The organism is Streptosporangium sp. LJ11 (assembly GCF_051918945.1).
In the GTDB taxonomy this organism is placed as follows: Bacteria; Actinomycetota; Actinomycetes; order Streptosporangiales; family Streptosporangiaceae; genus Streptosporangium.
Map to the genome: position 1 here is coordinate 1 of NZ_JBPXMB010000009.1, position 57,671 is coordinate 57,671.

At 71.6% G+C, this 57,671-nt stretch carries 48 protein-coding genes, 2 tRNA genes and 1 pseudogene (1 of these 51 running past the window's edge); 33 read left to right on the top strand and 18 right to left on the bottom strand.

Translation table 11 applies throughout. The features are described from left to right. Positions 1–282, top strand: a 282-nt coding sequence (locus ACTOQ3_RS15010; RefSeq protein ID WP_440083994.1) for a S41 family peptidase, incomplete at its 5' end; no start/stop codon positions are given. A gap of 10 nt (positions 283–292) precedes the next feature. Further along, positions 293–1,447, top strand: coding sequence for an alpha/beta hydrolase family protein (locus tag ACTOQ3_RS15015; protein WP_440083995.1), 1,155 nt, complete (start codon positions 293–295; stop codon positions 1,445–1,447). Between the two features lie 223 nt (positions 1,448–1,670). Here the strand turns inward: ACTOQ3_RS15015 and ACTOQ3_RS15020 are convergent. Then, positions 1,671–1,741, bottom strand: a tRNA-Ser gene (locus ACTOQ3_RS15020). A 584-nt stretch (positions 1,742–2,325) separates the two neighbouring features. Here ACTOQ3_RS15020 and ACTOQ3_RS15025 point away from each other — a divergent pair. The 7 genes and pseudogenes from ACTOQ3_RS15025 to ACTOQ3_RS15055 all read left to right on the top strand — a co-directional run bounded on the left by ACTOQ3_RS15025 (position 2,326) and on the right by ACTOQ3_RS15055 (position 7,386). Then, complete coding sequence (locus tag ACTOQ3_RS15025; RefSeq protein ID WP_440083996.1) at positions 2,326–2,556, top strand: hypothetical protein; 231 nt, start codon at positions 2,326–2,328, stop codon at positions 2,554–2,556. Between the two features lie 507 nt (positions 2,557–3,063). Then, positions 3,064–4,059, top strand: a complete 996-nt coding sequence (locus ACTOQ3_RS15030; protein WP_440083997.1) for a hypothetical protein — start codon at positions 3,064–3,066, stop codon at positions 4,057–4,059. Between the two features lie 115 nt (positions 4,060–4,174). Further along, positions 4,175–5,209 (top strand): hypothetical protein, encoded by a 1,035-nt coding sequence (locus tag ACTOQ3_RS15035; RefSeq protein WP_440083998.1) that lies wholly within the window; start codon positions 4,175–4,177, stop codon positions 5,207–5,209. A gap of 120 nt (positions 5,210–5,329) precedes the next feature. After that, positions 5,330–5,500: a helix-turn-helix transcriptional regulator gene (locus tag ACTOQ3_RS15040; protein ID WP_440084204.1), complete on the top strand. Its 171-nt coding sequence runs from the start codon at positions 5,330–5,332 to the stop codon at positions 5,498–5,500. Between the two features lie 224 nt (positions 5,501–5,724). Beyond that, positions 5,725–6,006 (top strand): annotated as a pseudogene (locus ACTOQ3_RS15045) (DUF3631 domain-containing protein); the annotation flags it as partial. A gap of 156 nt (positions 6,007–6,162) precedes the next feature. After that, a complete protein-coding gene (locus ACTOQ3_RS15050; RefSeq protein ID WP_440083999.1) occupies positions 6,163–6,357 on the top strand; it encodes a helix-turn-helix transcriptional regulator in 195 nt (64 codons plus the stop codon). Positions 6,358–6,369: 12 nt separating this feature from the next. Next, positions 6,370–7,386, top strand: coding sequence for a hypothetical protein (locus ACTOQ3_RS15055; protein ID WP_440084000.1), 1,017 nt, complete (start codon positions 6,370–6,372; stop codon positions 7,384–7,386). Positions 7,387–7,517: 131 nt separating this feature from the next. Here the strand turns inward: ACTOQ3_RS15055 and ACTOQ3_RS15060 are convergent. Next, positions 7,518–7,589 (bottom strand) — tRNA-Arg (locus ACTOQ3_RS15060). Positions 7,590–7,867: 278 nt separating this feature from the next. Further along, on the bottom strand, positions 7,868–8,287 hold the full coding sequence (locus tag ACTOQ3_RS15065) for a C40 family peptidase (RefSeq protein WP_440084001.1): 420 nt from the start codon (positions 8,285–8,287) through the stop codon (positions 7,868–7,870). Positions 8,288–9,121: 834 nt separating this feature from the next. Between ACTOQ3_RS15065 and ACTOQ3_RS15070 the strand changes: the two genes are divergently transcribed. Next, complete coding sequence (locus tag ACTOQ3_RS15070) at positions 9,122–10,123, top strand: serine hydrolase domain-containing protein (protein WP_440084002.1); 1,002 nt, start codon at positions 9,122–9,124, stop codon at positions 10,121–10,123. A 237-nt stretch (positions 10,124–10,360) separates the two neighbouring features. Continuing rightward, the gene (locus ACTOQ3_RS15075; protein ID WP_440084205.1) at positions 10,361–10,750 is read left to right on the top strand and encodes a response regulator transcription factor; all 390 of its coding nucleotides are present in this window, start codon (positions 10,361–10,363) and stop codon (positions 10,748–10,750) included. A gap of 135 nt (positions 10,751–10,885) precedes the next feature. Here the strand turns inward: ACTOQ3_RS15075 and ACTOQ3_RS15080 are convergent, their stop codons facing one another. Further along, positions 10,886–13,660 carry a helix-turn-helix transcriptional regulator gene (locus tag ACTOQ3_RS15080; protein WP_440084003.1) on the bottom strand — a complete coding sequence of 925 codons (2,775 nt, stop codon included), beginning with the start codon at positions 13,658–13,660 and terminating at the stop codon, positions 10,886–10,888. Between the two features lie 155 nt (positions 13,661–13,815). On the opposite strand from ACTOQ3_RS15080, the gene ACTOQ3_RS15085 reads away from it, so the two are divergent. Then, positions 13,816–14,436: a LysE family translocator gene (locus ACTOQ3_RS15085; protein WP_440084004.1), complete on the top strand. Its 621-nt coding sequence runs from the start codon at positions 13,816–13,818 to the stop codon at positions 14,434–14,436. Positions 14,437–14,450: 14 nt separating this feature from the next. On the opposite strand, the gene ACTOQ3_RS15090 is transcribed toward ACTOQ3_RS15085, so the two are convergent. The 4 genes from ACTOQ3_RS15090 to ACTOQ3_RS15105 form a co-directional block, all read right to left on the bottom strand. Next, the gene (locus ACTOQ3_RS15090) at positions 14,451–15,662 is read right to left on the bottom strand and encodes a hypothetical protein (protein ID WP_440084005.1); all 1,212 of its coding nucleotides are present in this window, start codon (positions 15,660–15,662) and stop codon (positions 14,451–14,453) included. Between the two features lie 31 nt (positions 15,663–15,693). After that, positions 15,694–16,080, bottom strand: coding sequence for a Rid family detoxifying hydrolase (locus ACTOQ3_RS15095; RefSeq protein WP_362679598.1), 387 nt, complete (start codon positions 16,078–16,080; stop codon positions 15,694–15,696). A gap of 30 nt (positions 16,081–16,110) precedes the next feature. Continuing rightward, on the bottom strand, positions 16,111–17,220 hold the full coding sequence (locus tag ACTOQ3_RS15100; protein WP_440084006.1) for an alanine racemase: 1,110 nt from the start codon (positions 17,218–17,220) through the stop codon (positions 16,111–16,113). A 160-nt stretch (positions 17,221–17,380) separates the two neighbouring features. Further along, positions 17,381–18,904 carry an N-acyl-D-amino-acid deacylase family protein gene (locus ACTOQ3_RS15105; RefSeq protein ID WP_440084007.1) on the bottom strand — a complete coding sequence of 508 codons (1,524 nt, stop codon included), beginning with the start codon at positions 18,902–18,904 and terminating at the stop codon, positions 17,381–17,383. 204 nt (positions 18,905–19,108) lie between these two features. On the opposite strand from ACTOQ3_RS15105, the gene ACTOQ3_RS15110 reads away from it, so the two are divergent. Continuing rightward, the gene (locus tag ACTOQ3_RS15110) at positions 19,109–20,827 is read left to right on the top strand and encodes a glycosyl hydrolase family 8 (RefSeq protein ID WP_440084008.1); all 1,719 of its coding nucleotides are present in this window, start codon (positions 19,109–19,111) and stop codon (positions 20,825–20,827) included. Positions 20,828–21,027: 200 nt separating this feature from the next. Here ACTOQ3_RS15110 and ACTOQ3_RS15115 read toward each other — a convergent pair whose 3' ends face one another. The 5 genes from ACTOQ3_RS15115 to ACTOQ3_RS15135 all read right to left on the bottom strand — a co-directional run bounded on the left by ACTOQ3_RS15115 (position 21,028) and on the right by ACTOQ3_RS15135 (position 28,649). Continuing rightward, entirely contained in the window at positions 21,028–21,552 is a 525-nt protein-coding gene (locus ACTOQ3_RS15115) for a hypothetical protein (protein WP_440084009.1), read from the bottom strand. Positions 21,553–21,901: 349 nt separating this feature from the next. Continuing rightward, positions 21,902–25,546, bottom strand: a complete 3,645-nt coding sequence (locus tag ACTOQ3_RS15120; RefSeq protein ID WP_440084010.1) for a DUF4153 domain-containing protein — start codon at positions 25,544–25,546, stop codon at positions 21,902–21,904. Between the two features lie 166 nt (positions 25,547–25,712). Then, positions 25,713–26,402: a response regulator transcription factor gene (locus ACTOQ3_RS15125; RefSeq protein WP_362679567.1), complete on the bottom strand. Its 690-nt coding sequence runs from the start codon at positions 26,400–26,402 to the stop codon at positions 25,713–25,715. Between the two features lie 152 nt (positions 26,403–26,554). Beyond that, complete coding sequence (locus ACTOQ3_RS15130) at positions 26,555–27,526, bottom strand: GNAT family N-acetyltransferase (protein WP_440084011.1); 972 nt, start codon at positions 27,524–27,526, stop codon at positions 26,555–26,557. Between the two features lie 118 nt (positions 27,527–27,644). Then, the gene (locus ACTOQ3_RS15135) at positions 27,645–28,649 is read right to left on the bottom strand and encodes a helix-turn-helix transcriptional regulator (protein ID WP_440084012.1); all 1,005 of its coding nucleotides are present in this window, start codon (positions 28,647–28,649) and stop codon (positions 27,645–27,647) included. A gap of 74 nt (positions 28,650–28,723) precedes the next feature. Between ACTOQ3_RS15135 and ACTOQ3_RS15140 the strand changes: the two genes are divergently transcribed. From ACTOQ3_RS15140 to ACTOQ3_RS15150, 3 genes are all read left to right on the top strand, one after another. Next, positions 28,724–29,791, top strand: a complete 1,068-nt coding sequence (locus tag ACTOQ3_RS15140) for an ATP-binding cassette domain-containing protein (protein ID WP_440084206.1) — start codon at positions 28,724–28,726, stop codon at positions 29,789–29,791. Beyond that, on the top strand, positions 29,788–30,537 hold the full coding sequence (locus ACTOQ3_RS15145; RefSeq protein ID WP_440084013.1) for an ABC transporter permease: 750 nt from the start codon (positions 29,788–29,790) through the stop codon (positions 30,535–30,537). Before ACTOQ3_RS15140 ends, ACTOQ3_RS15145 begins: the two co-directional genes overlap by 4 nt. Before the next feature lie 268 nt (positions 30,538–30,805). Then, the gene (locus ACTOQ3_RS15150) at positions 30,806–31,654 is read left to right on the top strand and encodes an arylamine N-acetyltransferase family protein (protein WP_440084014.1); all 849 of its coding nucleotides are present in this window, start codon (positions 30,806–30,808) and stop codon (positions 31,652–31,654) included. A gap of 130 nt (positions 31,655–31,784) precedes the next feature. Here ACTOQ3_RS15150 and ACTOQ3_RS15155 read toward each other — a convergent pair whose 3' ends face one another. Then, complete coding sequence (locus tag ACTOQ3_RS15155) at positions 31,785–33,461, bottom strand: class I adenylate-forming enzyme family protein (protein ID WP_440084015.1); 1,677 nt, start codon at positions 33,459–33,461, stop codon at positions 31,785–31,787. 144 nt (positions 33,462–33,605) lie between these two features. Here ACTOQ3_RS15155 and ACTOQ3_RS15160 point away from each other — a divergent pair, with 144 nt between their 5' ends. The 4 genes from ACTOQ3_RS15160 to ACTOQ3_RS15175 all read left to right on the top strand — a co-directional run bounded on the left by ACTOQ3_RS15160 (position 33,606) and on the right by ACTOQ3_RS15175 (position 40,112). After that, positions 33,606–35,174, top strand: coding sequence for a serine/threonine-protein kinase (locus ACTOQ3_RS15160; protein WP_440084016.1), 1,569 nt, complete (start codon positions 33,606–33,608; stop codon positions 35,172–35,174). Beyond that, positions 35,171–37,129 (top strand): hypothetical protein, encoded by a 1,959-nt coding sequence (locus tag ACTOQ3_RS15165; protein ID WP_440084017.1) that lies wholly within the window; start codon positions 35,171–35,173, stop codon positions 37,127–37,129. Before ACTOQ3_RS15160 ends, ACTOQ3_RS15165 begins: the two co-directional genes overlap by 4 nt. Continuing rightward, positions 37,122–38,678 (top strand): serine/threonine-protein kinase, encoded by a 1,557-nt coding sequence (locus tag ACTOQ3_RS15170; protein ID WP_440084018.1) that lies wholly within the window; start codon positions 37,122–37,124, stop codon positions 38,676–38,678. The genes ACTOQ3_RS15165 and ACTOQ3_RS15170 overlap by 8 nt, the downstream gene beginning before the upstream one ends. 108 nt (positions 38,679–38,786) lie before the next feature. Continuing rightward, entirely contained in the window at positions 38,787–40,112 is a 1,326-nt protein-coding gene (locus tag ACTOQ3_RS15175; protein WP_440084019.1) for a protein kinase domain-containing protein, read from the top strand. 30 nt (positions 40,113–40,142) lie between these two features. Here the strand turns inward: ACTOQ3_RS15175 and ACTOQ3_RS15180 are convergent, their stop codons facing one another. Then, positions 40,143–41,060 (bottom strand): winged helix-turn-helix transcriptional regulator, encoded by a 918-nt coding sequence (locus ACTOQ3_RS15180; protein ID WP_440084020.1) that lies wholly within the window; start codon positions 41,058–41,060, stop codon positions 40,143–40,145. Positions 41,061–41,322: 262 nt separating this feature from the next. Between ACTOQ3_RS15180 and ACTOQ3_RS15185 the strand changes: the two genes are divergently transcribed. From ACTOQ3_RS15185 to ACTOQ3_RS15200, 4 genes are all read left to right on the top strand, one after another. Further along, positions 41,323–42,774 carry a carotenoid oxygenase family protein gene (locus ACTOQ3_RS15185; RefSeq protein ID WP_440084021.1) on the top strand — a complete coding sequence of 484 codons (1,452 nt, stop codon included), beginning with the start codon at positions 41,323–41,325 and terminating at the stop codon, positions 42,772–42,774. Positions 42,775–42,809: 35 nt separating this feature from the next. Then, on the top strand, positions 42,810–43,979 hold the full coding sequence (locus ACTOQ3_RS15190; RefSeq protein WP_440084022.1) for an acetyl-CoA C-acyltransferase: 1,170 nt from the start codon (positions 42,810–42,812) through the stop codon (positions 43,977–43,979). Then, positions 43,976–44,968 (top strand): LLM class F420-dependent oxidoreductase, encoded by a 993-nt coding sequence (locus ACTOQ3_RS15195; protein WP_440084023.1) that lies wholly within the window; start codon positions 43,976–43,978, stop codon positions 44,966–44,968. Before ACTOQ3_RS15190 ends, ACTOQ3_RS15195 begins: the two co-directional genes overlap by 4 nt. Before the next feature lie 126 nt (positions 44,969–45,094). Next, positions 45,095–45,289: a hypothetical protein gene (locus tag ACTOQ3_RS15200; RefSeq protein ID WP_440084024.1), complete on the top strand. Its 195-nt coding sequence runs from the start codon at positions 45,095–45,097 to the stop codon at positions 45,287–45,289. A gap of 77 nt (positions 45,290–45,366) precedes the next feature. Here ACTOQ3_RS15200 and ACTOQ3_RS15205 read toward each other — a convergent pair whose 3' ends face one another. After that, positions 45,367–45,675 carry a DUF3817 domain-containing protein gene (locus tag ACTOQ3_RS15205; RefSeq protein ID WP_440084025.1) on the bottom strand — a complete coding sequence of 103 codons (309 nt, stop codon included), beginning with the start codon at positions 45,673–45,675 and terminating at the stop codon, positions 45,367–45,369. Between the two features lie 29 nt (positions 45,676–45,704). Continuing rightward, on the bottom strand, positions 45,705–46,595 hold the full coding sequence (locus ACTOQ3_RS15210) for an SURF1 family protein (protein WP_440084026.1): 891 nt from the start codon (positions 46,593–46,595) through the stop codon (positions 45,705–45,707). 132 nt (positions 46,596–46,727) lie between these two features. Between ACTOQ3_RS15210 and ACTOQ3_RS15215 the strand changes: the two genes are divergently transcribed. Both ACTOQ3_RS15215 and ACTOQ3_RS15220 read left to right on the top strand, forming a co-directional pair. After that, positions 46,728–46,904 (top strand): hypothetical protein, encoded by a 177-nt coding sequence (locus ACTOQ3_RS15215; protein WP_329425724.1) that lies wholly within the window; start codon positions 46,728–46,730, stop codon positions 46,902–46,904. A gap of 289 nt (positions 46,905–47,193) precedes the next feature. Continuing rightward, positions 47,194–48,651 (top strand): flavin-containing monooxygenase, encoded by a 1,458-nt coding sequence (locus ACTOQ3_RS15220; RefSeq protein WP_440084027.1) that lies wholly within the window; start codon positions 47,194–47,196, stop codon positions 48,649–48,651. Positions 48,652–48,754: 103 nt separating this feature from the next. Here the strand turns inward: ACTOQ3_RS15220 and ACTOQ3_RS15225 are convergent, their stop codons facing one another. Further along, the gene (locus tag ACTOQ3_RS15225) at positions 48,755–50,521 is read right to left on the bottom strand and encodes a gamma-glutamyltransferase family protein (protein ID WP_440084028.1); all 1,767 of its coding nucleotides are present in this window, start codon (positions 50,519–50,521) and stop codon (positions 48,755–48,757) included. A gap of 130 nt (positions 50,522–50,651) precedes the next feature. Between ACTOQ3_RS15225 and ACTOQ3_RS15230 the strand changes: the two genes are divergently transcribed. The 7 genes from ACTOQ3_RS15230 to ACTOQ3_RS15260 form a co-directional block, all read left to right on the top strand. Beyond that, complete coding sequence (locus ACTOQ3_RS15230) at positions 50,652–51,779, top strand: sensor histidine kinase (protein ID WP_440084029.1); 1,128 nt, start codon at positions 50,652–50,654, stop codon at positions 51,777–51,779. Beyond that, positions 51,776–52,423, top strand: coding sequence for a response regulator (locus ACTOQ3_RS15235; protein WP_440084030.1), 648 nt, complete (start codon positions 51,776–51,778; stop codon positions 52,421–52,423). The genes ACTOQ3_RS15230 and ACTOQ3_RS15235 overlap by 4 nt, the downstream gene beginning before the upstream one ends. Before the next feature lie 93 nt (positions 52,424–52,516). After that, the gene (locus tag ACTOQ3_RS15240; protein ID WP_440084031.1) at positions 52,517–53,140 is read left to right on the top strand and encodes a Uma2 family endonuclease; all 624 of its coding nucleotides are present in this window, start codon (positions 52,517–52,519) and stop codon (positions 53,138–53,140) included. Positions 53,141–53,262: 122 nt separating this feature from the next. Continuing rightward, a complete protein-coding gene (locus ACTOQ3_RS15245) occupies positions 53,263–53,781 on the top strand; it encodes an RNA polymerase sigma factor (protein WP_440084032.1) in 519 nt (172 codons plus the stop codon). Then, positions 53,778–54,980 (top strand): hypothetical protein, encoded by a 1,203-nt coding sequence (locus ACTOQ3_RS15250; protein ID WP_440084033.1) that lies wholly within the window; start codon positions 53,778–53,780, stop codon positions 54,978–54,980. Before ACTOQ3_RS15245 ends, ACTOQ3_RS15250 begins: the two co-directional genes overlap by 4 nt. A 202-nt stretch (positions 54,981–55,182) precedes the next feature. Next, positions 55,183–56,295 (top strand): urease accessory protein UreH domain-containing protein, encoded by a 1,113-nt coding sequence (locus ACTOQ3_RS15255; protein ID WP_440084034.1) that lies wholly within the window; start codon positions 55,183–55,185, stop codon positions 56,293–56,295. Between the two features lie 153 nt (positions 56,296–56,448). After that, positions 56,449–57,671, top strand: the 5' portion of a protein-coding gene (locus ACTOQ3_RS15260) for a tetratricopeptide repeat protein (RefSeq protein WP_440084035.1). The gene runs 190 nt beyond the window's last position; 1,223 of the gene's 1,413 nt are visible here — the first part of the coding sequence; the start codon lies at positions 56,449–56,451; the stop codon falls past the right edge of the window.

Sequence of the window (57,671 nt, forward strand, 5' to 3'; positions counted from 1 at the left end):
GCCTCGGCGTGTGAGCACTTCAGCTCCGCGGTCAAGGACCTGCGCCTCGGACAACTGGCCGGCACCAGGACCGCCGGCGTCATCTCCGGCCCGGCGCAACCGTACCTGCTCGCCAACAACACCCTCCTGAGCTTCCCCACCAGGCACCACCTGGGCCCCGACCGCGAGGTGATCGACAAGATCGGCGTGCCGCCCGACCACTACCTACCCCTGACCCCCACCGACGCCGCCGCCGGACGCGACCCCGCCCTGGCCAAGGCCCTGGCCCTGCTGCACAAGTGAAGGGACCCCCATGAGAAGACTCCTGATCCTCGCCGTGGGAGTGACCGTCCTCGCCACATCCGCCTGCTCCGCCCCCGCGCCGCCCAGAGCCGATGCCCCGCAGGTCAGAACGCCCGGCCCCGCCACCCTGCCCGCCCCCACCGGCACCCACCCGGTCGGCACCACCGCCCTGCATCTGACCGACACCTCCCGCCCCGATCCCTGGGACCCCGACGCCGACGCCAGGCAGCTCAAGGTCACCCTGTGGTACCCGGCCAAGCGGCGCGACGGGCAGCGGGCGCCCTACATGACGGCCAAGGAAGCGGAACTCCTGCTGAAGGGCTCCGGGATCTCGACCGCGCCGTACGACACGCTGAGCAACACACGAACCAACGCCGTCAAGGACGCCGCCCCCTCCGGGCGCGGGCTCCCGCTGGTGGTGCTCTCCCCCGGCTTCACCAAACCGATGAGCACCCTCACCTCCCTGGCCGAGGACCTCGCCAGCCGCGGGTACGTCGTGGCCGGCATCGACCACACCCACGAGAGCTACGCCACCACCCTGTCCGACGGGCGGATCGCCGAATGCCTCGCCTGCGACAGCAACACCGACCCCGGCTTCGGCGCCGGGCTCGTCCAGGGCCGGGCCGCCGACGTCTCCTTCGTCCTCGACCAGTTGACCTCCGAATGGAAGCGTTCCTATCTGATCGACGGCGGAAGGATCGCGATGGTGGGCCAGTCGATCGGCGGGGCCGCCGCCCTGGCGACCATGGTGAAGGACCCCCGGGTGCGCGCCGGGATCGACATGGACGGCACCGGCTATGCCCGTATCCCCAGAAGCGGCCTCTCCCGGCCGTTCATGTTCCTGGGTTCGCGAGAGCATGTCCCGGGCGGCCGCGACACCTCCTGGGACCGCGACTGGAAGCTGCTGACCGGATGGAAGCGCTGGCTCGTGCTGTCGGACGCCGAACACCAGTCCTTCACCGACATCCCGCTGGTGGCGGACGTCCTCGGCCTCGAACCCCTCCCCGGCATGCTGCCAGCGGCCCGTGGCGCGGAGCTCACCCGCACCTACGTGGCGGCCTTCCTCGACCGGCACCTGAAATCACAGCGGCAGCCCCTCCTGGAGGGGCCGTCGTCACGCTACCCGGAGGTCACGTTCTGCCCCGCGACCTGCGGCCGATCCTGAGACCCCGCATCTCCTGGAACCGTCGGAAGGTGTCGAAGGCCACCGGAGGGACCGGAGGGATGAGAGTGGCGGCCATCAGCGCACGGAGAAACGGCGGGTTGTCGGATGCCATATCGCGAAGGCACATCCTTGCCATCATCGGTGGCACGGGGTGGCACCCCTGGAACGCAGAAGGACCCGCGTTTCCGCGGGTCCCAGCGCATCTCGCGATGCCGATCGAGTGTGCCCCCTGCAAGATTCGAACTTGCGCTCCCGGCTCCGGAGGCCGCACAAGATCCCGGCTTTGACCTGGGCATACACTCCGCGTGGGCTTGAGCTATGCGTCCATGGTGCGAACGCAACCACGTCCGTTCTCATTGAACTGTGTCCACTTACACCTGCTATCGGGTTGCAGATGTGGTGTGACTAGGCGAATTCCCGGCGCAGTTGGCCGTGATCTCTGCGAACACGATGTGCCGACCCGCGACTTCCTGATGCGCCCAAACCCGGATCCACGACCTGAACGCAGGATGGAGGAGGGTGTTCCAAGCGATCAAGAATGAGGTCGCCTCGATCATTGTTAGGTCCGCACCCATGTCGTCCGATATCAGCACGTCACGGTCGCCGCGCTGGCCCCATCTTTCCCATCAAGCCTGTCCCCCACCTGTCGTAGACGCGGATGGGATAAGGGCGTCATTCTTGTAGCTATGGACGTCATCAGGAGGGCACAGACAAGAAGGCAGTTATGACGACATTGGCGAGTGTGCGCCTACAAGTTCATCTTCAGGACTGACGCACGCATACAGCTGGGCAGGCGGATCGATTTAAATCCCTAGTGATGGTCAGCGACCCACTCTGCATAGATCAGAGGGGTGACGACATGAAGGGATACGCAAGCCATGACCAAACCCACGCGACCTGCCACGTCTGACGGTTCAAATAGCCCGGCATCGAAATCCGCATCCAGCAAAGAGATCTGCGTCGCCTTAGCCCTGAGCTGCCTCACGCTGGTCGGTGTGGGCTGGCTCTCGCTCGCGGCAGGAAAATCGGCACCAGAAGCATTACTCAACGCCTTGGCTGGATTCACCTCGGCTTTGTATCTATTCGACCAGTATGTTGCGAGAAAGTGACTCGATCGGAGTGCGTGGGTCGAGCGATGAATCACTTCGTGACGACGAGCATGACTACGCACATGACCATGGACAGCCCACCCGCCCGATGATTAGATCGATTGAGACAGTGAGGTGCGCATGACTCAGGGACCGCGCTCGCGACCCCGGATTGGCTGGCAGCCAGAAAGACTACGTCAGGCGAGGGAGCAATACGGCCTATCCCTTGCCAAGGCATGCCGTCAGATGCACGATGCCGCTCGGCAGATGGGTCTGGCCGAGCCAGGGATCACGTCTGCGATGATCTGGAAGCACGAGACCGGAAGGGTTTATCCTAGTCAGCATTACCAAGATCTCTACTGTGCGACGTATGGAATGTCCGAGTCAGCTCTCGGATTCAGGCTACCGATGCCTCGTGACGCCACCGACCGAGAAGGTGAGCCGACCAACCCTGAGGTCTTGACCTGCGCGCCGTATACTGCCCCGCCCGAACCACCACTTGATCAGGACATCGAGAGGAGGATAAGCATGGCACTCCAAAGAGCGATCCGATTCAGCGCCTACGCGGGCACATCCACAGCTGGGGCAGAAGTGCTGGCTCAGATACACGACGAAACTCGCCGTATAGCGGATGCCTACACGCGCGAATCTACGATTACGATTATCGGCGATCTAGTAGAGTTGCAAGGTGTCACCTTCTCACTGATCGAGAGCAACGCTAATCCGCAACAGAAGCGAGACCTCTACCTCTACGCCGGAATAGTTTCCGGACTGCTCGCCGAAGCGAACGAGGACCTAGGCAAGTTCCACGCGTCGCGCATCCATGGACGGACCGCCTTCCTCTGCGCGGAGAACGCGAGCCATGACTCGCTTCGAGCATGGGCTCTGTTCCAGCAGATGAGCACGGCATATTGGGGGGGGTCGCCACAGGAAGCGATACGTCATGCGCGGGTGTCGGCCGATCTGGCATCACGTGTCGCGGGTTCGGGCGGCGCGCGCGTCCACGCGCTGGAAGCACGAGCGTGGGCGGCGCTGGGAAATTCCGTCGCCGCGCAGGCCGCTCTCAATCGGGCTACTGAAGCCCGCGATCGCGCCGCGATCGACGATATCGATGAAATCGGCGGGCATGTCGCTTATCCCCTCGCGCGGCAGTTGTATCACACCGCGAACGCCCTGACATGGATGTCGGGCCATGCGGAGCAGGCCGAACAGAGCGCTCTTGAAGCACTTCAGGTCTACAGTTCAGCGCCGGCGGCCGAGCGCTCCTATATTCCGGAGGCCGCCTGTCAAGTTGATCTGGCAATTGCCCGCGTTGGTCTGCGCGAGATAGAAGGGGCGCGAGATGCGCTCCAACCCGTATTCGATCTTCCGCCGGCTCGGCGTGCGGAAGCAATCCGGACGTCGCTGCAGCGTCTGCATGGCATGCTAAGGCGGCCAGAGTTCGACAACACGAGCATCGCACGTGACCTCCTCTTGGAGATTGACGAGTTCTGTCAATTCACGATGCGCACTGGTATCGTCTGAGTGTCGCTTGGTCGTCAACTAGCCGGGGTATATAAGCCTGTTGAGCATTCGCCTGGCTGGGTGATTGCGAACGGAGCGACACATCGGGCGTCTCATGGTGCGGAGGGGAAAAATCATGACGGTCCTTGGGCACGGGTCCGTACCAGCGGGCACGACCCTCCTGGACTGCACGCTTCGTGACGGTAACTACCAGGTCAAGGGCGGATTCACGCAAGAACAGACCTGTCGTATATTTAGTGCGCTCCAGGCAGCCGGAATATCGTTCATTGAGGTTGGCCATGGATTGGGCATGGGGTCGGGAAGACCATCCGATAGCCCTGAGGGTGTGTCTGACGAGAGTTACATGCGGGCGGCCGCCTCAGTGGCGAAACGCGCATCGTGGGGGATGTTTTTCCAGCCCAGCTTCTCTTCGGCCGCCGATGTGAGGTTGGCCGCGGATTATGGGATGGGCTTCATCCGGATCGGTGTCAACGTCACGGAAACCGATGTCGCGACGTCGGCGATCAGTTGTGCGAAGGATCTCGGGCTGCTCACCTTCGTGAATCTGATGAAGTCTTATGTGCTGTCGGCGGAGGAACTGGCCGAAAGGGCGGCCCAATGCCGAGCATCCGGCGCTGACGCCATCTATCTGGTGGATTCAGCCGGCGGCATGCTGCCACACGATGTTATGGCATATGTGGCGGCCCTCCGATCACGACTCGACTGCCGGATCGGCTTCCACGCGCACAACAACCTTGGCCTCGCGAATGCCAACTGCCTGGCCGCATGGCAAGTCGGTGCCTCATTCATCGACGTAACTTTGCGCGGCGTGGGCCGGGCGAGTGGCAACGCCATCGCGGAACAGGTCGTCGCGATAATGTGCCGGCTCGGGGCGGACCCGCTGCCAGATCTGAGCATGCTGGTCAATGCGGCAGCGGACCTGTTGGATCCCATCGTCACGATGCTCCCTGGGCGCTATGACGCTGTCAGCGGATTCGCGCAGTTTCATTCGTCAAACTTGACGAAGGTGATTCAGTACGCGCACTCAACTGAAGTTGATCCCATCGCCCTTATCGTCGCCATTGCCGAACGCGACAAGATCGACGTCTCCGATGAGCTTCTCGCTGCTGTGGGCTCGCGTCTGGCAGCGGGTGAGTCGGCCAGCGGCTAGCGATCTTTGGTCGTGGGCTTCTGGATGTTTGTGTCAAGTTTTAATGAGGCCCAAGGAAGTCGAGCGTGAGCGACGTAGTCGTCCACGTGGGCGGGTGATGGTCAGTTCAGCTAGAAGTGGCTGACGGTAGATGAGGTTTGCACAGAGCTTCGCATCTCCCGACGAACCGGGGAAAGATGGCGTGCCAGCGGTTTAGGGCCCAGGTCGGCGCAGCTTGGCGACCACGGACCGGTCCGCATCCGTCGTGAGTGGCTGGACAAATGGATCGACGCCTGTACGCGAGCCGCATAGAGTGCGCGAAAAGGGCGAGACTTGCGCCTCGCCCCATCCGCGTTCACGCGTTCAGGTAGTGGAATCCAGGTTTCGGGTGCATCAGGAAGTCGTGGTGCGAGATGTTCCAGGCGTAGGCGCCGGCCATCCCGAACGCGATGACGTCCCCCGCAGCCACCTGCTCGACGGGGATTTGCCGGGCGAAGACGTCCTTTGGTGTACAGAGCTAGCCGACGCCGTGGGCTGACTACGGCCCCGCTGGTCTGAGCGCGATGAAGCTGGGCGTGATCTTGCGTGAGTACGAGATTCGTTCGGCCAACATCCGCTTCCTGGACGGCACCCAGGCCAAGGGGTACCAGCGCACCGATTTCCTCGACGCCTGGGCGCGCTACTGCCCCTTGCCGAGCCCTCCCGACGCCCCGCGGGGCAGCGAGATCCCGCTGTTTGAGGGGGGCGGCCGTCCCAGCCGTCCCAGCCTCGTCATCGCAGGTCAGCGCGGGACGGCTTCTGTTCGTGGGACGGCTTAGCCGTCCCAGCAAAAAAGCCGTCCCAGCCTGACCAGCACAAATGAGGCTGGGACGGCTACCCCCCAAACCGTGCCCGCCCCAACGGCAAGCCGTCCAACACAGCCACCGAAGACTTCACACCTCACCGATCACAACGCCCGAAAGGCAACCACGACCATGGCGACGCGAGCCAAGAGCATGCTCACCATCGCAGAGGTTCTTGACGAGATCGACGTGCCCAGATCCACCTTCTACCGCTGGTTGCACACCGGCCGTGGCCCGAAGTCCCTCAAGCTCCCGAACGGCAAGCGCAAGATCCGGCGTGCCGACCTGGACACCTGGCTCAGCACTTTCGAGAGCACCGCGGCGTAAGGAAGGGCATTCATGTTGACCCATGACGTGGTGGTGTGGAGCATCCGCAACCGGAAGGGGCGCGCCAAGCCCTGCCAGCTTCGATGGAAGGTCGGTACAGAGCCGAAGTCCAAGGCGTTCTTGACCAAGGCACTGGCCGATAGCTTCCGTGCCGACCTGCTCAACGCCGCGAAGAAGGGGGAACTGTTTGACACCGAGACCGGCCTGCCCGCCTTCATGCTGGCGCCGGAAGTCGAAGAGCCGCCTATGAGCTGGTACGACTTCGCCGCCAAGTACACCGCCATGCGCTGGCCCGGCGCCGCGGCGAAGACTCGCGAGAGCATCGTGGACAGCTTGACCGTGGCCACGCTCGCGATGCTCGACGGCGAGGCGCTCGACCTGCCTCGTAAAGAGATCCGCGCCGCCATGCAATGGGCGCTGATTCCCCGCGAGGAGAGCAAGGCGACGCCCGTTGAGCTGGTATCGACCGTGCGGATTCTCCAGAAGTCCACGCTCCCCCTCGCTGACATGGCCAGCCCCATCGTTGCGCGCCGCGTGAGTGAGGCTCTCGACCTCACCCTGGACCAGCGAGCTGCCGCCGCCGACACCACGGCCCGCCGTCGCCGGGGGTTGAACACGGCGCTGGAGTACGGCATTGACCTCGACGAACTCAAGGAGAATCCACTCAAGCGGATCAAGCAAAAGAAGATCGCCAAGGATGATGCCGTAGACAGGCGCGCCGTCGTCAACCCCGAGCAGGCGCGGGAACTGCTCGCCGCTGTGTCCTATGTCGGGAGTTGGCACCGTGCCCGAGGGCGCCGGCTGGTGGCCTTCTATGCCACGCTCTACTTCGCGGGTGTCCGACCTGCCGAGGCCGTAGGGCTACGGCATGCGGCCCTGTCCACCTGGCTCAACGCGGGGGTGGACGCCACCGAGGTAGCCGCCCGCGCGGGCAACAGTGTGGAAGTCCTCCTCAAGCGCTACGCCAAGTGTCTGGATGGCCGCCAAGATCAGAACAACCGCCGCATAGACGCCGTGCTGACCCCGTGAGATCTGGTCCACAGCTGGTCCACAACCAGTGAGCGCCAATGAGAACGGGCGGGACTCCGTGAGACTGGAGTCCCGCCCGTTTCGGCGTTCTACCTGCAGGTCAGCTCATATTCGGGCTGGCCTGGCTTGTGTGCCCCCTGCAAGATTCGAACTTGCGCTCCCGGCTCCGGAGGCCGGTGCTCTATCCCCTGAGCTAAGGGGGCCAACGCGTGATTACATTACCAGCATCCTGAGGGAAACCGACACTCGGTTAGGGAAGCGAGTGATCTCCGGAGCGTGCCCGGGGACGGGGAGAGAGCCGAGGGTGAGAGGTCATCGGGACAGCCGGGCGTTGGCGGGAGGGCGCGAGGCCGCGCCACGCGGGACGGGGCGCCGCCGGACGGGGTCGAGACGGCGCCAGGTGAGGCTGTCAGCACGGGCAAGGCGGGTCACGAGGGGTGGGGGCAGCGAGGACAGGGCGGGCCGGCAAGGACAGGGCGAATCAGCGCGGGGTAGGACGGACGGCGCCTCGGTAGCGGGAGAGATAGTAGGGCGAGGCGGCGAAGTCGGCCGTCCTGACGATGTCGCCGGTCTTGGGGGCATGGACCATGACACCGTCTTTGACGTAGACGCCCACGTGGGTGGGGTCTCCGCTGCCTCCGCCGAAGAAGACGAGATCTCCCGGACGCAGCCGGGAGAAGGGCACCCGGCTGCCCTGCCTGAACTGGGTGCCGGTGTAGTGGGTGAGCCTGGCCCCCGCCTTGGCCCAGGCGTGCAGGGCGAGCCCCGAACAGTCGAAGCCCCCACCGGTCGGGCCCGCGCTCGAGCCGCCGCCCCATACGTATGGCCTGCCGACCTGGCGGAGTGCCGCGGCGGCCGCGATCCGGCCCCGCAGGACCAGGGCGCCTTCGCGCGAGGGCACCGCCCTCCCTCGTGAGGGTGCCGACCGCCCACCGGGGAGGGGCTTCCCCGGAGAGGACGCCGCCCCTCGGCTGGAGCGCGCTTTCCGCCCCTCAGAGGGACGCTGCGGCCGCTTGGCGCCCGCCTGTGAGGACACCGGCCCGGAGGAGGCCGGGAGATCTCTCGGTTCCGCTGAAGAGGACGCGCCGGCCCACACACCCGGGGTGTCCGAGGGCTCCACCGGCCCTCCCGGTTCCGGACCGGAAGAGTCGAACGCCCACCCGGCACCCGCTCCCGGAAGCCCCGGCGGCCGTTCACCGACCGGAGCCGGGGCCAAGACGGGGGCCGGGGCCGAGAAGGAGCCTTGCGAGGACATCGATCGGCCGCCGCCCGCGTCCGGAGAGAACGGGGACCGTGGCTCGCAGGCGGCGGCGAGCGCGGCGTGGATCTCTTCCGGCAGCCAGTGGGGAGTGCCGTCCGGCGGGGCTGCCGGGGAGAGGGAGAGGAGGCGGTCCCAGGCGTCGCAGGCTTCCGGGGAGAGGCGGGGCACGGGGAACGGGGAGCTTCCCGCGAGGGCCGCCGAGAGGATGGTGACGGTGACGAGTGCCGTGATCACGCACGCCCTCCTTGGGCTCGATGAAGGATCGAGGCCTCAGGATCGGCGGGAGGAGGTGATCACCAATGAGCCGAACAGGGTTCTGTGAATAACCCCGTGGAACGACACCTCCCTGTGGACAACCGCGAGTACCCACGTCCAGCGGGGGACCGTCCCGCACCCGCACAGGCTCGTCCCATGGAACAACCTGTTGTTCAGGTCATGATTGCCGCCGAGATGCGCGTCAACTATGGTTGACGCATGGACGACAGGCGGCCGGCAGACTCGTACGGTGACGAAAAACTCGCGGCGCGGCTCCGTGAGCTCGTGGGTGACCGGCACCCTGTGATCGCGGTCGCGACGGTCTCGCCCAAGGGAACGACGGCGGCGAGTGCGGGCGCGCCCCTGAGCGCGGATTTCGAGATCGGCTCGATCTCGAAGGGGGTGACGGGCCTGCTCTACGCCGACGCGCTCGCGCGCGGAGAGATCCGTACGACGTCGACCCTCGGCGAGTTCCTACGGCTCGACGGGACACCGGCGGCGGGGGTGACACTGGCATCGGTCAGCACGCACCGTTCGGGGCTGCCGGGGCTGCCCAGGGCGGCGGAACCGTGGCGACGGACCCTCGCGCTGTGGCGGCACGGGACGAATCCCTACGGTGAGAACCTCGAACAGCTCCTCGCCCAGGCCCAGGGAGTGAAAATCGGAAGGCCACGGGCCCGATACTCCAACTTCGGGTTCGAATTGCTCGGCCACGCGATCGCGCACGCGGCCGGGACGAACTACCGCGATCTCGTCCACGAGCGGGTCGCCGAGCCTTTGGGGCTCGGCGTGTTCTACACGCCTTCAAGCCCGGACGAGCTGCTGCCCGGCGCGGTCATCGGCAGGAGCAGGTCGGGACGGGTACGGCAGCCGTGGACAGGTGAGGCGCTTGGACCGGCGGGTGGCATCCGGGCGTCGATCGAGGACATGGCGCGCCTGACGTCCGCCCTGCTCGACGGCACGGCCCCCGGTGTCGCGGCTCTCGACCCCGTGGCGAACCTCTCCGGGCCGGCGGTGCGCATCGGCGCCGCGTGGATCACCGTCGAAGTGAAGAAGCGTCCCATCACCTGGCACAACGGTGGCACCGGCGGGTTCCGTACGTGGCTCGGAATCGACCGTGCGGCGGGCACCGGTGTGATCGTCATGTCCGCGACCTCGGTCTCGGTGGACCGCCACGGGTTCGCCCTGCTGGCGCGGCTCACCGGGGAGGAAGGCCGATGATCACCGGGCACCGCCCGCCACGGCCGGTGTCCGGGACCTCCCGCCTCCCTCGCCTTTTCGCCCCTCCGGCCCTCTCCGACCGCCTTCCCACCTCTCCCGCGACGTGTCCGCCGCACCCAGAGTTCTCGGGGAAAAAGCGGGAAACACCTGTCGCCTGTGGATAGCTGTGCGTACACATCCTCGGAAACCCGCGCGGTGGCGAGGGAGAGGAGTTAGCCTCACGCCGTGGGAGAGGTTCTGGGCAGGGTCTTGGTAGTGGATGACGACGACGTCATCCGGCAGCTCATCGCGGTCAACCTGACCCTGGAGGGGTTCCAGGTGGATACGGCCTCCGACGGGCAGGATTGCCTGGACCGGGTGCTGGACGTGATGCCCGACGTCATCACGCTGGACGTCATGATGCCCAGACTGGACGGCTGGATGACCGCCACCAGGCTGCGCAACGACGAGGGGACCAGCCATATCAAGGTGGTCCTGATCACCGCGCGGGCGCAGGAGGACGACAAGCGGCGCGGCTTGGGAATCGGGGTCGACGCCTACCTCACGAAACCCTTCGACCCGGCGGAGCTGATCCAGGTCGTCCGCGAGCTGGCCCTGACCGCGCGCAGCGGCCAGGGCAAGGCCTGACCTTACGGGGCATGTCGTCGCGGGCCGCGTCATCGGCCGGCCCTTACGAAGCCATGCCGGCCGGCCTTCACGAGGCCACGCCGACCGGCCCTCACAAGGCCACGTGATCCACGGGGTCCACGCGATCCACGCGGGTCAGAGCAGGCCGTCCCGGTGGGCCACGGCGGCCGCCTGGGTGCGGGAGGAGACGCCCAGCTTGCCCAGGATGTTGGAGACGTGCACGCTCACCGTCTTCTGCGCGATGAACAACCGCTCGCCGATCTCGCGGTTGGGCAGGCCCTCGGCCACCAGGGCGAGCACCTCCCGCTCACGGGAGGTGAGCACGGTCGGCGGCGCGGAGGTGAAGCGCGCCCTGCGGCCCAGCTCCGCCAGAGCCGCGCCGAGCGGCCGGGCGCCCAGTGACTCGGCGGCCTCGACGGCGAGCTTCCATTCCTTCAGGGCGGCGGCACGGTCGCCCTCGACGAGCAGCGCCTCCGCCAGCCGCCACCGTGAGCGCGCGACCTCGTAGACGAATCCGAAGTCGAAGGCCTCGACCACCGCGCGCCACGCCGCGACGGCGGGACGGCCGTGCGCGCGGTGCCATTCGGCCTCGGCCCTGGCCAGCCAGGCCAGTCCCTCGGGGCCGAGCGGGCCGCGCCGCACGGAGCCGGGGCCGACGGCGGCGGGCACCCTGGCCCGCTCCAGGAAGGCGTCGGCCTCCTCCGTGCGTCCCAGGTCCGTCAGCGCCCACAGGGCGGTGCTGCTGAGCCGGATCACGGCGGGGTCGTTGGGAAGGACGACGTCGAGCCCCGCGCGGGCGTGTTCGAGCGCCGCCTCCGGGTCGCCGCGCCACAGGGCGTGCTCGGCGGCCAGGCCACGGCTCATGGTGGTGACCGTCACCTCATCGGGCCAGAAGGACTCCAGCCACGACAGGCGGTCCTCGACGACGGGAAGGCCCCTGGCCACCTCGACGAAGAGCGCGAAGGACGACAGGAGCGCCTCCGGCGGGGTGCCGACGCGGACGGCGAACCCGGAGGCGACCTTCTCCGCCAGGTCCCACTCCCCCGCGACGTAGTGGATCAGAAGGCGAAGAAAGCGCAGGTCGGTGCCGTAGGTGCTCCAGTTGAGGCCGCTCTCGCGTGCGAGCCGCAGCCCCCGGTCGGTGGTGGTCGCCGCCTCGGCGAGGTCGCCGCTCTCGTACTGGACCCGGGCGTAGGTGAACATGGCCCGCAGGTCGATGGCGAGGTTGCCCGAGCTCTCGGCGCTCGCGCAGGCGAGCAGTTCCTTGGCCCGGGAGATGTCGTCGGCGAGCGCGGCGAGGGCCGCGAGGGTGATCAGCGCGCTGGTCTCCGCGTCGGCGGCGCCGCTCGCGCGAGCCGTCTCCAGGGCGCGGCGGGCCAGGGCCTCGACCTCGTCGTGCCGCTCGGTCCAGTAGAGCGAGCGGGCGTAGGTCGCGAGCGCACGGGCGAGCACCGGCCCCTCCGGCGCCGCCTCGACGGCCGCGTACGCGGCGGCGATCGAGCCCTCGACGTCCTCGGTGTCGATGAGGTAGTACGACAGCCGCTCGTTGATCTCGGCGGAGGGCGGGAGGCGCCGGAGCTGGGAGATCGCCCGGTGGTTGTCGCCGCTGTCGGCCGCCGCGGCGGCGCTGCGCGCGGCGAGGGCGACGTGGTCGATCCCGGCCAGCCGCTCGGCGTCGGGAACCCGGTCCCAGAGCCCGAGCGCCCGGTCGAAGTGGCGGTGCGCCTCGGCGGGAGCCCCCAGCCGCTCGGCCCTCCGCCCGGCCTCCACGGACGCGGCCAGCGCCCCCGGCAGGTCGTGACCGGCCAGGTAGTGGTGGGCGAGCTCGGCCGCCGACCCCCCTCGGGCGGTCAGCAGGCGGGCGAACTCGGCGTGCATCCTGGTCCGCTCGCCGGGCAGCAGGTCGTTGTAGACGACCTCCTGGAGAAGCGCGTGCCGGAAGGCGTAGCCGTACTCCCCGTCGGGGCGGAGCAGGCCGCGCGAGACGATCTCCCGCATGCCCTCCTCGAAGGCCAGGTCGTCGAGGCCGGAGGCCTGCTGGAGCAGGTCGTGGTCGGCTCGGCGGCCCGCTACGGCCGCGCCGCCGAGCACTCGCTGCGCGGGGTCGGAGAGCAGCTCCGCCCGGGAGAGCAGCAGGCCGGCCAGGCCGTCGGGCATCGAGGAGCCCTTGGAGGCGGCCTCCAGCAACTCCTGGGCGTAGAAGGGATTGCCCTCGGCCCGGTCGACGACCTTCCGCATCACCCCGGCGTCGGTGCCGCCGAGCGCGGCCAGGTAGTCGGTCATCTCGTGGCGGTCGAGAGGCTCCAGCTCCACCGGCGTCACCGAGGGGAGGCGCTTGAGCTCGGCGAGGACCCGGCGCAGCGGGTGACGGCGGTGGAGGTCGTCGGTGCGGTAGGTGCCGACGAGGCAGACGCGCTCGGTCTGCAGCATCCGGCTGAGGAAGACCAGCAGGTCGCGGGTGGACTGGTCGGCCCAGTGCAGGTCCTCGAGGACGAGCAGCACGGGCCGCGTGGACAGGAAGCCGAGCACCGAGCCGAAGAGCTGCTGCTGCGTCAGGCCCGACGTGCTATCCCTGCCGGAGTCGGTGCCGCCGGGCAACAGCCTGCCGAGGACCGGCCGCGCGTCGATCGCCGCGCGCAGCTCCCCGCGCGCCGAACGCAGGGCGTCGGCGAGCGGGAGGTAGGGGAGGGCGTCGCCGAGTTCGGCGCACTGGCCGATGAGCACGGCGAATCCGGCGGCCTCGGCACGCTCGGCCAGCTCGGTGATCAGACGGGTCTTGCCGATGCCCGCGTCACCTCCCACGAGGGCCACCCCCGCCTGCCCCGTGGCCGCGGTGTCGAGCACGGCGGTGAGGCGATCGAGCTCGACCGACCGCCCGATCAGAACACCCCGCGTGCTTTGCCACCCCACGTCGGCGAGTATCGCACGCGGTACCGACGGAATCGACATTCCGGCTGCGGGGCCCATTGGACCCCGGCAGGGGACGAACATGGACCGATTGGTACACCAAAGGGTCCGGGCATTGGCCCTGACGGCGAGGACCGGGACGACCTTAGGGTCGGGGCATGATCTCGCCGTCCACATTACTGATCTTCTCGCTCGCCTCGCTGGCCCTGGTCCTGGTACCGGGCCCGAACCACATCTACATCATCACCCGCGCCGTCTCCCAGGGCCGGGCCGCCGGTGTGGCGAGCGCGTTCGGCGTCGAGGTGGGCACGCTGGTGCACATCGCCGCGGCGGCGGCCGGTCTCTCGTACGTGATCGCGCGGTCGGCGACCCTGTTCAACGTGATCAAGTGGGCGGGCGTGGCCTACCTGGTCTACCTGGGCGTCCGGGCGCTGACGAGCAGGCAGGAGTTCGCGAGCCGGGAGGCCGCGCCGCAGCCGCTTCGGGCGATCTTCCTCGAGGGGGTGGTCGTCAACGTGCTCAACCCCAAGGTGATCCTCTTTTTCCTCGCGTTCCTGCCCCAGTTCGTGGAGCCCGAGGCGGGCGCGGTGCCGCTGCAGATCGCCGTCCTGGGGGGAACCCTGCTGTTCCTGGGCCTGCTCTCCGACATGATCTACGCCATGGCGGCGGGCGCCGTCGGCGGGCGGCTGAGGACCAGGGCACCGCTGATCGGCCAGTTGAGCGGGGTCGTCTACCTGGGTCTCGGCGTCGCGACCGCGCTCTCCGGCCGCTCCGTCTGAACGCCGGGACGGCGTCAGGCGGAGAGCGCGCCCGGGATGCGGTCCAGGATCGGGTAGGGCATGAGCCCGTACGCGTAGAAGTCGACCGCGTCGGCTCCCGAGGCCCGCACGGCGCGGACCTTGGCGGCGAGGCGGTCGGCCGAGTCGGTGTCCGGCAGGCCCGGCCGCAGGACGACCCGCAGCTCCTTGTCCTTGCCCGTCGAGCGGCGGTAGGCGACCACGTCGTCGGCCACCCTGGCCGCGTCGCGGGCGTAGGCGAGCACGCCGAGCGAGGGCACCAGGTCGCCGAGGGCGACCAGGTCGACGCCGAGCTGCCAGGAGTCGTGCGCGGCGAGCCCGGGTGAGGGCAGGCCGTCGGTGTAGCCCTTGACGGCGCCGGTGGCGTCGAGGAAGACGAGGCGCGAGCCCTCGGCGGTGACGGCGGTGGAGACCTCGGAGACCAGCGAGGTCACCACCTCGGAACGGGCCCGCGCGTAGGCGACCACCTCGGGCCCCGCGTACGCGGTCAGCGCGGCGCGGGTCACCTCGCCCTGGGCGGGAGGGTCGCCGTCGAACACGGCGCCCACGATCCTGGAGCACTCCTCGCGCGCCACCTCCGCGTTGACGCCCAGGTCGGCGGCGCGGCGCATGCAGAAGCCGCAGAAGCACAGGCCGAGCAGGAACGCGTCCATCGGCCCGAGCGGGACGAAGCTGCGCTCGTGGTGGTAGCCGTGGCCGAAGGTGCCGAAGTGCAGCGCCTCGGCCACCACGCTGTCGACGCCCTGCCTGGCCACCGCCCGCCCCAGCGCGACCGCGTACAGGCGCACGTCGGGGTGGGAGGGGCACAGGTCGGCGGGCGATCCGCGGTCGCCGAAGCAGTTGCGCACGGTCACGTCCGGGTCGGCCAGACCGAGCGTGGTGTTCTGCAGGAAGACGGTCCAGCCGTGCAGCGCGAGCCCGCGCTCGGCGGTGGCCCGGCGCAGAGCGGCCAGCGGCTCGTCCCCGGCCCCGTCCTGGACGGGCGGGACCAGCCGCAGCCCGCCGAACAGGTCGGCGGGCGGCGTGAAGTGCGCGCCGTCCCTGCGGAGCGTCACCCGGGAACGGCCGTGCGGGGTGACGTCACGGGCACGGTGGTAGGCCGCGGCCACGGTCACGCCCGTCACGCCGTATCCGGTGATCCGGTCGAGGACCGCGTCGAGGCCCTCCCCGCGCACGTCCTCGACGTAGACGTATAGCGAGCTGTCCAAGCCACCGCCCTCCCACGAAGTCGGTCAGACTCTAACGCGGCTTGTAGGCCACGAAGTCGATCTCGACGAGGATGTCCATCAGGTCGGAGCCGACGGTCGTGCGGACCGGGTACGGGCGGGTGAAATACGACTTGTACACCTCGTTGTAGGCGGCGAAGTCACGCTTGAGGTGCTCCAGGTGCACGGTCGACTTCACCACGTCGTCGAAGCCGAGCCCGTGCGCCGCGAGGATCGCGCCGAGGTTGCGCATCACCTGGTGGGTCTGCTCGGCCACGTCGGTCCCGACGACCTCGCCGGTCTCGGGGCTGAGCGGCCCCATGCCCGAGGTGTAGACGAAGTCGCCGACCACGAGGCCCTGCGAGTACGCCCCGACGGGCGCCGCGCCCTCGTCGGTCCTCAGCTCCTGCTTGTCGCTCATCTCAGCATTCCTCACAACGGAAACACGACATTAGAAAAAGGTGTTTATCAGATCGACGACGACGTACTCCTCGTCGACCACCGGCATGGTCCGCCACTTGTCGAAGGCGGTGCACGGGTGGGAGATGCCGAACGACACCAGGTCCCCCGGTTTCACCGGCGAGCCCGGCGCCAGCCTCAGGACGGTGTGCTGGTCCTGGACCTTGAGCACCGTCGCGTCCGCGACGGCTCCGCGCGGGATCGGCGGCCCTTCGTCGAAGGGGGCGTCGCGCTTGCCGAACCCGACCACGGCCAGACCGGGCTCGGGGACGCTCAGCACGTGCGCCCAGATCTCCAGCGCCGCGCGCAGCTCCCCGTCGATCCGGGTGTACGGGGTGCGCTCGCGGTAGTAGCCGTCGTCGTGGGAGACGTAGGCGCCGCTGCGCAGCATCACCCTGGCCTGGCAGGCGGCGAGCTCGCGGCCGATCACGTCGAACCACTGGCTGCCGCCCACCGACAGGATCGGGTCGCGCACCCGCAGGTGCTCCAGTGCCTCCAGCAGCCGGTGCAGGTAGGCCCGCACCTCCTCCGCCGAGCCCAGCGACCCCTCGTACCCGGCGACGCCCGCCGGCTCCACCCCCTCGGCCGCCTGCGCCGCCGAGGCGACCTCCAGCAGCTGGGCGAGGGTACGGCAGCCGCCCCGCCCGCCCTCGTGGCCGAGCTCGGCCAGCACGCGGAACGGCCTGGCCCCGGCGTGCCGGGAGAGCGCCTCGACCCCGGCCACCGAGTCGACGAAGCAGAGGAACTCGAACGCGGGATCCTCGGCCAGCTGGGCGGCGAGGGCGGACAGCCCGGCCGGGTCGAAGACCTGGTTGGCGAGGACGATCCGGGAGACACCGAACTCGCGCAGGGTGAGCGCCTGGCTGGGGGTGGCGACCGTGAGCCCCCACGCGCCCGCGTCGAGCTGCGCCCCGACCAGTTCGGGCGACATGGTGGTCTTGGCGTGCGGGGCGAAGGTGAGCCCGTACTCCCGGGTGAAGGCCGCGAGGGTCGCGATGTTGTGCTCCAGCGCGGCGCGGTGGGCCACCATCACGGGGAAGGTGAACGCCCCGCCGAACAGCGAGGCCCCCAGCGCCGCCCCGGGATCCACGATCCCCTTCACGTCCCGTCCCCCCTCTGGTCGCCTCGGCGGGTCCGCCGGCTCGCCGGCCGCCGGATCCGGGCGTGGGAGATCGCGTCCCCGCCGGCCGCCCTGAGGACCCTATCCTCACGATCCTCACGGCGCCCTCTCCAGGGCCGTGCCCTCGTGGCTTCCTGAGGGCTCAGGGGCGCAGCGCCCTGCCGGGGGTGGCGCCGGTGAGCTCTCCTCCGGCGAGGACCGGGACCCCGGAGACCAGGACGTCGCCGATCCCGGTGGCCGGGGTGCGCGGGACGGCGTACGTGGCCAGGTCGGCGACCGCGGTGGCGTCGAGGACGACGAGGTCGGCGACCTGCCCGGAGCGGACGAGGCCCCGCCCTTCGAGGCCGAAGCGGCGGGCCGGGTGCGAGGCGAGGTGGACGACGGCCTGCTCCAGGGTCCAGTCGCCGGTCTCGCGGACGTGGTGGCCGAGCATCCTGGCGAACGCCCCGTAGCCCCGGGGGTGGGGGTGGCCGCCCACGTAGATGCCGTCGGAGCCGCCGGTGTGGGCCGGGTGGCGCAGGATCGCGCGGACCGACGCCTCGCCCTCGGGGCCCTCGTCGGGGCGGGCCGACACGCATCCGGCCTCCAGCCGGGTGTCGATCAGGATCCTGCGGCAGAACTCTCCCGGCTCCAGCCCCGCCTCGGCGGCGGCGTCGGGCAGCGTCATCCCCTCGGCCCACTCGGCGCCGGGCACGTGGGAGAAGGTGATCCTCGGCCAGAGCGTCTCGTCCCACTCGATCGGCTCGGACTCCAGGACCTCCAGCGCGCGGTCGGTGTCGGCGGCCGGGACCCAGGAAGGCAGCGCGACCATCGCGAGGATCGTGCTGCCCCGCAGGTAGGGGTAGGTGTCGAAGGTGATGTCGATCCCCATGAGCCGGGCCTCGTCGACCAGCGGCAGGAGCGTGGCGGCCGGGCCGTGGTAGTGCGAGACGTGCACGGCGGCGCCCGAGCGCCGGGCGATGTCCGTCACCTCGGCCATCCCCGCGGGGGCCGCGGCGCCGTACCCGCGCATGTGCGTCACGTAGGGCAGGTGGTCCAGCGGCGCGCAGAGCGCGGCGATCTCGGCGGCGTCGGCGTAGCGGCCCGGGGCGTACTCGAGGCCGGTGGAGAGACCGCAGGCCCCCTCCGACAGGCCGCGCTCGACGCGGGCCAGCATCGCGGCCAGCTCGCCGGCGGTGGCGGCCCGCTCGGCGGCGCCCATCACGTCGTGGCGGATCGTGCCGTGCGGCAGCAGGTACGCGGTGTTCAGGGCGGTCGCCCGGTCGTAGCCCGCGAGCAGTTCCCCGACGCCGATCGGCCCGTCGGCCGAGGGGTGGACACCGTTGACGGCCGCGAAGTAGCGGGTGGCGTAGGCGAAGGTCTCCGGGGTGGTGGAGGGGGCGAAGGAGAGCCCGTCCTGGCCGAGGACGAACGTGGTCACGCCCTGCCGGAGCGCGGCGAGCTGCACCTCCTTGTCGAGGACGAGGGCGTCGCCGTGGGCGTGGCAGTCGACGAGGCCGGGCATGACGTGGCGCCCGGCGGCCTCGACGACGGTCGTGGCGTCCGCGCCGTCGAGCCGGCCCACGGCGGTGATCCGGTCACCGTCGACACCGATGTCGGCGCGGCAGGCGGGGGCTCCGGTGCCGTCGAGCACCCAGCCATCCCTGATCAATACATCGAACGACATGCCGGGATTCAATCACCCGGAAGGTGTTCGCCACCTCCAGCGCTCGCCTTCGTTCTCCCTGCCCATGTCCTGGATTTCCCCTCGATCACGGAGTGGGGGAATTTGGGCCCCCCACCCCCTTGACCGTAACGTGTCAGGGATGGTGCCATCTTTCCCTAGTTAGGAACCTTTCCTAACTAGATGATCGCAGAGAGGGCACCCCCTGTGCATGCGAGACCGCGCCTCCAACGCCTCCAGCGCCCCCCACGCCCCTCGACCGCCCTCGTCCTGGCACTGGCGTCGGCACTGATCGCATCGGTGTTCGTGCTGGCGGCGCCGCCCGGCTTCGCCGCGGACTCCCTGCTCTCCCAGGGCCGCCCGGCCACCTCGTCCTCCGACGAGGACGCCACGCTGCTCCCCGCCGCCGCCTTCGACGGCGACACCGCCACCCGCTGGGCCTCCGCCGAGGGCCACGACCCCGAGTGGATCCGCGTCGACCTCGGCGCCTCCGCCACGATCTCCCGGGTCAAGCTGACCTGGGAGGCGGCGTACGGGAAGTCGTACCGCGTCGAGGTCTCGCCCGACGGCTCCACCTGGACCCCCGCCTACTCGACCACCACCGGCGACGGCGGCGTCGACGACCTGGCCCTGTCGGGCACCGGCCGCTACGTGCGGATGTACGGGACCGCGCGGGGCACCTCCTACGGCTACTCGCTGTACGAGATGGAGGTCTACGGCAGCACGGGGGGCACGACCCCGACGCCCACTCCGACGATCACCCCGCCCCCCGGCGGCCCCGGCGTGCCGTTCGGCTCCCACAAGATCCCCTACGCGGCCGGGATGCTGCGCCCGACCGGCGCCCAGGCCACGCTCGACCAGAAGGTGGTCGACTACTACCAGCGCTGGAAGGCCGCGTTCGTCAAGCAGAACTGCGGCAACGGCTGGTACCAGATCATCTCCCCCGACGCCGACCACCCGTACGTGGCCGAGGCGCAGGGCTACGGCATGGTCATCACCGCCACGATGGCCGGGGCCGACCCCGACGCGAAGAAGATCTTCGACGGCCTGGTGAAGTACGTCCTGGCCCACCCGTCGTCGATCACCCCCGGCCTGCTCGCCGCCGAGCAGAACACCTCCTGCCAGAGCGTCAACGGCGGCGACTCCGCCACCGACGGCGACCTGGACGTGGCCTACGGGCTGCTGCTCGCCGACCGGCAGTGGGGCAGCTCGGGCACCTACAACTACCGGCAGCTCGCGATCAACCACATCAACGCCATCAAGGCCGGTGAGGTCAACGCGACCACCAAACTCATGAAGCTCGGCGACTGGAGCAGCGCGGGCGACCAGTACTACTGGATCAGCCGCTCCTCCGACTGGATGATCGACCACTTCAGGGCGTTCCGTAAGGCCACCGGCGACACGACCTGGGACACCGTCCGCACCAACCACCAGAACCTGATCGCCTCCCAGCAGTCCGCCTACGCCCCGAACACGGGCCTGCTCGCCGACTTCGTCGTCGACACCAACACCACCCCGAAGCCCGCACCGAACCAGGTGCTGGAGGACGCCAACGACGGCAAATTCTGGTGGAACGCCTGCCGCGACCCGTGGCGGATCGGCAACGACGCGGTGACCAGCGGCGACGCCAGGTCGCTCGCCGCCGCGCGCAAGCTCAACACCTGGATCAAGGGCAAGGCCGGCGGCAACCCGAACAACATCGCGGTCGGCTACTCCCTCAACGGCACCCAGATCTCCAGCGGCAGCGAACCGGCCTACTTCGCCCCGTTCGCGGTGGCGGCGATGACCGACTCCGGCAGCCAGGCCTGGCTGGACGCCCTGTGGAACAAGATGCTCAACACCCCGTTCACGGCGAGCGACTACTACTCCACCAGCATCCAGCTCCAGGTCATGATCACCGTGACCGGCAACCACTGGGTGCCCTGACCCTCACCCGGACCGGCGCGGCCCCCGCCCTCGCGCGGGGGCCGCGCTCTCCTCACCGAGGACGAAGGCCCGGCGTCGCGCGCGGCCGTCCCCGGCCGGAAGGGGTCACCTCCTGGACGGCCTCGGCCTGCCGGACGAGGCCGGCGGACACGAAACCGAGCACGTGGTCGCGCGGGGCCGGACCGAAAGCCTCGGCGACGTCACGTGGACCGCAGGTGTCCCATGAACCGGTAGGAGAATCCCTTGCCGGCGGGGGAGTACGCGTCGATCTCCTGGTAGCCGCCCGTGGCGGTCATCGGGATGCGCAGCAGCAGGTCGTCACCGATGAGGTCGTCCTCCCACACCTCGATCGTGAACGAGCCTCCGGCGACGGTGGTCTGGGTCTTGTACGATCCGGCGGCGCGCTCCGTGGAGCCGGCGGTGCATACCGAGTACTCCCATACCCAGCAGGTTCCGGCCTTGGTGTCGGCCTCGTCGCCGTCGGTGGGCCAGCCGATGTACTGGGTGCCGTTCTGACCTATGATCCGCACCCGGATCTCGTCCTCGCCGCTCTCCTCCAAGTCGAAGGCCTGAAGCGAGCCGAACACGATCTCGAGGAGGGGTCCGGCGGCGGCCGTGCCGGCGCCGGGAACGGAGGGCTCGGCGGCCCGGGCCGGAGACGCGAGGGCGGCGACGAGCGCCAGCCCGGCGGCCAGAGTGCCGGCCCTGGACAGGATGTTGTTCATGTGTTCCTCGTTTCCCGGTGACAGGCCGGGATCCAGGCGGAGACCGGGCCCGTGGTGGCGGCCGTTCACGTCGCCCCCGTGAATGGGACGACGTTCGCCGCCCAGCCTCCCGGGGGCGTCTTGTCGACGGCTTGGAGCCCGCTGGTGGCGGGGGATTCCTCCGCGAAAGGAGAAGGCCGAGGCCGGAGAGCGGTTCACCGAGCCGAACCGCGGACACCGGCTCAGGGTGACGCTCAGCCCCCCGTCCCGGTGACGCCCCACGGCGCCTCACCAGGGCTGGACACCTGGTCAGACGCCGCGTCGCGTGGCCGGGCGAGGAAGCACCGTCAGATCGGTCCTCGCAGACCGCTCAGTCCTGGTCGGGGATCTCCAGGCGGGAGAGCGTCCGCGGGCATGAGGCGCCCCTGTCGACCGGACGCCGTTCCAGCAGTTCCCTCGCCTCACGACGGGCCAGGTTCCAGCCGTTCCACGGGTCGGGCCCGGCGAGCTCGTTGGCCGCGATCACGTCTCGCAGGACGCAGCTGCGGGCCGGCTCCGGCAGCCTGTCCAGGGCGGGCACGGCCTCCGCGCCGAGGTCGCCGAGGTATTCGAGGTCGACCCGATCCACACCCCGTACGGCGATCTGGGTCTCCGCGACCCGCAGGTCGGGGTTCCAGACCGCGAACGCCAGCAGGGAGGCGCTCGTCATGATGACGACGGTCCTGGGCAGCCAGCGCGCGTGCCCGCGTCCGGTGAGCCGGGCCGCGCCCGCGACGAGGACCAGCGCGAAGATCCCGCCCAGCCACAGCACCGTCGCCGACACCGAGGCCCGCAGCCGGGACAGGCCGTAGGCGTCGGCGTACAGGTCCAGGCGGTGCAGCGCGGAGAACAGGATCACCAGGGTCAGCACGCAGAGCACGCCGAGCAGCCCGGCCATCAGCCAGCGGTCGGCCCCCCTGAGCTCCAGCGTCCCCGAGGCGACCGCCACGATGGCCAGCACGAACACGCTGACGACGACGAGCTGGAAGAACCCGGAGCGCGCGTACTCGGCGTAGGTCAGCCCGGTCGCGGACAGCACCCACCGGGTACCGCCGAACAGCACGGTCAGCTGCATCCCCACGAACGTGGCGAACAGCAGGTTGAGCGCCGTCAGCGGGGTCACCCAGAGGCCGCGCCCGACCGTGACCTTCAGGTCGGGGGCCTTCGGCTCGGCCACGGGCCGCAGCCCCACCAGTACGGCGGAGGCGACCACGACCGCGAAGACGACGAAGAGGAGGATCCGCAGCGGCATCGACTCCGCCCACTCCTGCGCGCTGAACACCCGCTCGACGGCCTCGGCGAAGACCGCGTCCGCCGAGGCGAACAGCGCCCCGAACACCACCAGCAGCACGACGGTGAGCCCGCCCCCCAGCAGCAGCGGCATCACGCGGCGGCGGGACGCGAGGCCCTTCAACCTCGCGCCGAGGAACCACGGCACCGGCAGCAGGCCCAGGACCACCGACGCGGCGCCCCTGATCACCCCGAGCCAGCCGCGCCCGGCCCCCGACAGAGCGAGCGCGGCCGTCAGGAACCCGGCCAGCAGAAGGATCCCGACCAGCCAGTCCGCGTCCCTGAACATCACCGTCGCGACCAGCCCGTAGGCGATCGCCCCCATCCCGGCCGACCAGGGGTTGATCCTCCTGCGCGCCGCGGGGATCGCCGCCACCCCCATCGCCGCGGCCACCAGCACGAGCCCCAGTCCCGCCCTGCTGTACGGCACCGCGACCGCGGCGAGCGCCCCGACGGCGGCCGAGACCGGCAGCACCCAGCGGGGCGTGTCCGGCAGCTCGGGCCGGGGGAAGATCGGCGGTGCCTCGTATCCGCCGGGATCCCCCGGGCCCCGCCCCCCGCCCGGCCGGGAGACCGCCGATGAGCCCGTCGCCCCTTCCCGGACGCCTACCGGCGGTGCCCCGCCTTCCCGCCGCGGAGCTTCCGGACCCGCCACGGTGACGCGCTGCGCGACGGGTCCCCGCGCCGGAGGCCGGGGCGGGGGCTGCTCGGCGGGGGCCAGGATGTCGTCGGTGGGCGTGGTGGCGCCGATGACCGTACCGATGAAAGCACCGATGGTGAAGATGGCGGCCCCGGCGAACGCGGCCAGCAGGGGGTCGATGTTCGCGAGGCCGATGCCCACGATCACGGCGCACACCAGCCCGCCGACGCCGCCGACGAACACCCCGATGAACGCTCCCGCCCAGTTCCGCATCACGACCGGCTTCTGACGCGCGCTCCCCCGCTGGGCGAGAACGGGCCGCGGGGGGTACGGCTGCGGGGAAGGCCGTACGGAAGGAGAGGGGGTGGCGGCGATGTCGGGGACGGCGGCTCCGGGGGCCGTTCCAGGGGTCGCTCCGGGGTCCGGAGCGGCGGGCACCGGCCCGGACGTCACGCCGTGCCCGGATTCGCCCGTGGCCGTGACCGGGCCGGAGACACCGGGCGCCTCGCCGGTCTCCCGAGGCTCGGGCACCCGAACGGGTCCGGCGGCCTGAACGGCTCCGGCCGGTTCGCCGGGGCCGGACCCCGAACCGGTCACCGAGTCGGCCACCGGACCGGTCACCGGACCGGCCGCCGTGTCGGCCACGGAAGCGGTCACGGAAGCGGTCACCGGACCGGTCACCGATCCGGACGCGGAAGCGGTCGCCGCGACCTCTCGCGACCGGGACGCCTGCCCGGCTCCGGCCGTCTCGCGGACCCCGTACTCCCGGCCGGTTTCCAGCGGTTCATCCGATTCGACGGATCCGGAGCCCTGAACGGATCCGGAGCCCTGAACGGATCCGGACACCCGACCGGCTTCCACCGGTTCGCCGGATCCGGAACCCCCGGAGACCCCGGTGGCCTCGCGACGTCCGGACGGCGTACCGGCCGCGGGCGGGACGAAGGGCGCGGGAGCCGCCGGCCCCGTGGGGGCTTCGCCGGGAGGGGCCTCGCCCGGGGCGACGGCGTCCGCCTCCGCGGGGAGGGAGCCCTTGGCGGGGAGAGACGGGGGGTTCATCTCGATCCTTTCCGGAAGGTCGGCCACGACGTGGCAGCCGACACCGTCGTCGACGTGAATGGAGCCGCCGTGGAGCTCGACGATCTCCTTGGTGATGGCCAGGCCCAGCCCGGCGCCGCCGTCGTCGGCGGCCCGGCCCGCGTCCAGGCGCGAGAAGCGCTCGAACGCCCGCGCCCGGTCCTCGGCCGCGATCCCCGGCCCCTGGTCGCTCACCCGCAGCCGGACGCCCTCTCCCCTGGCCGTGGCCGTCAGCACCACCAGCCCTCCGGCGGGGCTGTGCCGCACCGCGTTGTCCAGCAGGTTGGCGAGGACCTGCGCGAGCAGGTCGGGATCGGCGCGCACGCTCAGCCCCTCCGGGACCTCGCAGCGCGCCACCACCCCCTCCCTGGCCATGACGGCCTCCCGCAGGGCCTGCTCGCACAGCTGGCGCAGCTCGACGTCCTCACGCTCGATCAGCCGGGCCCCGGACTCCAGGCGGGACAGGTCGAGCAGCTGCGCGACCAGCCGGCCCAGCCGCTCGGTCTGGGCGAGCGCGGTGCCGAGGGTGACGGGATCGGGGTCGGAGACCCCGTCGACCACGTTTTCCAGCACCGCCCGGAGCGCGGTGATCGGCGTACGGAGCTCGTGGCTGACGTTGGCCACCAGCTCCCGGCGCTGCCGGTCCACCTCGCCCAGGTCGGCGGCCATCGCGTTGAAGGCGCGGGCGAGCTCGCCGACCTCGTCACGGGAGGACGCGGTGACCCGCAGGCCGTACCGGCCCTTGGCGATGGTCTGCGCGGCGGCGGCCATCTCGCGCAGCGGTTTGGTCATCCCCCGCGCGAGCAGCTGCACCATGATCAGTGCGAACACCGCGGCCACCGCGACGCGCACGTTGCGCGAGTATCCGGCGTTGATGCCGACCTCGTTGACGACGAACGCCGCCACCACGGCCAGCAGGATCACCATGCCGAGCTTTATCTTGATCCGGCCCAGGAAGTCGAGAGGTCTCAATGGTCGGCGCGTCCCGGTGTCGGAGTTGAAGGGCACATGAGTGTCTGAGTGACGGAGAGGGCGATCGGTTCTCGTCCGGACGCGAGCGCCGTTTCCGGGGCGTGCCGGCACGCCTCCTCGCGGCCGTACCCGGGCGCGCGTCCACCGGCCGCGCCGGAATGCCCGCTCACGGTTTGACGAGGGCGTAACCGACGCCGTGGACGGTACGGACGACGCCGGGGCCGAGCTTGCGGCGCAGGGCCCGCACGTGGCTGTCGACCGTGCGGGTGGCCGCGGCCTCGGAGAAGCCCCAGATGTCGGCGAGCAGCCGCTCGCGCTCGAAGACCTGGCCGGGGCGCTCGGCGAGGCGGCAGAGCAGGTCGAACTCGGTCCTGGTGAGCTGGGCCTCGGTGCCCCGCACGTAGACGCGGCGCTCCGCGGTGTCGATCTCGACGTCGGCGAGGCGGATGACCGTGTCGGCCACGGCCAGCTGGGAGGCCCGCTCGACCCTGCGCAGCAGGGCGTGCACCCGGGCGACCAGCTCGCGCATGCTGAACGGTTTGGCCATGTAGTCGTCGGCCCCGACCCCGAGTCCCACGAGCAGGTCGGTCTCCTCGCCCAGCGCGGTGAGCATGAGGACCGGCACCGGCCTGGCCGCCTGCATGCGCCGGCACACCTCCAGCCCGTCGAGGCCGGGCAGCAGCCGGTCGAGCACCACCACGTCGGGCCCCGTCCTCGCGTAGGCGGCCAGCGCCGCCTGCCCGTCCCCGACGACCTGCACGTCGAAACCCTCGGCGGCCAGCCTGTGGCGTACGGCCCGCGCGATCGTCTCGTCGTCCTCGACCACGAGGACACGTCGTTGTTGAGGGGTTGCCATGTCCGGCAGCGTAGACCGGAGCCGTGCAGAAGACCTGTGGTGAATTGTGAAGGTTCTGCGCACTCGGTGGCGGAGGCGGGCCCACCGGGCAGGTCCCTCGCGCGGGCGAGGGCCCTGCCCGGCCGGGCCGGAGGGCCGGGATCGGACGGGAATCAGGTGAGGATCAGGCGGCGGCCGGTGATCCGGTAGCCGATCCTGGCGAACGAGGCCGCCATGGGCGCGTTGCCCACGTCGGTGTTGTCCTTCACCTCGGGCTCGCCCTCGGCGACGAAGATGTGCAGCGCCTCGGTGACCAGGTCGTCGGCGTAACCGTGGCCCCGGTGGGCCGGGTCGACCCCGAGGTAGCCGATCGTGGCGTTCCTGGAGTTGCGCGTCGCCATCACGATGCCGACGAGCTCCCCCGACGCGTCGCGGGCGAGCCGCCACCGCCGGCGCCCGCCGGGCATGTCCGCGACCTCGGCCACGGTCTTCTCGGCCGTCGCCCTCGCGCCGCTGTCCGCGAGGTTGCGCCGGTCCCAGTCGTCGAGGCTGCCCTCGGCGACGCGGGCCAGCAGGTTCACCACCACCTCGTCGTCGTCGGCCGGGGCGAAGGTGAGCCGGGCCGACCTGGGCGGCAGGCCGTACTCGGGAAGCCAGTGCAGGTTGAGCCGTTCGACGGACCGCCGCAGCCCGGCCTTCTCGGCGGCGGCGATCCGGTCGGAGGCGTCCGCGAACGCGTCGGGGCGCTCTCGCCAGTCGGCGGGCAGGAACAGGTGGTAGTCGGGCCGCGCCCCGGACGGCGTGGCGTACCCGGGCGTGACCAGGGTGGCGTACGCGGCTCGCAGCAGGGCGGCCCCCACCTCGATCCGGTCGGGGCCGGACCCGGGGTCGAACCAGTCGAGGCTGAAGGGGTGCTCGGAGCCCGGCGGACCCCAGAAGGCGGCCCTGGCGACGACCTCGTCGCCGCGCAGCGCGACCCAGACCCATTCCGGCCGGTAGCCGAGTTCGTCGAAGGGCAGGTGGCGGGCGCCGACGCCGGAGGCGGGGAGCGGGCCGTAGCGGTGGAACAGGTCGAACTCGCCCGCTTCGAGCGGACGGAACCGCAGATCGGACATGGACCGGTCGGACAGGGACAGCTCAGACAAGCGAAACTCCAGAAAGCGGGTGCGCTTCCCGGGCTCAGGCGGCCTGTCGCCCGAGGCGGGAGCGCGTGACCAGGTTGGCGAACATCTGCTCCTCACCTCCTCACACTCGAAGGGGCGGTCAGGCTACCGGCGTGTCCGGCTCGGGCTCAACCGAATAAACCGGACTTCCGCTCGCCGCGCGGGTGAACCGTTCGCCGGTCGCGCGCAGGTAGTCCCGGAACTCCGCCGGCCGGACCACCTCGACGTCGGCGCCCAGCGCGGCGAGGACCAGGACCGGCCACTCCATCCCGTCGGCGTTCATCAGCAGCCGGCACGACCGGTCGTCGACGGCCTCGACCACCCCGCCCAGGGGTGACGCGACCCGCTCGACGTCGGCGGCCGCCGCCTGTACGACGACCACGATCTGGTACTGCGCCGGCATCGACGTGATGCTGTCGCGGACGAACGCCCCGGCGTCGCCGCCGGGCAGCTCGCGCGGGCGGAACCGGGCACCGGTCGACTCCGCGGCGGCCAGCCGGTCGACGCGGAAGGTGCGCCAGCCGTGGCGCTCGACGTCCCAGGCGACGAGATACCAGCGGCGTCCCAGCGACACGAGCCGGTGCGGCTCGACCAGCCGGGTCGTCCGGTCGCCGTCGCGCACCGTGTACTCGAACCGCAGCCGCTCGTCGTCCCGGCACGCCTGGGCGATCACCGTCAGGGCGAGAGAGTCGACCGTCGGCCCCCCGCCGACGACGGCGGGCACGGTGTAGGCCCGCAGCGCGTCGACCCTCCGCCGCAACCGGGGCGGCATCACCTGGATGACCTTGGTCAGCGCCCGTACCGACGTCTCCTCGATACCGGCCACGGCGCCGCCGGCCGCCGTCCGCAACCCGACGGCGATGGCCACCGCCTCCTCGTCGTCGAGCAGCAGGGGCGGCATGGTCGCGCCGGTCTGGAGCTGGTAGCCGCCCGCGACACCCCGGTTGGCGTCGACCGGGTAACCCAGCTCGCGCAACCTGTCGACGTCGCGCCGCAGCGTCCGCTCGCTCACGTTCAGCCGGTCGGCGAGCTCTCCGCCCGGCCAGTACCGATGGGTCTGCAGCAGGGACAGCAACCTCAGCATCCGCGCACTCGTGTTCGCCATGAGTCCAGCTTCCCTTTGATTCCGGTCAGAAAGTGACCTGAATGAATTTTAGCGTTGTCCCCATGAACAGCACGATGATCCGCACGAGCGGGCTGACCAGGCACTTCACCGTCAGGAGAGAGACGGTCGAGGCGGTACGCGGCCTCGACCTGCACGTCGCCTCCGGCGAGATGGTGGCACTGCTGGGACCGAACGGGGCGGGAAAGTCGACCACCCTGCGGATGCTCACCACGCTGCTCCCCCCGACCTCGGGCAACGCGGAGGTCGCCGGACACGACGTGACGACCGGGCAGCGCGGCGTGCGCGGCCGGATCGGCTACATCGGCCAGGGCAACGGGGCCGCGCACAGCCAGCGGGGCCGTGACGAGCTGATCAGCCAGGGCCGCGCGTACGGGCTCGGCGCCCGCGCGTCACGCGACCGGGCGGCCGAGCTGATCGCCTCCCTGGACCTGGAGGGCGTCGCCGACCGGATCGTGTCGTCGCTGTCCGGCGGCCAGCGACGGCGGCTGGACATCGCGATGGGCCTGATCCACGCCCCCGACCTGCTGTTCCTGGACGAGCCCTCCACCGGGCTGGACCCGCAGAACCGGGCCAACCTCCAGGAGCACATCCGCGCGCTGCGCGCCGAGCACGGCACCACGATCGTCCTGACCACCCACTACCTCGACGAGGCCGACCAGCTGGCCGAACGGGTCATCGTGATCGACCACGGGCGGGTCATCGCCGACGACACCCCGGCGCGGCTCAAGGCCGACCACGCGGGCGACCGCGTCACCCTGACGTTCGGCGACGAGCGGGGCGCCCTGCGGGCCGTCACCGAGTCGCTGGGCGTCGTGGCGGGCGCGCGGGTCGAGCGCACCGGCGCGCGGGTCGTGATCGAGGTGGCCGGCGGCGTCCGGCTCGCGCCGAAGCTGCTGCGCGGCCTGGACGACGCGGGTGTCGAGGTGACCGGCGTCGAGGTCACCCGTCCCACCCTCGACGACGTCTTCCTCAACCTCACCGGCCGCAGCCTCCGCGAGGACGGCACCGCCGGACCCGGGACCGCGGAACCCGGCACCACGGAGACCGGGACCGCGAGATCCGCGACCACGAAGCACACCGCCGGGTCCGGCGTCACCACCATCGAGGAGAGCGCGGCATGAGCGGCACCACCATGATCACCGACACCGTCACCGTCTTCGACCGCGAGCTGCGGCCCGTGCTGCGCAACCCGTTCTCCGTGATCTTCACGATGGTGCAGCCGCTGTTCTTCCTGGCGCTGTTCGCGCCCCTGCTCCCGGCCGTGGAGGGCGGGTCCGCGCTGCAGTGGTTCGTCCCCGGCATCGTGGTGATGTCCTGCCTGTTCGGCGCCTCCTCGACCGGGGCGAACCTGCTGTTCGAGATCCAGACCGGATCGCACGAGCGGATGCTCGTCTCCCCGCTGCGCAGGCCCGCCCTGATCGTCGGGCGGTCCCTGAAGGAGATCGTGCCGATGCTCGCCCAGACGGTGCTCGTCGTCGCCGTCACCGTCCCGTTCGGGTTCCGCCCGCACCTCGCGGGAGCCCTCCTCGGCCTGCTGATCCTCGCCGTCTTCTGCGTGGGCCTCGGCGCGCTGTCCTACACGCTGGCGCTGGCGTCCAAGGACAGCGAGTGGATGTTCTGGGGAGTCCAGCAGACCCTGCTCTTCCCGCTGATGCTGCTCGCCGGGATGCTGCTGCCCGTCAGCGGCGGCCCGGACTGGCTGCTCGTGCTCTCACGGCTCAACCCGCTGACGTACGTCGTGGAGGCCGAGCGCGCCCTGTTCAACGGCGAGATCGTCTCGGCGGCCGCCGGCGGCGGCGTGGTCGCGGCCGTGGTCGTGGCGGCGCTGGGCCTGCTCGTCGGCACCCGGGCCATGCGCCGCGCCTGACCGCGCCTGACCGTGCCCGGCCGTGCCCGGCCGCGCCTGACCATGCCTGAGCGGGCCTGACCTCACCCGACGCGCCGCGTCCCGGTGTACCGCCGGGGCGCCGCGGAGGGTGGCCCCGGCCGGGCGTCGCCGACGGGTGACGCCCGGACGCGGCGGGCGGGGCGACACCTCGGCGTCGCGGGTGAGGCGCGGCGGAGGTTCGCGACCGTTCCCGGGAAAGCGCATGTCCCGCACCGGGCCGCGCCCACCTCGGCGTTACCGTGACGGAGTGATCGATGTCACCGCGTACCTGCGCAGGATCGGTGTGAAGGTCGACGGACCTCCGAGCGCGGAGTCGCTGCATGTGCTGCACCGGGCACACGTGGAGCGTGTGCCCTACGAATGCCTGGAGATCTGGCTGGGCCGCCCGACGACCGTCGACCCGGTGGAGTCGGCCGCGCGGATCGTGCGGGGCCGGGGCGGCTACTGCTACCACCTGAACGGGGCCTTCTCCCTGCTGCTGAAGGCGCTCGGCTACCGGGTGACCCGGCACCTCGGCGGGGTCCAGTGCCGCGCCGGGGGTCCGGCGAACGTGGACGGCGGCCACCTCGTGCTCACGGTCTCGGGACTTCCCGGTCCGGGCAACCCCGGCGGGGAGTGGCTGGTCGACCAGGGTCTGGGCGACGCGATCCACGACCCGCTCCCGCTCGTCGAGGGCACGTACCGGCAGGGGCCCTTCACCTACGGCCTGCGTCCCTCCGAGGTGGCGCCCGGCGGGTGGCGGTTCGACCACGACCCGCGCGGCGACTTCCTCGGCATGGACTTCCGCGCCGGACCCGCCGGGATGCCGGAGTTCGCCGCGATGCACCGGTTCCTCTCCACCTCGCCCGAGTCGGGCTTCGTCCGCGTGGCCACGGTCCAGCGGCGCGACGCGAACGGTGTCGACATCATGCGGGGTCTGGTCCTGACCCGTCTCGGCGACCGCGAGCACACCCTGACCGCGCGGACCGAACGCGAGTACTTCGAGATCCTGGCCGACGTCTTCGGCCTGTCCCTGCCCGACGTCACCCCCGTAGAACGCGCCAAACTGTGGCAGCGCCTGTGGACCGCCCACGAGGAGTGGTCCGACTCGTACTGACTCATCGGACACGGCACGGTCCCCGCCCTTCCTGGTCGTGGGAGCCCACCTCCGCACGGCCCGCGCGAGCCGGTCCTCCCGGCGGCCCGGTCGCGGAGGGCCACGGCCGCCGGGGTGGGGGTCGCGGGGCTCAGCCGTCCGCCGCCAGCGACTCCTTCAGCTCCCGCTTGAGGATCTTGCCCAGCGGGTTGCGGGGCAGCGCCTCGACGATCTCCAGGCGTTCGGGGAGCTTGTACGAGGCGATGCCCTTGCCCCGCAGGTGTTCCACGACCGAGGCGAGGTCCACGGTCTGATCGGGCTTGGGGACGAGCACGACGCAGACCCGCTCCCCGAGGACCTCGTCGGCGTAGCCGACCACCGCCACCTCGGCCACCGCCGGGTGCCCGGAGACCAGCGCCTCCAGCTCGGCCGGGGCGATGTTCATGCCGCCCCGGATGACCAGGTCCTTGGCCCGGTCGACGTAGCGCAGGTACTGCCCCCGGTCCCCGGCGATCTCGAACACGTCTCCGGTCATCAGGTAGCCGTCCCCGTCGAACGGGTCGGCGGCGGCCGTCCCCGGCAGGTAGCCGGAGAAGACGGTCGGTCCCGACAGACGGAGCTCACCGGGGATCCCGGCCTCGACGATCTCCTCGCCGAGGGGGTCGACCAGCCTGGTCCTGGTCGCGCCGAGGGTGCCGGGCCGGCTGGTACCCGGGGCGTCGGGCCGGGGGAAGAAGCGGGCCCTGTCCTCGGGATCGGGCATGTGCACCGGGTCCGAGAGGAGCGCGACGCCCTCGTTGGAACCGAAGAAATTGATGATCGCGATGCCGTACCTGTCCTGCCAGCCCTTCACCATCGGCGGTGGCAGCGGCGCCGAGCCCGACCCGATCCGGGTCAGCGTGGTGAGGTCGGTCCTGGCGAGGATCGCCTCCTGCTGGAGCAGCATCGTCAGCAGCGCGGGCGGGGCCAGGGTGTAGGTGACGCCCTCGGCCGCGATCTGCCCGAGGTAGGTCGGCAGGTCGAACGGGTGGTGCTGGACGAGCACGGCACCGGTCTTCAGCCAGGGCAGGAGGACCCCGCCGATCCCCGCCATGTTGACCATGGGGAAGGGGTTGAGGATGACGTCGTCCTCGGTGAGCCCGGGAGCCGCGGCGCAGATGGACGCGACCGCGAGCCAGTCGTAGTGGCACCTCGGCACACCTTTGGGAGTGGCCTCGGTACCGGAGGTCCAGCAGATCGTGACGGGGTCGGCGGGGTGGGCCTCGTACGGGATGCCCGGCCCCTCGTGCGACTGCGACCGCGGCTCGTGCGAGGAGGGATCGGGCCCGCCGGAGGGGGCGCCCGGAGGGGAGGCCGCGTCGAGGTCGGCGCCCCAGGTGAGGGCCGGGATGATCGTAGGCACGCGGGCGGCGGCGGTCGTCGAGGTGACGAAGACCATGGCCCCGGCGAGGGCGCAGAGCTGGTTCAGCTCGTACTCGCGGTACTGCACGGGGAACGGGGTGACCACCGCGCCCACCCTGATCACGGCCAGGAAGGTGACCGCGAGCTCCACGCTGTTGGGCAGCTGGACGGCGACCACGTCCCCGGGTCCGGCGCCCCGGCCGCGCAGCACCCCCGCCACCCGGTCGACCTCGGCGTCCAGCTCGGACCAGGTGAGCCTCTTGACCCCGCCGGGCAGCAGGCCGGCCTTGTCGGGCGGGTCGGCGATCGCGAGAGCGCCGGGGCGGGCGCTCACCTGGGCACGGAGCAGCTGGTCGATCGTGTCTCCGGTCCACCAGCCGCCGGCGGTGTAGAGGTCGATCCGCTCTTGCGTGTGCAGGCGCTTCATCGCGGCTCCAGGGGCGTCGTGGGGGTGCTCGTGACACTACGAAAACAGAAGCCAGGGGTCAATGGATGAGGCGGAATCATCGTTCATTGGTCCATGTGGCGGTAAGTGACTATGTTGCTGTCCGCGATGGGATAAGCGAACGGGGTGAGCGGGATCGACACTCGAGTGCTGGCAGGCCGTTACCGGCTGCTCAACCCTCTCGCCGAGGGCGGGGCGGGCACGGTCTGGCTCGCCACCGACGAGACGCTCGGCCGCGACGTGGCGGTGAAAGAGGTACGGCTCCCGCCTGACCTCGACCCCGTCAGACGGCAGGAGGTCTTCGCCTCGGCGATCCGCGAGGCCAACCTCGCCGCCCGGCTCAAACACCCCTCGATCGTGACCGTCCACGACGTGGTCATCGACCAGGAACGGCCCTGGCTCGTCATGGAGCTGCTGTCGGGCTCGTCCCTGGAGCAGACCGTCCGCGACCGGAGTCCGCTTCCCGCGCACCAGGCGGCCAGGATCGGCGTGGGCATCCTCAGCGCGCTCGGCGCCGCCCACGCCGCCGGGGTGGTCCACCGCGACGTCAAGCCGGGCAACGTCTTCCTCACCAGGACCGGCAAGGCCGTCCTCACCGACTTCGGCTTCGCGGTCGCCGACGGCGAGGCCACCTCCGACCGGACCGGTCACCTGGTCGGCTCGCCCAACTACATCGCGCCCGAACGGCTGCGCGGCGAGCGCGGCGGCCCCGCCTCCGACCTGTGGTCCCTCGGCGCCACGCTCTACTTCGCCGTCGAGGGGGTGCCCCCGCACCCGGCGGAGACCCCCATCGCGGCGATCAGCCGGGTGCTCACCGAGCCGCCGAGGCCGCCGGAGCGCGCCGGCGAGCTGGGCCCGCTGCTGACGCGCATGCTCGACCCGGTCCCCGAGGCCCGGCCGTCCTTCGAGGCCGTCGCCCGCTCGCTGGGAGAGCTGGCCGCCGGTCGTACGGTCACCGGGATCCCGGCCGCGCCTTCCGTCCCCTCGCCGTCCCCGGCCCCCGTCTCCGCCCGGCCCCCCGAGCCGCGCCGGAGCCGCACGGCGCTGTGGGCCGCCGCCGAGACGGCCGGGATCGCGGTGGTCATCGGGGTCACCTTCGGGGTGACGTTCCTGCTGACCTCGAACCCCACGGCCGCCGAGAAGCGGGTCAGGCTCAGCGAGAGTCCCGGCGCCTTCGCCACACCGGTGGACGTGTGCAAGCTCGTTCCCGGCGCCATGGCCAGGCAGCTGCTGCCCGCGCTGGCGGGCGAGGGCAAGCCGACCAACGACGGCGGCTGCCAGTGGCCGGCACCGGGCATGGGGCTGGAGGTGCGTCTCTCCGGCCCCGACCAGTGGGGCAAGAGCCCCCAGCAGGCCCACGAGCTGTTCGTGAACCGGCGCCAGAGCGTCATACCGAGCGGGGAGAACGCCTGGAGCTGGCCGGAGATCCAGGCCGGTATCCGCTCCTCCCGCTCCACGGCGCCGACGACGGTGAAACCCGTCGGGGACGAGGCGTTCGGCTACGACGTCTACGAGAACCGCAAGACCGGCAGGCTGGAGCAGAGCTACGTGGTCGTACGCGTGGACAACCTCGTCCTCGACGTCGGTTACACCGTGGTGGACGGCAGCAAGGACGGCCCGGCGATCCAGGCGGGCGCCCACACCACCGCGACGTGGATCGCGAACGCGTTGAACAAGCAGAAAGCGAGCGGATGAACCATCCAGACGTCCCTCGATCGCAGGGCAGGCACGCGGGCGGGCACACCGCTCCCCCCGCGCCGGGGCCCGGGATCGCCGGAGCCGAGGGCCCGCCGATGCTTGAGCAGAGCTCCCTGGAACAGGTGATCGCCCGGTTCGGGCCGATGTCCCCGCAGCAGGCCGCGGTGGTCGGGGTGGCCGTGCTGGACCAGCTCGTGGCGATGCACAGGCAGGGCATGCTGCACGGCGACGTGCGGCCGAGTTCGGTGCTGCTCGGCCCGTACGAGCAGATCGTCCTCGCCGCGCCGTCCCTGCCCTCCTCGCTCTTCACCTCTCCCGAGGGGGTGACCAGCCCGGCCGCCGACCTGTGGTCGCTCGGCGCGACCCTCTACACCGCCGTCGAGGGCCGTCCGCCGTCGCCCGGCGGCTCCCTGGACAACGCGGGCCCGATCGCGCCCGTCCTGTTCCACCTGCTCGCGGGCGACCCCGCCCAGCGGCCCGACCCGGGCGTCCTGCGCGGCGCTCTGATCGACGTCTCCCAGTACCGTCCCGAACCTCCGGCCGCGCCACCCCTCTCGGGTGCGTTCCCGCCACCCCCGGGGGGCTCGCTTCCCCAGGTTCCGGGAGTCCCCGATCCGGGAGCGTCCGCCCCCTCCGTTCCCTTTCCTCCCTTCGCGCCCGGGAACCCGGCGGCCTTCGGGCAGGTCCCCTTCCCGGGGGCCGGCCAGGGAGCCGACGCGCCTGGAACGCCGGGACCGCACACCTCGACCGGACCGGGAACGACCGGCCCCACCGCGACAGGACCGGGGGCGGCAGGGCCGGGAACGGCCGCCGGACCTCAGGGTCGCGACACGATCCCGCCGCTCGGAGCTCCCGGCACCGCCGGAGCTCTCGGAGCCGCCGGGACCTCCGGAGGACAGGAGGACGGCGGGGTCGCCCCGGCCTCCGAGGGGGACGTGACCGCGCCCTTCAGGAAGACCCTGGCCGACCACATGTCCGACATCACGGCGAGACTCCCCCAGCAGGACATCCCCGTACCCCTGCAGGCCACGCTCTCCTCCTCTCCGGGCATGTCGATCGTCTGGCAGGCCCCGCCCCCGGCCCCGCCACGGCAGGACGCCCCCCACCAGGGCCCGCCCCACCCCGGCGCTCCCCGACAGGAACCGCCCCAGCAAGGACAGCCCCACCTCGGCACGCCCTTCCCTCCCGGCCCCACGCCGCCTCGCCCGAACCCGCAGGACGCCCCCACCTCACACGAACTGGCCCCCCTCCCCTTCCCGGCACCGGAGGACGCGCCCGCCGGACCTCCGACGCGGACGACGGGGGTGCTCGTACCCCGGCCCGTCGTGGCGCTGACCGGTGTGCTGCTCTTCGGCATGGCGGTCACCATCGGCGTCCTTCTCACCTCGGTGGTCACGAATCCCGGCGACAGCTTCGCCGCCGAACCCTCCGGCGCCAAGGGCCGCTTCGCCACGGCTCCCCGGGCCTGCAGCCTGCTCGACGACAAGCAGGCGAACGAGGTCGTGCCGGGCTTCAAGAGCTCCGAGGTCGAGCGCTCCGTCTGCAACTGGCTCAACCAGCACGACTGGCGCAAGCCCAACGTGGAGAAGTACGACCTGCGGGTCCGGCTGATCGCCCAGAAGCAGGACGGGTCGGAGGTCGCGAGGGCCAGGGAGTATCTGGCGGGCAAGAAGAAGGATCTCGTCGACAAGGGCCAGTTCACCACTCCCAAGCCCCTGCCGCCCAAGGACCTGCGGGGCATCGGCGAGGAGGCGTTCAGCCATGGGACGTCCAACTCCATCAACCTGTACGGCGGCTCCTACAAGACGACCGTGGTCTTCCGGATCAGCAACCTGATCGCCGAGGTCGAGTACGAGCGGGGCGGCGTCAAGGAGGACCCCGACGGCAAGATCTCCGAAGGCGCGGTGAAGGTGGCCCGCTGGCTCACCGAGTCCCTGAAGACCGATGACTGATCGGATGGCGGGCCCGCTGCCCGTGCTGGCGGGCCGCTACCGGGCGATCGCGAGGCTCGGCGCGGGAGGGATGGGCGTGGTGTGGCGGGCTCGCGACGAGCTGCTCCACCGCGAAGTGGCGATCAAGGAGGTCAAGCTCGACCCGAACCTGCCCGAGGCGCAGCGCGCCGAGGCGCGGGAGCGCACCCTGCGCGAGGCGCGCGCCGCGGCCAGGCTGGGGCACCCGTCCATCGTGGCCGTACACGACGTCGTGGCGCAGGACGGCCGCCCGTGGATCGTGATGGACCTGGTCGACGGCCGTTCGCTGGAACAGGCGGTCCAGGCCGAGGGACCGCTACCGCCCCGGCGGGTGGCCATGATCGGCCTGGCCGTGCTGGACGCGCTGGCCCTCGCGCACAGCCGGGGCATCGTGCACCGCGACGTGAAGCCGGCCAACATCATGCTCGCCAGGAACGGCGGGGTGCTGCTGACCGACTTCGGCATCGCCACCGTGGAGGGGGACGTCCAGCTCACCTCCCCGGACGCCCTGGTCGGCTCCCCCGCGTACATGGCCCCCGAACGGCTGCGCGGCGGCGACGGCCCGGCCACCGACCTGTGGTCCCTGGGAGCGACCCTGTACACGGCCGTCGAGGGCCGCAGCCCCTTCCGTCGCGACACCTCGGCCGCGACCATCGGCGCGATCCTCACCCAGGAGGCGCCCCCGCCCCGCCGGGCGGGGGACCTGGCTCCGGTGCTCGTCGCGGCGCTGGCCAAGGATCCTCGGCAGCGCCCGGGAGAGGCAGGGCTGCGCGCCGCCCTGCGGCAGATCTCCCAGGGACTGCCCGCGGAGCCGCTCTTCCAGCTCGCGCCCGCCCCGCCCGTCCCGCCCCTCTCCACGCAGGAGACCGTGCCCGGGAGGCGGGTGGCCTCGCGCCGTCGTACCGGCCTGATCGCCGGGGCCGCACTGGCCACGGTGGCGGTGCTGGCGACCGGGACGGTACTGCTGACGACGACCGCGGACGACCCCGAGGCGTCGTCCCGGCCCTCGCCGTCCGCGGCCGCTGCCGGGCGGTTCGCCACCGTGCCCGACGCCTGCTCGCTGCTGTCCGCCGCCCAGAGCCGGGCCGTGGCGCCCGGCTCGACCCCGGAACCCGCGCCGAGCTCGATGAAACTGGAAGAAGGGGAGTCCTACTGTGACTGGGGTGATCCGTCAGAGGCGCGCTGGTTACAGCTCTCGCTGGCCTACAAGGCGCCCGTGAGGGCGAAGACCGCCCCGGAGGTGGCCCGCGAGTTCTTCGCCTCCGAACGCACCAGGGTCGTCGCCGATCGGGGGGAAGGCCTCCTGGGCGCGACCGGCGCCCTCCGGAACGTCACCCGGCTCGGCGCGGAAGCCTTCACCTACGACGTGATCGCGCTGGACCGGATCCATTCCACGGTTCGTTTCCGGATCAGCAACCTGCTGGTCGAGGTCGACGTGTCGCGGAAGGGCGAGCGTTCGGACGCCAAGCTGCGCGGGCAGGCCCTCCGCGTCGCCCGCCAGGTCGCCGAGAGGCTGAACAGCCGTGACTGAGCACCCCCGGCCCGCGCTCGGCGCCGCCACACCCGAACGACCCACACGGCTCGGCGCCGCGCCCGAACGACAGGCACCGCTCGCCCCCACCTCCCCGGGACGACCGACATGACCGATCCGAACCTGCTGGCCGGTCGCTACCGGCTGCTGGAGCGCCGCGACCGGACCGGGACCAGCTGGCGCTCCCGCGACGAACTGCTCCAGCGCGACGTCACGATCACCGGGATATCGCTCCCGCCACCCGGCCCGCACCGCGACCGGCTTCTCGGCCGCATCCGCGCCGCGGCCGACTTCAGGCATCCGAACGTCATCACCCTGCACGACGTCGTCTCCTTCCCCGATCAGGTGTGGTTGATCCTGGAGTCGGTCGAAGGCCGCTCGGTGCTGCGGACCGTCCGGGCCGAAGGACCGCTCACCTCCGAGCGGGCGGCCGAGGTCGGGCTGCGCGTACTGGACGCGCAGACCGCCGCCCACGGGCGAGGCGTTCATCTCCTGGCCGGCCCGGAGAACGTGCTTCTCACCCCGGACGACAGGGTCGTGGTCACCGATTTCGCCATCTTCAATGCCACCGACGAGCTGCGTGACCTGGGCGCCGTCCTGTTCACCGCGGTCGAGGGACAGGCCCCGCACACCGGGCCGCACACCGGCCCGCGTCCGGCGGACGGCACCGCCCCCGCCTTCGGGGGCGGACCCGGCCCCGCGGCGGGGGACACCGGCGCGGCGGACTCCGGCCCGCTGGCTCCGCTGCTGGAGGGCCTGCTGGCGGCCGACCCCGCCCACCGCCCGGACGCCACCACGACCCGCACGGTCCTGCTGGGACTCACCTCCCGCCCCGCGAGGTCCCGCCCCGACCGCCTGCTTCTCGTGGCCGCCGCGCTCGCCCTCCTGGCCGTCGGCGGTACGGCGTTCTGGCTCTGGCCCCGCCCCGCGGCCCAGCCGCGGATCGCGGCTCCGGCGCCGCTGCCCACCTTCTTCGCGAAGGCTCCGGACCCGTGCTCCCTGATCTCGGGGGAACACGCCGGACGTCTCTACCTCGCGCCCTCCCCCTCGAGAAAGGACGCGGCGTGCCACTGGACGGCGGCGGACCCGACCGCGCCCGACAGCCTCCGGAACACACTGGAGATCACCGTCGTCCGCGAACCGAAAGCGGCGCTCGCGCACGCCACCTACCTTCGCCTCCGCTCAAGGGACGTGAAGGACACGCGGATCGTGAGCGCTCCGGCCGACGTGCCCGGTCTCGGTGACGAGGCCTACGTCTACCAGCTCAGCAACGGCCATTCGAGCGTCAACTCGGTGGTCGTCCTGCGGGCGGGAAACGTCGTGACGGCCCTGCAGTACCACCGGTTCACCGTTCCGGACGCCGGCGGCAGGGGATACGCCGGAGCGCTCCGGGCGGCCCGCTGGGCGGTCGAGTCGCTGCGCGGCCGAAGATGAGCGCGATCGGGGACGCGCCCCGGACCACCGTCACCCCGGTAGGACGAAACGGACCTCGCGCCGCTGGAGCGGCCGGCCGCACGCCCGGCACAGCAGGACCGGCTGGAAGGTGGCGCCGCAGAGCGCGTGGGTGATCGACAGGGCCGAGCCCTCGGGGGCGGGGAACTCGCGCTGGGCCCAGTCGACCAGGAAGGCGAAGACCTCGAAGAAGGCCAGCCCCTTGTCGGTGAGCCGGTACGAGCCGTCGGGCCGGGCGTCGAAGACGCGCAGCTCGACGAAGCGGCGCAGCCGGTCGGTGAGCACCGAGGGCGCGATGCCGAGACCGGACTGGAAGTCGACGAAACGGCGGATGCCCAGGAACGCCCCGGCCAGCACGCTGGTGCTCCACCGGTCGCCGAGGATCTCCATCGACGCCGGGCAGTAGCCGATCAGGTCGGCCGGGGCGTCGGAGCGGACCGTGCGGCGGTGCCGCCGCGGCGGGCCGATCCTGGAGAACGTGGCCAGCGGGCCGGGCTCGGTCCGGGTGTCGCGCGCGCTCATCGGCTCCAGGCAGGAACCGCACCCGAGGTACGGTTTGGCGTCCTGGCCGCACTGCTCGTGCAGCAGCGGCGGGAGCCGCCCCGGATCGACCCAGTCGCGCTCCCACGCCTGGATGGCCACCAGCAGGGCCCACAGCTGGAGCCCGCGCTCCGTCAGCCGGTACTCGTAGCGGGTGCGTCCGTCGCGGTACGCCGACAGCTCGAAGATGCCGTGGTCGACCAGCTCCCTGAGCCTGGTGGCGAGAACCGACTCGGAGATGCCCAGCGCGTCGCGCCAGCCGGCGAAGGTCCTGATCCGCAGCAGGAACGCCCGTTGCAGGATCAGCAGCACCCACCGGTCTCCCAGGATCACCAGCGCCTGCCCGATCGCACTGAGCTCGGCTCGCGGCTCCCGCTCAGTGCCGTTCACAGCCTGTCCTCCCGATGGTCGCGTGGTCGTGGTCGTGCCCGTCGCCGGGGGACGGGGCCACCCGTTTTCGACGAACACGGTGATGCTCGTCGTCATCAAGCATGATCGTGCCCGTTTCCGGCGAGCACGGTCGTTCCCGCTTCCGGCGAAACCGCCAAACTACCAACCCGGCGCCGCCCGGACGGCTCGGTGCCCCTCCTGGCCACGCGTCGGCGGAGAACGGTCATTGACGAGCTGACTTCTTTTATCGTAGCGTCAAAGGATGGCGCAACCTATGGTGGTCATGGACGAGTCGGGCGAGCCGAATCCGTACCTGCTGGGCGTCTACGCCCCGGTCCAGGACGAGATCACGGCCGAGAACCTCAAGGTCATCGGCGAGATCCCGAAGGATCTCAACGGCGTCTACCTGCGCAACGGGCCCAACGCGCGGTTCCCGATGAAGGGGCGCTACCACTGGTTCGACGGCGACGGCATGGTGCACGCGATGCACTTCGAGAACGGCAGGGCCCGTTACCGCAACCGCTACGTCAGGACCAGGGCGTTCGAGGCCGAGTCGGCGGCCGGTCGGTCCCTGTGGACCGGCGTGATGGAGAACCCGAAGGGCAACCCGTTCGGCAACACCCGCGGGCTCGGCCTCAAGGACTCCGCCAACACCGACGTGATCTTCCATCGCGGCCAGGTCCTCACCACCTGGTACCTGTGCGGCTCCCCGTACGGCATGGACCCCCTCAGCCTGGAGACGCTCGGCGTCGAGACCTTCCTCGACACGCTCACCGGCGACTTCATGGCCCACCCCAAGGTCGACGAGCGGACCGGGGAGTTGTTCTGGTTCGACTACGGGCCCCGCAGGCCCTATCTGCGCTACGGGGTGGTCGGCGCGGGCGGGCAGGTCGAGCACTGCGTGGAGCTGGAGCTGCCGGGGGCGCGGCTGCCGCACGACATGGCGATCACCGAGAACCACGCGATCCTCATGGACCTGCCGCTCTACCAGGACATGGACGCCGCCCGCCAGGGCCGCTACAAGCTGACGTTCGACCGGGAGCTGCCCTCGCGCTTCGGCGTCATCCCCCGGCGCGGGCAGGCGCACGAGATCCGCTGGTTCGACGCGAAACCCTGCTACATCTACCACGTCGTCAACTCCTGGGAGGAGGACGGGGAGATCGTCCTGGACGTCTGCCGGGTGAGCCGGCCCGCGCCCGCCGGGGGCGGCAGCCCGCTGGCCCGCATGATCTCCTACCTCAAGCTCGACGCGCGGATGTACCGCTATCGCTTCGACCTGCGCACCGGCCGCACCTCCGAGGGGTTCGTGGACCCGGACCACAACACCGAGTTCCCCTCGGTGGACGCCAGGCTGACGGGTCTGCGGTCGCGCTACGCCTACAACGTGTCGGTCAAGGACGCCGCGACCAACCTCTTCGACGGCCTGGTCCGCTACGACAACGTGAGCGGCGCCAAGGAGACGTACCACTACGGCGAGCACCGCTACGGCAGCGAGGCCCCGTTCGCGCCGCGCGACGGCGCGACGGACGAGGAGGACGGCTACCTCGTCAGCTTCGTCACCGACGAGCGCGAGGGCACCTCCGAGGTGCAGGTCCTGCACGCGGCGAACCTGGGCGCCGGGCCGATCGCCCGGATCATCCTGCCCCAGCGGGTGCCGCTCGGCTTCCACGCCACCTGGGTACGCGCCGACCAGCTGAGGGACTCGACCACGTGAAGCCCGCGTACGACCTCCGACGGGAGCCGGAACAGATGGCGACATACATCTACGAGACCGTCAGAACCCCTCGGGGCAAGGCGAGGCCCGGCGGGGGGCTGGCGGACGTGACGCCGCTGACCATGCTGGAGAGGCTCGTGGACGCCCTGCGCGAGCGGACCGGTGTCGAGCGGGCGGACGACATGATCGTCGGCTGCGCCTCGCAGAACGCCGGCCAGGGCGGCAACCTGGCCAGGACCGCGGCGCTGACCTCGGGCTTCGACGCGCCCGGCATGACCGTCAACCGCTACTGCACCTCGGGCATCGACGCGGTCCGCACGGCCTTCGCGCTCGTGCAGTCCGGGCAGAGCCGCACCGTGGTCGCCGGAGGGGTCGAGTCGGTCTCCCAGGTGCCGATGTTCTCCGACGGCGGGCCGCTGTGGACCGATCCCGCGGTGATGGACCGGGTCGGATCGATCCACATGGGCGTCGCGGCGGACCTGGTCGCGACGGTCGAGGGCTTCGAACGCGAGGAACTCGACGCGTACGGCCTGCGCACCCAGATCCTGGCCGCCGAGGCGTGGGCCGCCGGGCGCCACGACCGCTCCCTGGTACCGGTCAACGACCTGCGGCGCGACGAGCACGTGCGGCCGGGCGTGACCCTGGAGGCGCTCGCCGCGATGGAACCCGCCTTCGCCGGCCAGGACGACCAGGACGCCCTCGTCCGCAGGCACCGCCCCGAGGTCGGCGAGCTGCGCCACCTGCACACCCGGGGCACCTCCCCCGGCCTGTGCGACGCGGCGGGCCTGCTCCTGGTCGGTTCCGGGACGGCCGGCGCGGAGCTCGGCCTGCGGCCCAGGGCCAGGATCGTGGGCACCGCGACCGCCTCCGTCGACCCGGTCACCATGCTCACCGCGGGCCAGCTCGCGGTCGAGCGGGTCATCGCCAGGGCCGGGCTCACCCCCGACGACGTCGAGGTCTACGAGTTCGCCGAGGCGTTCGCCGCGCTGTGCCTGAAGTTCCAGCGGGACCTGAAGGTCGGCGAGGACCGCTTCAACGTCAACGGCGGCACCATCGCGATGGGCCACGCCTTCGGCGCCACCGGGGCCATCCTCGTCGCCGCCTGCGCGGACGAGCTCGAACGCCGCGGGGCCCGGTACGGCGTCGCCGCGGTCAGCGGGGCCGCGGGCAGCGGTTCCGCCGTGCTGCTGGAGCGTGTCGCGTGAGGCTGGGCGTCTCCCTGGGACTCTGGCAGGACCGGCCGGCCGAGGAGGCCCTGCTGACCGCGAGGGCCGCCGACGAGCTGGGCTACGACGAGCTGTGGGTGGGCGAGATGGCCACCTACGACGCCTTCGCGCTGACCACCGCGATCGGGCTGTCCACCGGCCGGATCGGGCTCACCGTCGGGCCGCTGGCGGTGGCCGTACGGGACCCCATGATGATCGCGATGGGGGTGGCGTCGGTGGCGGACCTCGTCGGGAGGCCGGTGAACGTGGCGGTCGGCACGTCGAGCCCGCTCGTCGTCGAGGAGTGGCACGGCAGGTCACGGGCGCGGTCGGCCGCCGTGCTGCGGGAGGCGGTACGGGCGCTCAGACCATTGCTCGATGGCGACAAATCCGATTTTTCAGGTGAATGCGTGAAGAGTCGCGGCTATCGGCTCCGGCTCCCGGCGCCCCGCGCCGAGCTGACCGTGGCCGCCTTCGGCGCCTCCGCCGTGCGGACCGCCGCGACGGCCGACCGGATGGTGCTCAACCTGATCACCCCCGCCTCCGCCGCCCGCCTGACCGCCGACCTCCGCGCGGCGGTTCGGACAGCACCGGCACAGGGGCGAGGGCAGGATGCGGCCCCGGCGCCGAGGGTGGCGGCCTGGGTGACCGCCGCGGTCGACCCCGGGCGCGAGGCGGTCGACCGGATACGGCGCGCCGTCGTGGGATATCTCGCCGCGCCCGGGTACGGCGAGATGTTCGCCGAGGCCGGATTCGGGGACGTGGTCGCGTTCGCCAGGACCCGCCCGCACCCGCGCGAGCTGCTGGCCGCCGTCCCCGACGGCCTGCTGGAGTCGGTCGCCATGATCGACGACGTGGACGCGGCCCGCGAGCGCCTGCGCGCGTACGCCGACGCGGGCGTGGACGAGGTGGCCCTGGTCCCGGTCGGCACGGACGCCGACCCCGGCGGCGTGGCGACGCTCAAGGCGCTCAGGGCTCTGGCCCGATAACGAAACCCGAGGGCAAAATCACGATATATCTCGGTTGGAACCACCTCGATAGCTCCACACGTTGGACCGGCGACGCACAATGAACTACAGACGGGGCGTCCGCCCCGCGTTCGGAGGATGTTGAGGATGTCGCCCGTCCAGAAGTACGCGATCGGCGCCGGAGCAGTGGTGTTCCTGGCGTGGCTGCTGCCCCTGCCAGGTTTCGTGACGCTGCTGATCATCCTGGGCGTCGTCGCCGCCCCGGTCGTCGGCTACCTGATGCTCGACCCGTCACAGCGCGAGCGCCTCAAGCGCTCGCGCCGCCGGGGTCTCGGCCGCTGACCCGGCGTCCGACCGCCCGCCGCGCCACGGCACGGCCCGGCCACGCGAACCCGCGTCTCCGGGCCGGTCCGGGCCGGTCAGGCGGCGGCCGCGAGCTCCGATTCCACCCGGCGGGTGACCTTGCGCTCGAACACGAACGAGAGCAGCGGCACGGTGCCCGCGAGCATCACCCCGAGGATGTACGGCCACGTCCAGCGCGCCTTCATGCCCAGGTTCATCGTGGCCACGAGATAGAGCATGTAGAGGAAGCCGTGGATCGGAGAGACGATCTTCGAGGGCTCCTCGATGCCGAAGCCGTACCTGAGCACGATGCAGGTGACCAGGACGAGCAGCATCACGCCGACGATGTAGGCCAGGATGCGAAAGGGCTTGAGAGCGGATTCCACGGTCGGTTACCTCGGTCTTGGGGTTCGGTTCACGGGGCGGTGCGGGCTGGTAGGGCGGGGGCTTCCGGCTCGGCCCCCGGAGCGGCCCCGGACTCGGCGCCGGTCCCGGGACCGGCGTCCCCGGGAGTGGCTCCGGGACCGGGGTCAGGGCCGGGGTCAGGCCCGGAACCGGACGCGGAGGGGACGTCGGAGCCGCGCTCCCGGGTGCGGCCGCGCAGCGCGTCGCGGACGAAGTGCCACCACATGAAGACCGCGAACAGCCCGAAGATCCACCACTGGGCGGCGTAGGCGAGGTTGCGCCAGGTGAGCCCGCCCCGCTCGGTCGGCGGGGGAACGCTCACCGGCCTGGCCGCGACCTCGGGGGCCGGTGACTGGGTGGCGGCAACCAGGAACCCGTCGCGCAGCTTCGTACCCCGCCAGACGTTGATCAGTTCGGCCGACGAGACGGTCAGCACCTGTCCCGGCGGCAGCTGCCGAACCCTGCGCTGGACGCTGTCGGTGGCCTCCGAGGGCTGCAGGCGCCCGCTGACGGTCACCCTCCCTTCGGAGGGAGCCGTGACGGCGGGGTCCCCGGCCGTGGCCACCCAGCCGCGCACGACCGGGATGGAGGTGCCGTCGCCGAGGTCGAGCGGCGCGAGCAGCCACAGGCCTCCGTCGCGCTCGGCCACCAGGAGCTGCTTCGAGGCGTCGAAGGTGCCCTCGGCGGTCACCCGGCGGCTGACCTTGTCGGCCGTCAGGTGCTCTCCGGGCGCGGTGAGCGTGGCCACCGCCACGGGGGCGGGGTCGAGCAGCGACTGGGGCCTGCCGGACTCCTCGAAGACACCGAGCTGCCACCTGCCCAGCAGACCGCACACGACGAGGGCTCCGACCGCGAGCAGGTGGAGCGCCACCACGCGGGCGGAGAACAGGATGCGGAGCATGGCACCACGCTATCCGCCCCGGTCGGCGGTCCGGCCCCCAGCACCCGCCCTTGGCCGGGCGCCGGGACATCCTTCCCGTGAAAGTGGACAAATCCGTGTTGGAGGGTATCCCGTATCGCTAAAGTCATCCCCATGTCTGATCCTCAGCAGATTGACCCCGCGGGCAACACCCAGGCGTTCCGTGCGTTCGCCCAGCGCAAGGACCCGGAGGCCGCTCCCGAGAAGCGGTCGCTCGCCCTGCCGATCACGGCGGCGGTGGTGGTGGCGGTGCTGGTCGTCGTCGCCGTGGCCGCGTACCTGCTGCTCTAACGACCGGGGGGTCCACAGCGCCGACGGCATCGCCCTCGGCGCTTTTCGTGTTACCGAACGGCCGGCAGCTCCCGGTGACGGGAGCATACCGACCGGGCGGTCTGGAACGACCCGCCGTGCCACGAGGGTGGACGACCTGCTCCCCGCTCATTACATTGGACGAATAATCCAATAGAAGCGAGCACGGACCGCTCTCATCGCACGGCCGGCACCGGCCGGACCGCCGGCGCCGCCCGGGAGCCGTCACCGGCGAGGAGCCGGGGAGAGCGAAGGGGAGCCAGGAGGCCCGATGAGCACGCGCCCCGGAATCACGATCATCGGCTCCGGCTTCGCCGGGCTGGGCATGGCGATCAAGCTCAAGGAAGCCGGATACCACGACTTCGTCATCCTGGAGAAGGCCGGCGACCTGGGCGGGACCTGGCGCGACAACACCTACCCCGGCTGCGCCTGCGACGTCCCCTCACCCCTGTACTCCTTCTCGTACGAGCCCGGCCCCGGCTGGTCGCGGATGTTCTCCCCCCAGGCCGAGATCCGCGACTACCTGCGGGCCTGCGTCGAGAAGTACGGCCTCGGCCCCCACCTGCGGTTCGGCGCGGAGGTCGTCGGGCTGGAGTACGACGACGCGGCGCGCCGCTGGCGGGTGGACGTCGCCGTGGGCGAGACCTTCACCACCAACGCGGTGGTCTCGGGCACCGGCGCGCTGCACGTGCCGTCGCTGCCCGCGATCCCCGGCCGCGAGAGCTTCGCGGGCCCGTCCTTCCACTCGGCCGAATGGGACCACTCGGTGGACCTGAGCGGGAAGCGGGTCGCGGTCATCGGCACCGGAGCGTCGGCGGTCCAGTTCGTCCCGCGGATCGCCGGGCGGGTCTCCCGCCTTCACGTCTTCCAGCGCACGCCCCCCTGGATCCACCCCAAGCCCGACTTCCCCTTCTCCCCCCGGGCGAGACGGCTCCTCGGCCTGCCCGGTGCCGCCCGCGCGCTGCGCGCCGCGATCTACTGGGCACTGGAGAGCCGGGCGCTGGGCTTCACCGTCGACCCGCGCCTGATGGGGGCCCACCGGAAGCTGGCCCTGCGCCACCTGGCCGACCAGGTCCCCGACCCGGCGCTGCGCGCCAGGCTCACCCCCGGCTACACGATCGGCTGCAAGCGCGTCCTGATCTCCAGCGACTACTACCCGGCGCTGGGCAGGGACAACGTCGAGGTGATCACCGACGAGGTGCGGGAGATCAGGGAGGGCTCGATCGTCGACTCCACCGGCAGGGAGACCGAGGTCGACGTGCTCGTCTACGGCACCGGCTTCAAGGTCACCTCCGCGCTGAACGAGCGGCGGATCGTCGGCAGGAACGGCAGGAAGATCCAGGACGCCTGGCAGGACGGCGTGCAGGCCTACTACGGCATCACCGTCGCCGGGTTCCCGAACCTGTTCCTCCTGCTCGGCCCCAACACCGGCCTGGGCCACAACTCGGTCGTCTTCATGATCGAATCGCAGGTCCGGTACGTCCTGGGCTGCCTGCGCCTGCTGTCCAGGACGAAGGCCAGGGCGCTCGACGTCCGCCCCGAGGCGCAGCGCGCCCACAACGACCGCCTCCAGGACCGCCTGAACCGCCGCGTCTGGAACAGGGGCGGCTGCGACAGCTGGTATCTCGACGAGCGCGGCGTCAACAGGACCCTCTGGCCGGGCTTCACCTTCGAGTACTGGGCGCGCACCCGGACGCCGAAACGCGAGGCCTACGAGCTGATCCCCTGACCCCCCGGCGCCCCGACGGCGCGGTCAGGACCGCGCCGCCGGGGTCGGCATCCGTTCGTACCGTCAGCGCCTGCCGCCGCGCCTGCCGCGGCGGACGGGAACCCTACCTGCGCCCGCTCACCACCAGCGCGCTGCCGCCGCCGCGACGGGTCGGCTCCGCCACCGCCTGGAGCCTCCCGTTCCGCAGGAACTCGACCGCCGTGGCCGCGCCGATCTCGGGGTTCAGCACGAGGCTGTGGCCCCGGCCGGTGAGCTCGGCGCCGTAGCGGTCGATGAAGCCCTGCTCGGCCTGGGTCTGGGCGGTGTTGCGCTGGGTGGCCCGGGGCGCCGCGAGCGCCTCGGGGAGCGACATGCCGAAGTCCCAGCGGTTGACCAGGATCTGCAGCACGGTGGTGATGATCGTCGAGCCGCCGGGGGAACCCAGCGCGATCAGCGGCCTGCCGTCCTTCAGGACGATCGTCGGCGCCATCGAGGAACGGGGCCGCTTGCCCGGCGCGGGCAGGTTCGGGTCGCCCGGGGCCGGCCCGAAGGTGAAGTCGGTCAGCTCGTTGTTGAGCAGGAAGCCCCGGCCGGGGACGACGATGCCGTTGCCGCCGGTCGACTCGATGGTGATGTTGTAGGCGACCACGTTGCCCCACCGGTCCGTGACCACCAGGTGCGTGGTCTCCGGCCCCTCGGGAGCCGACGGGGTGGCCTCCGCCGAGGGCGCGGGCGCGCACGGCCCGTACGTCCCGTCGGGGTTGCCCGGCGCGGCCGGGCTCGTCAGGGCCCGCTCGCCGATCAGGCAGGCGCGCTCCTTGGCGAACCCGTCGGACAGCAGCTCCTCGAGCGGGACGCCCGGGATGTCGCCCACGTACCTTCCCCGGTCGGCGAAGGAGAGCCTGGACGCCTCCAGGTACTCGTGCTCGCCGACCTCCGGCAGGGCCTCGAGGATGTTGAGCGCCTCGCCGACCGTCGAGCCCCCCGAGGACGGCGGCGCCATGCCGTACACGTCCATGCCCTTGTACGTCACCTTCGTGGGCGGCCGTTCGAGCGCCCGGTAGGCCCTCAGGTCGGCCAGCTCCATCAGCCCCGGCCGCACGTTGCGGGTGGAGCCCGGGGTGACCGGCGGCTTCTTGACGGTGGCCACGATCTCGGCGCCCAGGCCGCCGCCGTACAGCCACTCGCCGCCCTGCCTGCCGAGCCTGCGGTAGGTGTCGGCCAGCTCGGGGTTGCGGAAGGTGGAGCCGACCGGCGGCGGGGCACCTCCCGGCAGGTAGAGCTTGGCGGTGGAGGTGAAGTCCTTGAAACGGGCTGCGTTGGCGGCGGTCTGGTCGTAGAAGGTCTGGTCGACCTTGAAGCCCTTGGACGCGACCTCGATCGCGGGCTTCAGGGCCTGGCGCAGTGAGAGCGTGCCGAACCTGCGCAGCGCCAGCTCCCACTGGGCGACGCTGCCGGGCACCCCCGCGGACAGCCCGCTGGTCACGGCCTCGTCGAACGGGATGCCCTCCAGGGAGGCGGGCCCCATCGCCTTCGGCGCGGTCTCCCGGCCGTCGATCGTGTGGATCTTCTTGCGGCGCGCGTCGTAGTAGACGATGAACCCGCCCCCGGCCAGTCCGGCCGAGTAGGGCTCGGTCACGCCCAGGGTGGCCGCCGCGGCGACCGCCGCGTCCATGGCGTTGCCGCCCCCGCGCAGCACGCCCAGCGCGACCTCGCTGGCGTCGAGGTCGACGGTCGAGACCGCGCCCCCGTACCCCTCCGCGACGGGTTTCTTCTCCGCCTGCGGCCACACCTGCGACGCCTGTGGAGCGGCGGCGGCGGGTTGGACGAGCAGTAAGGAACTTCCCACCAGGATCCCCGCCAGGGGGGTGGCGAATCGACGATTGATCATGAGACCTCCCGCAGACAGCTTGACTCAGCCCGTGAGCCTTGTCAGCCCCTTCCCTACCGCAGGGGATGTAGTACCTCATGCCTCACGAGGTGGACGCGAGCTTCGGGCGGGCGCACGTACAGTGCTGAACGTGCACGCCAAACCCCGCTGGGCCGAGTTCCTGCTCCCGCTGTTCGCGGGGGTCTTCCAGGGCATGGCCACCCGCGGCGTGCAGTGGTGGCAGGTCCACGACCCCGGCATGCTCAGGGTCCCGCTCGACCCGCTGGGCTGGGCGCTCGTGCTGGCCGGACCCCTGGCCCTGATCGTACGCCGCCGCCACCCGGTGCTCTGCCTGGCGGTCGCGGTGGGCTCGACCGCGATCTTCATCGGCCTCGGCCACCCCTACGGCCCGGTCTTCCTCAGCCCGATCGTCGCGCTGCACACCGCCGTGGCGCGCGGTCACCGCCGGGCGGCCTGGTCGATGTGGGGCCTGGCCTACGTGTTCCTCGTGGTCTACACGTCCTGGCTCGCCCCCGTCCGCCCGGCCGGCTGGTTCCACGACCTCACGGTGGGCGCGCTGATGGGCCTGGTCCTGGTGGTGGCGGAGTTCTCGCGGGCCAGGAGGGAACGGCAGGCCGAGCGCGAGCGGGTGGAGGAGGAGGAGCTGCGGCGGCGGGCCAGCGAGGAGCGGCTGACCATGGCGCAGGAGCTGCACGACGTGCTCGCGCACAACATCTCCCTCATCCACGTCCAGGCGTCCACCGCCCTGCACCTCATCGAGGAGCATCCCGAGCAGGCCCGGACCGCGCTCACCACGATCAAGCAGGCGTCCAAGGACGTGCTGACCGAGATGCGGTCGGTCCTCAACGTCCTGCGCGACGGCGCGCCCCGCTCCCCCACCGCCGGGCTGGACCGGCTCGACGAGCTCATCGAGCGCAGCGGGCTGCCGGTCACCAAGAAGATCGTCGGCGAGGCCGGGCCGCTGCCTCCCGGCGTCGACCGGGCCGGGTACCGCATCGTGCAGGAGGCCCTCACCAACGTCACCCGGCACGCCCCCGGCGCGTCGGTCACGGTCGTGCTCGGCTACGACCCCCGCGTGCTGACCGTCCAGGTCACCGACTCGGGCGGCGGCACGCCCGGGGAGAGCCTGGGCAGCGGGAACGGCGTTCCCGGCATGCGGGAGCGGGCCTCGGCCCTTGGGGGAACGCTGACCGCCACGCACCACGGCCGGGGCTTCCGCGTCGAGGCCCGGCTGCCGATCCCGAAGGAACCCCGATGATCAGAATCGTGCTCGCCGACGACCAGGCCCTCGTCAGGGCCGGGTTCCGTGCCCTGCTGGACGCGCAGCCGGGGATGACCGTGGTGGCCGAGGCCTCCGACGGGGCGGAGGCCCTGCGGCTGGTCGCCGAGCACGAGCCGGACGTGGTCCTGATGGACATCCGCATGCCCGGCATGGACGGGCTGACCGCCACCCGCGAGATGCCCGCCGGGCCGAGGATCGTCATCCTGACGACCTTCGAGCTGGACGAGTACGTCTTCGAGGCCCTCCGCGGCGGCGCCAGCGGCTTCCTGGTCAAGGACACGGAACCGGCCGAGCTCATCCAGGCCGTCCGGGTGGTGGCCGGAGGCGACGCCCTGCTCTCCCCCGGCGTGACCCGCCGCCTCATCGCCGAGTACGCGAGCCGCGCCAAGGAGCCGCACCACACCCGCGACCTCGGCCTGCTCACCGACCGCGAGCGCGAGGTCCTCGCCCTGGTCGGCACCGGCATGACCAACGACGAGATCGCGGGCGAGCTCTTCATGAGCCCCGCCACCGCCAAGACCCACGTCAGCCGGACCATGATGAAACTCCACGCCCGCGACCGCGCCCAGCTGGTCGTCATCGCCTACGAATCCGGCCTCGTCCGCCCCGGCTGGATCTGACGCCCCGCGTCCCGGTAAAGGCTCGCGCCCGCTCGCTCCACTTGCGATACTCAACGTGTTCACCAGAACACGAAGGGACATATCGTCATGGTCATGACATCGCGACGGAGCCACGCCAATCTGCGCCCCTCCCCCGAGACCTCGTCCCAGCCCTTGCCAGGAACGGCGCGCGAGCTCTTCGACGCGCTTCCGCAGCTTCCAGGGCTGCGGACCGAAATCATCGACGGGAGACTGATAGTGAGCCCGGTGGGCACCCCCGAACACGCCAGGATCGCGATGCGCCTGTATCGCGCGCTCCTTCCGCTCATCGAGGAGAAGGAGTGGGACGGCTTCAGCGGGAACGTCGACGTCTGCATAGAAGGACCACGTGATCCGGTTGAGCCAGATTTCGTCCTGGCGCCCGCCGACTGCCCGCGCTGGGGCGCCCGCGAGCTGCTCTCCTCCGGGCTTCTCATGGTCGCCGAGATCGTGTCTCCGGGGAGCACCGTCGACGACCGCGACCGCAAGCCCGCCATTTACGCCTCCGGTGGCGTCCCCGTGATGCTCCTCGTCGACCCCGTGGCCGCGCCCGCCACCGTGACGGTCCTCAGCGACCCCAAGGAGGGCGAGTACCGGACCTCCACCCGGGTCGAGATGGGCTCGCGCCTCCACCTCCCCGAGCCGGTCGACTTCACCCTCGACACCTCGATCTTCGCGGACACCCGGACCACGCCGTAAGCAGGAGGCCGGACGGCGGGCCGATTCGCGCGTCCCCGGCGGCCCCGGCCGGTCGGGCGGGCGAACGAACACTTCACGCCCGTCCCAAGCAGCGAATCGGGGCCGGTGCGCGTTCTTAGGGCATGAACGGCGAGATAGTCGCTCTCCCCGCCGTGCCACCCGACGCCGAGGCGGTACTGGCCGGCCTCTACCGCGAGCACTGGCTCGCCCTGGTGCGCCTGGCCGTGCTGCTCGTCGGCGACCGGGAGTGCGCGGAGGACGTCGTACAGGACGTCTTCTCCAGGCTGCACGGCAAGGGTCCCGAGACGCTCACCCTGACATACATCCGCGTCTGCGTGCTGAACGCCTCGCGCTCGGTCCTGCGCAGGCGCGGCGTCGCCGCCAGGGCGGTGCTGGGACGGCCGGAAGAGCCGGTGGACTCCGCGGAGACGGCCGCGCTGCTGGGCGAGTCGCGGCAGGAGATGCTGGCCGCGCTCAGCCGGCTGCCCAGGCGGCAGCGCGAGGTCCTCGTCCTGCGCTACTACCTCGATATGTCCAACGCCGACATCGCCCAGGCGACGCGCCTCAGGGAGAGCACCGTGCGGTCCACCGCCTTCAGGGCCCTGGAGCGGCTCGAACGCGAACTGGGAGGCAAGGCATGACCGAGATCGAGGACCGGCTCAGGGACGCGATGGCCGCCAAGGCCGGGAGCGTGCGGGACGACGGGCGGCCCCGGACCCTGCCCGTGGCACGCGGGACGTCGTCCGGCGCCAGGTGGTGGGCCCCGATCGCGGTGGCGGCCGCCATCGTGACCGTGGTGGCCGCGACCGTCGTGGGAACGCGTACGGTCACGCCGCCCGCACCGGCGGTCCCGGCGGTTCCGACGGTGCGGCCGACGCCCCGCGCCGGCTCCCTCGCACCGCCGTTCAGGCAGGTGTGGCCGGGCGCGGTGCACGAGATCCCGGCGAAGGGGCCCGGCGGCCGGGTGTTCACCCCGGACGTGTTCGTCACCGACCGGGTCGTGGTCGGGCGGGGGCTCACCGAGAACCGGCTCGACGGGATCTGGTCGTACGACGTCGACAGGCGGAGGTTCACCCGGATCGCGCCGCTCAAGGACCTGAACGTGATGAACGCGCCGCTGGTCTTCGGCGACGGTCACCTGGCGTGGTCCACGCTCCGCGACCGTCTGACGGAGATATGGGCGGTGCCGGTCACGGGCGGCGTCCCGCGGCGGATCGCCTCGGTCACGGCCGTGTTCGTCGACAATACCTACAGCGGGATCGACCTGGCCATCGCCGGCGGCATGGCCGTGTGGTCGCCGCTCGACGGCGGCGGCGTCCACCGGGCTCCGCTGACGGGCGGGAAGGCGTCCCTGGTCGACGGCACGAGAGGCTTCCACCTGGTCGACTGGCCGTGGGCCGGGCGGCCCGAGCGGGACATGATGGCGGAGCGTCCCAGCGTTCGCCCGATGGAGTTCCTGAAGAACGTGCTCACCGGCGAGACCAGGGACGCGGCCCCGCCGGCGGGGCTGACGTCCTGGAGCGACTGCGGGGTGACGTGGTGCCTCAACGGCGCCGAGGCGTGGCGACGCGACGGCACGGACCGGCATGGGCTGCCGGGGACGGCCCGCGGGTCTCTCTACTCGGGCCGCTTCGTCCTGCTCCACCAGAAGGGCCGCGACGGCGGGGGGGCGAGCTCCCTGCACGACGTCGCCACGGGCCGCACCGGCCTGCTGTTCCCGGTTCCGACGCGCCTGGGGGACAAGGCTGCTCCCACCCTGTACGTGCACGAGGGCATGTTCCGCTTCCGGTCGGGACCGGGCAGGCAGGTCCTCGTCAACCTGAACGCCGCCGGCCGATGAGCCCCGCCGCCGACGGGATTCGCCGCGCGAAGTGGCGCGCGCCCCGGGGTGCGCGCCCGGCCGCCGGAAGGCCGGATGCCCGGTGAGGAGCCCGGGAACCGGACCTCCGATGAGAAGGCCGGAAACCTGGACGCCCGGTAAGGACAGCGTGCGCGCTCGGTAAGGAAATGTCACCGTCGGTCGCCCTCCGGGGAGATTACGTTTGGTCCGTGGGGATCTGGATGGTCACCGGGGATGTCCGCTGAGCGCGGGACCGGCCGCGCTGTTCGCCGGGGGGCTCGCCGCGGGACTGGTCGCGGGTACGGCCTCGTGCGCGGCCGTGCAGGGCGGCCTGCTCACCGGGCTCACCTCCCGCCGCCCGGCCGGCTCCGGCGGGCGCGGCGGGGCCGGGGCGGATCCCACGGGTCCTTCGGGTCCCACGGTCGTCGCGCTGTTCCTCGCCGGGCGCCTCGGCTCCCACACGGCGGCCGGAGCCCTGCTCGGCCTCGCCGGGTCCGCGGTGCGGCTGGGTCCTCAGGCCAGGGCCGCGCTGCTCGTCGCGGCCGGGATCGCGGTCGTGTTCTTCGGAATCCGCATGTTCGGCCGCGAACCGCAGGACGGATGCCGCCCGGACACCTCACAGGGCGGGCGTACGTCCCGGCGCGGCGGCGTGTCCGGGATCGCCGCCCCCGCGCCCAGGGCGCTGGCGCTCGGTGCCGCGACGATCCTGCTGCCGTGCGGGGTGACGCTCAGCACCGAGATGGTGGCGGTCTCCAGCGGGTCGGCGCTGGGCGGGGCCGCGGTGATGGCGGGCTTCGTGACGGGGACGGCTCCCGCGTTCGCCCTGCTCGGGCTGGTCCTGCGGCGGGCCGCGACGACCAGGCTGGCGGCGCTGGCGGGGGTCGTCGCACTGGCGGCGGGCCTGTGGACGATCTCCTCGGGACTGAGTCTCGGGGGGTGGCTCCCCGGGTCCGGCGGCCCGGCGATGGCGGCGGACGGCCAGGCATGGCCGATGGGCGCCCCGGCGGGAAGGACGGGGAGGGCGGCGGACAACCAGGGAGGCGATACCGCGGCCGTCCGCGCCGGCGGCGTCCAGCGGGTCGAGGTCCGGGCCACCGGCCACGGCTACCGGCCGGGCGTGGTGACCGTCCGTGCGGGAGTTCCCACCGACCTCGTCTTCCGTCTCGAGGGCGTCCCCGGCTGCACCCGGACGCTCACGATCGACGGCCGCGACGTGGCACTGCCCGCCACGGTACGGCTGGGCGCGCGAGAGGCGGGTTCCCTGCGCTACGTCTGCTCGATGGGCATGTACGTGGGGTTCGTGCGCTTCGTCTGAGCATCGGGATCCGGGCACCGGTTCACCGGGCCGGGCGCGACGATCGGATCGACGGCGGGCCGGTGGACGGAAGTCACGATTACCCTCCGCCACCGATCGGTTACGTGTCACCCTGTGACCTGTCGGCTGCGCGACGTCGGCGAGGAGGGTGACATGGGGTGGTGGCCTGACGACCCGGAGGCGACCGCGGGGCTGGTACCCACCCCCCGGAGCACCGAGCACGAGAACGACACGGACGGCGAGACGGCGCTGTTGCTCGCCGCGCACGGCGGTGACGTGCAGGCCGCCCACCAGCTGGGCCGCCACTTCGCGCAGCGGGGCGACCGCTCGGCGGCACGGCACTGGTGGGAGCGCGCGGCGGCCGCGGGAAACCTCGACAGCGCCTACAACCTGGGGATCTGGCACGAGAAGCACGGCACTCCCGCGGAGGCCGCGCGATGGTACGAACTGGCGGCGAACGCCGGAGACGTCGAGGCCGCGGTGAACCTGGCGACCCTCCTGCTGGAGCAGCACGGCGACGTCCCCGCCGCCCGGCGGTGGTTCGAGACGGCGGCCAGGGCGGGCTCCCGCGCGGCGGCCCGGCGGCTCGCGCTGCTCTGCGAGGACGGCGGCGAGGTGAAGGCGGCCGGGGAGTGGCACCGCAGGGCCGCGACGGACGGCGACCTGGCCTCGGCCCACGACCTCGGATTCCTCGCCTACGCCTCCGGCGAGGAGGACGAGACGCTGCGCTGGTGGGAGCTGGCCGCCCGGAGCGGCCATGCCGACGCGGCCTACCACCTCGGGCTGTTCCTGCAGGCCAACCGCGACCCCGAGGGGGCGGAGGCGTTCTTCCGGCTGGCCGCCAGGAACGAGCACCCCGGCGCCGCGTCCCAGCTCGGCGGGATCGCGCTGTCCCTCGGTGACCTGCGCACCGCGCGCGCCTGGTTCGAGCGGGCGGCCTGCACCGGCAGGATCGACGACCAGCGGACGGCCGGGTTCGTGTGCGTGGAGATGAGCGACGCGCGGGGGGCCGGCCACTGGTTCAGCCGGGCCGCGGCGGGAGGCGACCCGGAGGCGGCCTTCAATTTCGGCCTGCTGCTCATCGCCGAGCACAGCGACCTGCAGGGCGGGCAGCACTGGTTCCGCCAGGCGGCACAGGCGGGACACCACCGGGCCGCGGTCGAGCTGGCCGCGCTGCTGTCGGCCGCGGGCTTCTCCCGCGAGGCGGAGCGGTGGCTGTCCGATCCGCCCTCTCCCCCGTGGAGCCGGACCACCGAGCCCGAGCTCGTCGCCCGCGCCGAGCTGGCCGCGGCCGCCGTCGCCCGGCGGGGCGGCGCCCCCCTGAGGGTCGCCGACCTGACCGAGATCCTCGGCACCTGGGAGTTCGTCACCCGGCC

Bases quoted from the DNA above. Each gene is read 5' to 3' on its own strand.
- ACTOQ3_RS15235 (WP_440084030.1), top strand. From the start codon at position 51,776: ATGATCAGAATCGTGCTCGCCGACGACCAGGCCCTCGTCAGGGCCGGG.
- ACTOQ3_RS15165 (WP_440084017.1), top strand. From the start codon at position 35,171: ATGAACCATCCAGACGTCCCTCGATCGCAGGGCAGGCACGCGGGCGGG.
- ACTOQ3_RS15250 (WP_440084033.1), top strand. From the start codon at position 53,778: ATGACCGAGATCGAGGACCGGCTCAGGGACGCGATGGCCGCCAAGGCC.
- ACTOQ3_RS15200 (WP_440084024.1), top strand. From the start codon at position 45,095: ATGTCGCCCGTCCAGAAGTACGCGATCGGCGCCGGAGCAGTGGTGTTC.
- ACTOQ3_RS15035 (WP_440083998.1), top strand. From the start codon at position 4,175: ATGACGGTCCTTGGGCACGGGTCCGTACCAGCGGGCACGACCCTCCTG.
- ACTOQ3_RS15025 (WP_440083996.1), top strand. From the start codon at position 2,326: ATGACCAAACCCACGCGACCTGCCACGTCTGACGGTTCAAATAGCCCG.
- ACTOQ3_RS15095 (WP_362679598.1), bottom strand. From the start codon at position 16,080: ATGAGCGACAAGCAGGAGCTGAGGACCGACGAGGGCGCGGCGCCCGTC.
- ACTOQ3_RS15055 (WP_440084000.1), top strand. From the start codon at position 6,370: ATGTTGACCCATGACGTGGTGGTGTGGAGCATCCGCAACCGGAAGGGG.
- ACTOQ3_RS15215 (WP_329425724.1), top strand. From the start codon at position 46,728: ATGTCTGATCCTCAGCAGATTGACCCCGCGGGCAACACCCAGGCGTTC.
- ACTOQ3_RS15220 (WP_440084027.1), top strand. From the start codon at position 47,194: ATGAGCACGCGCCCCGGAATCACGATCATCGGCTCCGGCTTCGCCGGG.
- ACTOQ3_RS15135 (WP_440084012.1), bottom strand. From the start codon at position 28,649: ATGGCGAACACGAGTGCGCGGATGCTGAGGTTGCTGTCCCTGCTGCAG.
- ACTOQ3_RS15225 (WP_440084028.1), bottom strand. From the start codon at position 50,521: ATGATCAATCGTCGATTCGCCACCCCCCTGGCGGGGATCCTGGTGGGA.
- ACTOQ3_RS15030 (WP_440083997.1), top strand. From the start codon at position 3,064: ATGGCACTCCAAAGAGCGATCCGATTCAGCGCCTACGCGGGCACATCC.
- ACTOQ3_RS15155 (WP_440084015.1), bottom strand. From the start codon at position 33,461: ATGAAGCGCCTGCACACGCAAGAGCGGATCGACCTCTACACCGCCGGC.
- ACTOQ3_RS15015 (WP_440083995.1), top strand. From the start codon at position 293: ATGAGAAGACTCCTGATCCTCGCCGTGGGAGTGACCGTCCTCGCCACA.
- ACTOQ3_RS15240 (WP_440084031.1), top strand. From the start codon at position 52,517: ATGACATCGCGACGGAGCCACGCCAATCTGCGCCCCTCCCCCGAGACC.
- ACTOQ3_RS15140 (WP_440084206.1), top strand. From the start codon at position 28,724: ATGATCCGCACGAGCGGGCTGACCAGGCACTTCACCGTCAGGAGAGAG.
- ACTOQ3_RS15050 (WP_440083999.1), top strand. From the start codon at position 6,163: ATGGCGACGCGAGCCAAGAGCATGCTCACCATCGCAGAGGTTCTTGAC.
- ACTOQ3_RS15190 (WP_440084022.1), top strand. From the start codon at position 42,810: ATGGCGACATACATCTACGAGACCGTCAGAACCCCTCGGGGCAAGGCG.
- ACTOQ3_RS15170 (WP_440084018.1), top strand. From the start codon at position 37,122: ATGACTGATCGGATGGCGGGCCCGCTGCCCGTGCTGGCGGGCCGCTAC.
- ACTOQ3_RS15185 (WP_440084021.1), top strand. From the start codon at position 41,323: ATGGCGCAACCTATGGTGGTCATGGACGAGTCGGGCGAGCCGAATCCG.
- ACTOQ3_RS15085 (WP_440084004.1), top strand. From the start codon at position 13,816: ATGATCTCGCCGTCCACATTACTGATCTTCTCGCTCGCCTCGCTGGCC.
- ACTOQ3_RS15105 (WP_440084007.1), bottom strand. From the start codon at position 18,904: ATGTCGTTCGATGTATTGATCAGGGATGGCTGGGTGCTCGACGGCACC.
- ACTOQ3_RS15175 (WP_440084019.1), top strand. From the start codon at position 38,787: ATGACCGATCCGAACCTGCTGGCCGGTCGCTACCGGCTGCTGGAGCGC.
- ACTOQ3_RS15070 (WP_440084002.1), top strand. From the start codon at position 9,122: ATGGACGACAGGCGGCCGGCAGACTCGTACGGTGACGAAAAACTCGCG.
- ACTOQ3_RS15115 (WP_440084009.1), bottom strand. From the start codon at position 21,552: ATGAACAACATCCTGTCCAGGGCCGGCACTCTGGCCGCCGGGCTGGCG.
- ACTOQ3_RS15145 (WP_440084013.1), top strand. From the start codon at position 29,788: ATGAGCGGCACCACCATGATCACCGACACCGTCACCGTCTTCGACCGC.
- ACTOQ3_RS15125 (WP_362679567.1), bottom strand. From the start codon at position 26,402: ATGGCAACCCCTCAACAACGACGTGTCCTCGTGGTCGAGGACGACGAG.
- ACTOQ3_RS15245 (WP_440084032.1), top strand. From the start codon at position 53,263: ATGAACGGCGAGATAGTCGCTCTCCCCGCCGTGCCACCCGACGCCGAG.
- ACTOQ3_RS15210 (WP_440084026.1), bottom strand. From the start codon at position 46,595: ATGCTCCGCATCCTGTTCTCCGCCCGCGTGGTGGCGCTCCACCTGCTC.